This is a genomic window from Microbacterium sp. ET2, from assembly GCF_030347395.1.
Taxonomy (GTDB): Bacteria; Actinomycetota; Actinomycetes; order Actinomycetales; family Microbacteriaceae; genus Microbacterium; species Microbacterium albipurpureum.
The window spans coordinates 2,659,626-2,715,556 of the sequence record NZ_CP128170.1; the positions used below are offsets into that span (position 1 = coordinate 2,659,626).

The 55,931-nt window shown below is 69.7% G+C and carries 56 protein-coding genes and 1 pseudogene (2 of these 57 cut by a window edge); 32 read left to right on the plus strand and 25 right to left on the minus strand.

Translation table 11 applies throughout. The features are described from left to right. The 11 genes and pseudogenes from QSU92_RS12940 to QSU92_RS12990 form a co-directional block, all read right to left on the minus strand. Positions 1–549, minus strand: the 5' end (the start) of a protein-coding gene (locus QSU92_RS12940; RefSeq protein ID WP_289262511.1) for a glycosyltransferase. The gene continues 645 nt to the left of window position 1, outside the view; only the first 549 of its 1,194 coding nucleotides appear in the window; the start codon lies at positions 547–549; its stop codon lies beyond the left edge, outside the window. Between the two features lie 42 nt (positions 550–591). Next, entirely contained in the window at positions 592–1,695 is a 1,104-nt protein-coding gene (locus QSU92_RS12945; RefSeq protein ID WP_289262512.1) for a glycosyltransferase family 4 protein, read from the minus strand. Next, positions 1,692–2,312, minus strand: coding sequence for an ABC transporter permease (locus QSU92_RS12950; RefSeq protein WP_289262514.1), 621 nt, complete (start codon positions 2,310–2,312; stop codon positions 1,692–1,694). The genes QSU92_RS12945 and QSU92_RS12950 overlap by 4 nt, the downstream gene beginning before the upstream one ends. Positions 2,313–2,592: 280 nt before the next feature. Next, positions 2,593–3,270 (minus strand): annotated as a pseudogene (locus QSU92_RS17595) (ABC transporter permease); the annotation flags it as partial. Further along, positions 3,267–4,007, minus strand: coding sequence for an ABC transporter ATP-binding protein (locus QSU92_RS12960; protein WP_289262534.1), 741 nt, complete (start codon positions 4,005–4,007; stop codon positions 3,267–3,269). The gene QSU92_RS12960 and the pseudogene QSU92_RS17595, both read right to left, overlap by 4 nt. Next, positions 3,997–5,019, minus strand: coding sequence for an ABC transporter substrate-binding protein (locus tag QSU92_RS12965; RefSeq protein WP_289262536.1), 1,023 nt, complete (start codon positions 5,017–5,019; stop codon positions 3,997–3,999). Before QSU92_RS12965 ends, QSU92_RS12960 begins: the two co-directional genes overlap by 11 nt. Next, complete coding sequence (locus QSU92_RS12970; protein WP_289262538.1) at positions 5,016–6,710, minus strand: lysylphosphatidylglycerol synthase domain-containing protein; 1,695 nt, start codon at positions 6,708–6,710, stop codon at positions 5,016–5,018. Before QSU92_RS12970 ends, QSU92_RS12965 begins: the two co-directional genes overlap by 4 nt. Positions 6,711–6,719: 9 nt before the next feature. Further along, positions 6,720–7,250, minus strand: a complete 531-nt coding sequence (locus tag QSU92_RS12975) for a DUF421 domain-containing protein (protein ID WP_289262541.1) — start codon at positions 7,248–7,250, stop codon at positions 6,720–6,722. A 92-nt stretch (positions 7,251–7,342) separates the two neighbouring features. Further along, the gene (locus tag QSU92_RS12980; protein WP_289262543.1) at positions 7,343–9,604 is read right to left on the minus strand and encodes an LLM class flavin-dependent oxidoreductase; all 2,262 of its coding nucleotides are present in this window, start codon (positions 9,602–9,604) and stop codon (positions 7,343–7,345) included. Positions 9,605–9,612: 8 nt separating this feature from the next. After that, positions 9,613–10,170, minus strand: coding sequence for a TetR/AcrR family transcriptional regulator (locus QSU92_RS12985; RefSeq protein WP_289262545.1), 558 nt, complete (start codon positions 10,168–10,170; stop codon positions 9,613–9,615). A gap of 29 nt (positions 10,171–10,199) precedes the next feature. After that, on the minus strand, positions 10,200–11,297 hold the full coding sequence (locus QSU92_RS12990) for a glycerate kinase (RefSeq protein WP_289262547.1): 1,098 nt from the start codon (positions 11,295–11,297) through the stop codon (positions 10,200–10,202). Between the two features lie 72 nt (positions 11,298–11,369). Between QSU92_RS12990 and QSU92_RS12995 the strand changes: the two genes are divergently transcribed. From QSU92_RS12995 to QSU92_RS13015, 5 genes are all read left to right on the plus strand, one after another. Beyond that, positions 11,370–12,170: an HAD family hydrolase gene (locus QSU92_RS12995; RefSeq protein WP_289262549.1), complete on the plus strand. Its 801-nt coding sequence runs from the start codon at positions 11,370–11,372 to the stop codon at positions 12,168–12,170. A gap of 58 nt (positions 12,171–12,228) precedes the next feature. Then, complete coding sequence (locus QSU92_RS13000) at positions 12,229–12,738, plus strand: hypothetical protein (RefSeq protein ID WP_289262551.1); 510 nt, start codon at positions 12,229–12,231, stop codon at positions 12,736–12,738. Continuing rightward, positions 12,735–13,967 (plus strand): type III PLP-dependent enzyme, encoded by a 1,233-nt coding sequence (locus QSU92_RS13005; RefSeq protein ID WP_289262553.1) that lies wholly within the window; start codon positions 12,735–12,737, stop codon positions 13,965–13,967. Before QSU92_RS13000 ends, QSU92_RS13005 begins: the two co-directional genes overlap by 4 nt. A 57-nt stretch (positions 13,968–14,024) precedes the next feature. Then, entirely contained in the window at positions 14,025–14,966 is a 942-nt protein-coding gene (locus QSU92_RS13010; protein ID WP_289262555.1) for a putative glycolipid-binding domain-containing protein, read from the plus strand. Positions 14,967–15,196: 230 nt separating this feature from the next. Further along, on the plus strand, positions 15,197–15,841 hold the full coding sequence (locus tag QSU92_RS13015; RefSeq protein ID WP_289262557.1) for a GNAT family N-acetyltransferase: 645 nt from the start codon (positions 15,197–15,199) through the stop codon (positions 15,839–15,841). Here the strand turns inward: QSU92_RS13015 and QSU92_RS13020 are convergent. Next, positions 15,787–17,070, minus strand: coding sequence for a CoA transferase (locus tag QSU92_RS13020; RefSeq protein ID WP_289262558.1), 1,284 nt, complete (start codon positions 17,068–17,070; stop codon positions 15,787–15,789). The genes QSU92_RS13015 and QSU92_RS13020 overlap by 55 nt on opposite strands. 104 nt (positions 17,071–17,174) lie before the next feature. Here QSU92_RS13020 and QSU92_RS13025 point away from each other — a divergent pair, with 104 nt between their 5' ends. Together QSU92_RS13025 and QSU92_RS13030 are read left to right on the plus strand one after the other, a co-directional pair. Further along, positions 17,175–17,489, plus strand: coding sequence for an ArsR/SmtB family transcription factor (locus QSU92_RS13025; protein ID WP_289262559.1), 315 nt, complete (start codon positions 17,175–17,177; stop codon positions 17,487–17,489). Next, entirely contained in the window at positions 17,482–17,946 is a 465-nt protein-coding gene (locus tag QSU92_RS13030) for an SRPBCC family protein (protein ID WP_289262561.1), read from the plus strand. Before QSU92_RS13025 ends, QSU92_RS13030 begins: the two co-directional genes overlap by 8 nt. Before the next feature lie 13 nt (positions 17,947–17,959). Here the strand turns inward: QSU92_RS13030 and QSU92_RS13035 are convergent, their stop codons facing one another. The 3 genes from QSU92_RS13035 to QSU92_RS13045 all read right to left on the minus strand — a co-directional run bounded on the left by QSU92_RS13035 (position 17,960) and on the right by QSU92_RS13045 (position 21,466). Then, positions 17,960–18,661, minus strand: coding sequence for a hypothetical protein (locus QSU92_RS13035; RefSeq protein WP_289262563.1), 702 nt, complete (start codon positions 18,659–18,661; stop codon positions 17,960–17,962). A 110-nt stretch (positions 18,662–18,771) separates the two neighbouring features. Continuing rightward, the gene (locus tag QSU92_RS13040) at positions 18,772–19,431 is read right to left on the minus strand and encodes a response regulator transcription factor (RefSeq protein ID WP_289262565.1); all 660 of its coding nucleotides are present in this window, start codon (positions 19,429–19,431) and stop codon (positions 18,772–18,774) included. Further along, positions 19,421–21,466, minus strand: coding sequence for a sensor histidine kinase (locus QSU92_RS13045; RefSeq protein ID WP_289262568.1), 2,046 nt, complete (start codon positions 21,464–21,466; stop codon positions 19,421–19,423). The genes QSU92_RS13040 and QSU92_RS13045 overlap by 11 nt, the downstream gene beginning before the upstream one ends. Before the next feature lie 85 nt (positions 21,467–21,551). Here QSU92_RS13045 and QSU92_RS13050 point away from each other — a divergent pair, with 85 nt between their 5' ends. The 5 genes from QSU92_RS13050 (at position 21,552) to QSU92_RS13070 (ending at position 26,474) form a co-directional block, all read left to right on the plus strand. Beyond that, positions 21,552–22,370, plus strand: a complete 819-nt coding sequence (locus QSU92_RS13050; protein WP_289262570.1) for an alpha/beta fold hydrolase — start codon at positions 21,552–21,554, stop codon at positions 22,368–22,370. A gap of 81 nt (positions 22,371–22,451) precedes the next feature. Next, positions 22,452–23,513: an acyl-CoA dehydrogenase family protein gene (locus QSU92_RS13055; protein WP_289262572.1), complete on the plus strand. Its 1,062-nt coding sequence runs from the start codon at positions 22,452–22,454 to the stop codon at positions 23,511–23,513. Continuing rightward, the gene (locus QSU92_RS13060; protein ID WP_289262574.1) at positions 23,510–24,892 is read left to right on the plus strand and encodes a bifunctional PIG-L family deacetylase/class I SAM-dependent methyltransferase; all 1,383 of its coding nucleotides are present in this window, start codon (positions 23,510–23,512) and stop codon (positions 24,890–24,892) included. The genes QSU92_RS13055 and QSU92_RS13060 overlap by 4 nt, the downstream gene beginning before the upstream one ends. 5 nt (positions 24,893–24,897) lie before the next feature. After that, on the plus strand, positions 24,898–25,578 hold the full coding sequence (locus QSU92_RS13065) for a glycosyltransferase (RefSeq protein WP_289265906.1): 681 nt from the start codon (positions 24,898–24,900) through the stop codon (positions 25,576–25,578). A 17-nt stretch (positions 25,579–25,595) separates the two neighbouring features. Next, positions 25,596–26,474 (plus strand): LLM class flavin-dependent oxidoreductase, encoded by an 879-nt coding sequence (locus QSU92_RS13070; RefSeq protein ID WP_289262576.1) that lies wholly within the window; start codon positions 25,596–25,598, stop codon positions 26,472–26,474. Positions 26,475–26,476: 2 nt separating this feature from the next. Here the strand turns inward: QSU92_RS13070 and QSU92_RS13075 are convergent, their stop codons facing one another. Further along, entirely contained in the window at positions 26,477–27,349 is an 873-nt protein-coding gene (locus tag QSU92_RS13075; RefSeq protein WP_289262578.1) for a CHAD domain-containing protein, read from the minus strand. 66 nt (positions 27,350–27,415) lie between these two features. On the opposite strand from QSU92_RS13075, the gene QSU92_RS13080 reads away from it, so the two are divergent. Next, on the plus strand, positions 27,416–28,027 hold the full coding sequence (locus QSU92_RS13080; protein WP_289262581.1) for a hypothetical protein: 612 nt from the start codon (positions 27,416–27,418) through the stop codon (positions 28,025–28,027). Here QSU92_RS13080 and QSU92_RS13085 read toward each other — a convergent pair. Beyond that, a complete protein-coding gene (locus QSU92_RS13085) occupies positions 28,005–28,523 on the minus strand; it encodes a TetR family transcriptional regulator (protein WP_422880381.1) in 519 nt (172 codons plus the stop codon). The genes QSU92_RS13080 and QSU92_RS13085 overlap by 23 nt on opposite strands. Between QSU92_RS13085 and QSU92_RS13090 the strand changes: the two genes are divergently transcribed. After that, a complete protein-coding gene (locus QSU92_RS13090) occupies positions 28,462–29,121 on the plus strand; it encodes a nitroreductase/quinone reductase family protein (RefSeq protein WP_289262585.1) in 660 nt (219 codons plus the stop codon). The two genes, QSU92_RS13085 and QSU92_RS13090, sit on opposite strands and share 62 nt — an antisense overlap. 16 nt (positions 29,122–29,137) lie before the next feature. Here the strand turns inward: QSU92_RS13090 and QSU92_RS13095 are convergent, their stop codons facing one another. Further along, the gene (locus QSU92_RS13095) at positions 29,138–30,301 is read right to left on the minus strand and encodes a GTPase family protein (RefSeq protein WP_289262587.1); all 1,164 of its coding nucleotides are present in this window, start codon (positions 30,299–30,301) and stop codon (positions 29,138–29,140) included. A 27-nt stretch (positions 30,302–30,328) separates the two neighbouring features. Next, positions 30,329–30,853, minus strand: a complete 525-nt coding sequence (locus QSU92_RS13100; protein ID WP_289262588.1) for a P-loop nucleotide/nucleoside kinase family protein — start codon at positions 30,851–30,853, stop codon at positions 30,329–30,331. Between the two features lie 38 nt (positions 30,854–30,891). Here QSU92_RS13100 and QSU92_RS13105 point away from each other — a divergent pair, with 38 nt between their 5' ends. Then, positions 30,892–31,290, plus strand: a complete 399-nt coding sequence (locus QSU92_RS13105; RefSeq protein WP_289262590.1) for a VOC family protein — start codon at positions 30,892–30,894, stop codon at positions 31,288–31,290. On the opposite strand, the gene QSU92_RS13110 is transcribed toward QSU92_RS13105, so the two are convergent. Continuing rightward, complete coding sequence (locus tag QSU92_RS13110; protein WP_289262592.1) at positions 31,273–32,391, minus strand: serine hydrolase domain-containing protein; 1,119 nt, start codon at positions 32,389–32,391, stop codon at positions 31,273–31,275. The genes QSU92_RS13105 and QSU92_RS13110 overlap by 18 nt on opposite strands. Before the next feature lie 7 nt (positions 32,392–32,398). Further along, on the minus strand, positions 32,399–33,445 hold the full coding sequence (locus QSU92_RS13115; RefSeq protein ID WP_289262595.1) for a helix-turn-helix domain-containing protein: 1,047 nt from the start codon (positions 33,443–33,445) through the stop codon (positions 32,399–32,401). Between the two features lie 186 nt (positions 33,446–33,631). Between QSU92_RS13115 and QSU92_RS13120 the strand changes: the two genes are divergently transcribed. The 6 genes from QSU92_RS13120 (at position 33,632) to QSU92_RS13145 (ending at position 39,635) form a co-directional block, all read left to right on the plus strand. Further along, positions 33,632–34,483: a sugar phosphate isomerase/epimerase family protein gene (locus QSU92_RS13120; RefSeq protein WP_289262597.1), complete on the plus strand. Its 852-nt coding sequence runs from the start codon at positions 33,632–33,634 to the stop codon at positions 34,481–34,483. Then, a complete protein-coding gene (locus tag QSU92_RS13125; protein ID WP_289262600.1) occupies positions 34,480–35,607 on the plus strand; it encodes a Gfo/Idh/MocA family protein in 1,128 nt (375 codons plus the stop codon). Before QSU92_RS13120 ends, QSU92_RS13125 begins: the two co-directional genes overlap by 4 nt. Beyond that, positions 35,604–36,527, plus strand: a complete 924-nt coding sequence (locus QSU92_RS13130) for a DUF6807 family protein (RefSeq protein WP_289262602.1) — start codon at positions 35,604–35,606, stop codon at positions 36,525–36,527. Before QSU92_RS13125 ends, QSU92_RS13130 begins: the two co-directional genes overlap by 4 nt. Before the next feature lie 33 nt (positions 36,528–36,560). After that, a complete protein-coding gene (locus tag QSU92_RS13135) occupies positions 36,561–37,802 on the plus strand; it encodes a sugar ABC transporter substrate-binding protein (protein WP_289262604.1) in 1,242 nt (413 codons plus the stop codon). 136 nt (positions 37,803–37,938) lie between these two features. Next, a complete protein-coding gene (locus QSU92_RS13140) occupies positions 37,939–38,811 on the plus strand; it encodes a carbohydrate ABC transporter permease (RefSeq protein WP_289262606.1) in 873 nt (290 codons plus the stop codon). Positions 38,812–38,816: 5 nt separating this feature from the next. Beyond that, on the plus strand, positions 38,817–39,635 hold the full coding sequence (locus QSU92_RS13145; RefSeq protein ID WP_289262608.1) for a carbohydrate ABC transporter permease: 819 nt from the start codon (positions 38,817–38,819) through the stop codon (positions 39,633–39,635). Positions 39,636–39,665: 30 nt separating this feature from the next. Here the strand turns inward: QSU92_RS13145 and QSU92_RS13150 are convergent, their stop codons facing one another. Next, a complete protein-coding gene (locus tag QSU92_RS13150) occupies positions 39,666–41,042 on the minus strand; it encodes an HNH endonuclease signature motif containing protein (protein WP_289262610.1) in 1,377 nt (458 codons plus the stop codon). Positions 41,043–41,180: 138 nt separating this feature from the next. Between QSU92_RS13150 and QSU92_RS13155 the strand changes: the two genes are divergently transcribed. From QSU92_RS13155 to QSU92_RS13170, 4 genes are all read left to right on the plus strand, one after another. Beyond that, a complete protein-coding gene (locus QSU92_RS13155) occupies positions 41,181–42,251 on the plus strand; it encodes a spore photoproduct lyase family protein (protein WP_289262612.1) in 1,071 nt (356 codons plus the stop codon). A gap of 320 nt (positions 42,252–42,571) precedes the next feature. Beyond that, complete coding sequence (locus QSU92_RS13160) at positions 42,572–43,444, plus strand: ABC transporter ATP-binding protein (RefSeq protein ID WP_289262613.1); 873 nt, start codon at positions 42,572–42,574, stop codon at positions 43,442–43,444. Positions 43,445–43,522: 78 nt separating this feature from the next. Further along, positions 43,523–44,560 (plus strand): iron-siderophore ABC transporter substrate-binding protein, encoded by a 1,038-nt coding sequence (locus QSU92_RS13165; protein ID WP_289262614.1) that lies wholly within the window; start codon positions 43,523–43,525, stop codon positions 44,558–44,560. Beyond that, complete coding sequence (locus QSU92_RS13170; protein WP_289262615.1) at positions 44,557–46,572, plus strand: iron ABC transporter permease; 2,016 nt, start codon at positions 44,557–44,559, stop codon at positions 46,570–46,572. Before QSU92_RS13165 ends, QSU92_RS13170 begins: the two co-directional genes overlap by 4 nt. A 3-nt stretch (positions 46,573–46,575) precedes the next feature. On the opposite strand, the gene QSU92_RS13175 is transcribed toward QSU92_RS13170, so the two are convergent. Continuing rightward, a complete protein-coding gene (locus tag QSU92_RS13175) occupies positions 46,576–47,136 on the minus strand; it encodes a dihydrofolate reductase family protein (RefSeq protein WP_289262616.1) in 561 nt (186 codons plus the stop codon). A gap of 37 nt (positions 47,137–47,173) precedes the next feature. On the opposite strand from QSU92_RS13175, the gene QSU92_RS13180 reads away from it, so the two are divergent. From QSU92_RS13180 to QSU92_RS13195, 4 genes are all read left to right on the plus strand, one after another. Then, the gene (locus QSU92_RS13180) at positions 47,174–48,145 is read left to right on the plus strand and encodes a LysR family transcriptional regulator (RefSeq protein ID WP_289262617.1); all 972 of its coding nucleotides are present in this window, start codon (positions 47,174–47,176) and stop codon (positions 48,143–48,145) included. Between the two features lie 86 nt (positions 48,146–48,231). After that, the gene (locus tag QSU92_RS13185; protein WP_289262618.1) at positions 48,232–49,002 is read left to right on the plus strand and encodes an ABC transporter ATP-binding protein; all 771 of its coding nucleotides are present in this window, start codon (positions 48,232–48,234) and stop codon (positions 49,000–49,002) included. After that, a complete protein-coding gene (locus tag QSU92_RS13190; protein ID WP_289262619.1) occupies positions 48,999–49,871 on the plus strand; it encodes an ABC transporter permease in 873 nt (290 codons plus the stop codon). Before QSU92_RS13185 ends, QSU92_RS13190 begins: the two co-directional genes overlap by 4 nt. Positions 49,872–49,888: 17 nt before the next feature. Continuing rightward, positions 49,889–50,899, plus strand: a complete 1,011-nt coding sequence (locus QSU92_RS13195) for an ABC transporter substrate-binding protein (protein WP_289262620.1) — start codon at positions 49,889–49,891, stop codon at positions 50,897–50,899. On the opposite strand, the gene QSU92_RS13200 is transcribed toward QSU92_RS13195, so the two are convergent. Continuing rightward, on the minus strand, positions 50,900–51,805 hold the full coding sequence (locus tag QSU92_RS13200) for a LysR family transcriptional regulator (protein WP_289262621.1): 906 nt from the start codon (positions 51,803–51,805) through the stop codon (positions 50,900–50,902). 101 nt (positions 51,806–51,906) lie between these two features. Between QSU92_RS13200 and hisD the strand changes: the two genes are divergently transcribed. Genes hisD through QSU92_RS13215 form a run of 3 tightly spaced genes read left to right on the plus strand, consistent with a single transcriptional unit; the run spans position 51,907 to position 55,614 of the window. After that, positions 51,907–53,241, plus strand: a complete 1,335-nt coding sequence (hisD, locus tag QSU92_RS13205; protein ID WP_289262622.1) for a histidinol dehydrogenase — start codon at positions 51,907–51,909, stop codon at positions 53,239–53,241. Between the two features lie 34 nt (positions 53,242–53,275). After that, a complete protein-coding gene (locus QSU92_RS13210; RefSeq protein ID WP_289262623.1) occupies positions 53,276–54,136 on the plus strand; it encodes a nitrilase-related carbon-nitrogen hydrolase in 861 nt (286 codons plus the stop codon). Then, a complete protein-coding gene (locus QSU92_RS13215; protein WP_289262624.1) occupies positions 54,133–55,614 on the plus strand; it encodes a purine-cytosine permease family protein in 1,482 nt (493 codons plus the stop codon). Before QSU92_RS13210 ends, QSU92_RS13215 begins: the two co-directional genes overlap by 4 nt. Before the next feature lie 6 nt (positions 55,615–55,620). Here the strand turns inward: QSU92_RS13215 and QSU92_RS13220 are convergent, their stop codons facing one another. Continuing rightward, positions 55,621–55,931 carry the 3' portion of a TetR/AcrR family transcriptional regulator gene (locus tag QSU92_RS13220; protein ID WP_289262625.1) on the minus strand. It continues 310 nt past the right edge of the window, so 311 of the gene's 621 nt are visible here — the last part of the coding sequence; the start codon falls outside the window, past its right edge; its stop codon occupies positions 55,621–55,623.

Sequence of the window (55,931 nt, forward strand, 5' to 3'; positions counted from 1 at the left end):
TGACGCGACGGCTTCGCCGACGACCTCGCGGTAGGCGTCGCGGGTCGACTCCGCGCAGGAGATCGCCGCAGAGACGAGTCCCGTCCGTGCCGCTTCGCCGAGCCAGTCGCGCGCGGCTCCTGCGTGCGACGGGTCGGAGCGGTGGAGGCAGACGGCGACCGGCACGTCGGGCATCATCCCGCGCTCGCGGAGCGCGAGCAGCAGGCCCAGCGGCTGCTCCTTCAGCGACACGACGATGTCGGCCCGGGCGATCATCGCCGCCGCGCGGCGGAGGTGACGCGGGCCGAAGGTCTCGGGCCCGAGCGGCGCGTCGACCGCGGTGCGGCCGAGGCTTCGCACCTGCACGCCCGCCTCGACGAGGCGACGGCAGCGCGGGTCATCCCACATCACCTGCACGGTCGATTCGCGCCGCGCACGCACCGCGACCGAGAGCACGTGATGACTCTGCCCGCCGGCGTGCAGCCCCGCGACGACGTCGGTATGGAGCACCCGCGCCCCTCCGGCGAAGAACCCTTCGTACAGCGACAGAACCCGGAGGGGTGCGGTCATCGTGGCGCCTCTCATCGATCCGAGCCGTCAGACAACGGTTGGTCAATGCTCGGGTTTGGGCACCTCGAAGTCGATGAACGCAGAGCGTGGGGTGGGTGAACGACGGGTGACGGCTTCCAGCACCTGCTCTGCGGTGCGGGCGGTGTCGAGCCACGACGGGAGGGCCGCGCCCGCGGCGCGCGCGGCGCGCGTCATCCGCTCCCGATCCTCACGGTCGGCGAGCACGGAGCGGAGCGCGGCGGCGAAGGCCTCGGGGTCGGCGGGCGGCACGAGCACGCCGGCCCCGGTCGGCACCGTCTCGGGCACCGCGCCGGTGCGGCACGACACGATCGGCACCCCCCACGCGAGGGCCTCGTCGAACACCAGGCCGTACCCCTCGTAGCGCGTGGCGAGGGCGAACAGCGACGCCTGCGACCAGAGGGCGTCGAGCTCGTCATTCCCGATACCGCCGGCGATCCGCACGCGGTCCGCGAGTTCGAGATCGTCGCGCAACGCCGGCAGCGAGGCGGAGAACTGCTGATCCCACGGTGTCCCGACGATCTCGGCACGCCAGTCGAGGTCGGTCACCCGCGCGAGCGCGCGCAGCAGCACGTCGTGGCCCTTCCGGGGATGCTGGATGCCGACCGACAGGATCAGGGGCGGCTCGCTCACCCGCCTGACCCCGCGCGCGGGATCGGTGCCGGGTCTGGCCACCGTGATCGCGCCGGGGTCGGCGCCGTACTCGTCGATGAGGATGCGCGCGGTGTGCGGGCTCGGAACGAGCACTGCGGCGGCGAGGCGCAGATTGTCGCGCTCGTTCGTGAAGAGGTACTCCCGCCGCTCCGGTGTCAGACCCTCCTCGTGGGCGAGCGGGTGATGGACCACCCCGACGATCGGCGCGCGCACCCGCGCGAGGGCTGCGGTCGGCATCGCGCCGAATACGAATCCGTCGAGGATGAGCGGGTGCCGCGGGTCGACCTGCAGCAGGGCCGCGACCGCGGCATCCGCCTCGGCTTCGGAAGGATCGGGGAAGGACCCCGTCAGCGGCACGTACGCGGTGTCGACACCGATCTCGCGCAGCCCGAGAAGCAGACGCTTCTCGTAGAGGTAGCCGCCGGTGACGGTGTCGAGGTCGCCGGGGATCGCGAACGCCGCCTGCACGCTCACGCCTGCTGCTCCGGGGCGTACACGCGCAGCACCCGTGACTCGATGGCACCGACCAGGGCGTATCCGAGGGCGGAGAGCGCGGTGACGGCGACCACCGCGACGGCGAGCAGGTCGTAGCCCGACTGCGAGGCGGCGAGGGCCATCGCCGCGCCCACGCCGGTGCCGATCGCGAGCCATTCCACGACGGTGACGGCGAGCACCGCGGCCGGCACGCTCATGCGGGCGGCGGCGAAGAATGCGGGGAGCATGGCCGGGATCCGCACCCGCACCAGCTGCACGCGCGCCGGCGCGCCGTAGCTGCGCAGCACGTCGAGCGCCTGGCCGGGCGCCTGGCGGAGGCCCTCGAGGCACGCGATGAGGGTGGGGAAGAAGACCATGAGCGCGACGAGCGAGATCGCCCCCACCGGTCCGCGACCCAGGAGCAGGATGACGAGGGGCGCCGTGGTGACGATGGGAACGGCGCGCAGCGCGATGGCGATCGGCATCGACACGGTCGCCGCCCGCGGCGCGAGCGTCAAGGCGATGGCACCGACGGCCCCGACCGCGAGCCCGGCGAGATACCCGGCGATCGCGAGCACGGCGGTCTCGCCGAGGGCGGCGAAGAGGATGGCGCGCACCCCGCCGCCGTCGTCGACGCCGGCGAAGATCCGGATGACGTCGACCGGCGTCCGGGCGAAGAACGGGCTGATGCCGGTGAGACTCGATCCCGCCCCACCAGAGCGCGACGATGACGACGATGAACGCGACGGCGGTGATCGCGGCGCTGCGCACCCGTTCCCGCCGCGGCAGGCGCGGCCGGGCCGGCGCGAGGATGAGCGGCGGCCGCTCGATGACGAAGCGCCGCCCGATCGCGCCGATCACGACGTACGCGACGACCGAGACGACCGTGGCAACGGTGGCCAGCGCCCAGGTGAGCTGGATGTCGAGGTCGCGCGATGCGCGGATCGTCAGCACTCCGAGCCCGCTCTGCGCGCCGGTGAACTCCCCCACCATCGCGCCGAGGAACGCGGCCGGGGCGGCGATCTGCAGCCCCGCGATCAGGTACGGCAGGCTGGCCCGGGCGCGCACGTACACCAGGGCCGCGCCGGCCCCGCGGCCGTAGCTGCGGACGAGGTCGAACCAGGTGGCGGGCGCCGCGCGCAGCCCCACGAGGAGCGGGATCATCGTGGTGTAGTACACCGCGAGGGCCGCGAGGACGACCTGCGGGCCGTCGCCCGGACCCAGGATGACGCGCAGCACCGGCCCGGTCGCGACGAGGGGCAGGCAGAAGACCACGAGCGCGACGGCGGTGACGACCCGCTCGGTCGCCGGGAGCAGGACGGCCAGGGCGGCCAGGGCGATCGCGGCGAGATTCCCGAGGACGAACCCCGCGAGGGCTGCCTGCCCGGTGACGAGGAGCGCCCGCCACAGCAGCCCCGCCTGGGTGACGAGGGCGAGAGCGACCTCGCTCGGCGCGGCGAGCACGAAGGCCGACGTGAGAAGGCGAGCCGCGATCTCCCACGCGACCAGCAGCAGGATGACCGCGATGGTGGTGTCGCGCCAGGCCCGGGCGCGTGTCGTGATGGCCGTCGTCATGCCGCCCGCGACCGCGAAAGCGCTTCGGTCACCGCGGCGACGACCCGGTCGAACCCCGCGGCGTCTTCCCGCGGCACGGCGATGTCGGCCACCACTCGCGCCGGGCGCGGACTCAGCACGACGATGCGATCGGCGATGCGCGCGGCCTCCGAGATGGAGTGGGTGACCAGCAGCGTCGTGGTGCCGCGCTCGCGCCAGAGCGGGGGGAGCTCGGCGATGAGGTCCTGCCGGGTGAGTTCGTCGACGGCGCCGAAAGGTTCGTCCAGGAGCAGGAGGCGCGGCTCGGTGATGAGTGCGCGGGCGATGGCCGCCCGCTGGCGCATCCCGCCCGACAGCGCCGCGGGCCGTGCGTCACCGAAGCCGTCGAGACCGACGCGCGCGATCATGCGGTCGATCGCTGCTGCGTCGACCTCTCGGCGGGTGAGGGTGAGCGCGAGGGCGGCGTTCTGGCGCACGCTCCGCCAGGGGAGGAGCGAGGGGTCCTGGAACGCGACGGCCAGGTCGCCGCGCTCGGCGACGGCGTGCGGCGAGTCGCCGTCGATCGTGATCGAACCGGAGGTCGGGTCTTCGAGTCCGGCGATCATCCGCAGGAGCGTGGACTTGCCGCATCCCGATGGCCCCACGAGGGCGGTGGTCGAGCCGCCGGCGAAGGCCAGATCGAGCGGGGCGACCGCCTCGAGCCCTTCGGCGTAGACCTTCCCTGCGCCCTCGACGAGGACCCGGGGCTCAGCTGCCATGGACTTCTTCCAGCACCGACCGATCCCAGAGGTCTGCCGGAACGTCCTGTCCGAGCAGGGCGAGTGTCTCGCGGTTCTGCGCGACGGACTCATCCGTCCACCACCCGAACCCGTTCCCGTCGGTGACCTCGGAGAACATCAGCGGCACCTGCCGCTCGGCCTGCAGCTCCTGCGTCTCGAGGTCGAGACCTGCGTCGGGGAACATCTCCAGCGTGAGGGCGGCCGCGGCAGCGGTGTCGGCGCGGTACTCATCCCATCCGCGCACCTCGCCGCGCATGAGGGCGACCAGGTCGGCGCGCCGGCTCGCGAGGCTCTCCTCGGTGGCGATGTAGGTCTGCGAGTGCAGGGCGTAGCCGTAGTCGGCCATCAGCATGGTGACGCTCTCCACCCCCTGCACGGTCATCGCGACGGGCAGGTCGGTCTCCCAGCAGAGCAGGCAGTCCACTTCGTCGGCGAGGAGGGGCTGGGCCGAGTACTGCGTCGGCACCACCTCGATGCCGTCGACATCGACGTCGTTCAGGGTGCACAGCGTCTCGAGCACGGGGGTGTTCGCCAGGGCCATGCCGATCCGCTTGCCGACGAGGTCGGCGGGTTCGTCGACCGGGTTCGCGGGGAGGGAGGCGATGACGAACGGGTTCTTCTGCATGGCGACGCCGATGATCTTGAACGGCGCCCCCTCGGCGACCGCGGCGGCGGTGTAGTCGGCAGCTGAGATGCCGATGAGCGCCGACCCCGACACCACGGGGGGCTCGACGGGGGCGTTGGGGCCTCCCTGCAGGAGGGCGACGTCGAGGCCTTCGTACCAGCCGCGATCCTGCGCGATGTAGCTGCCGCCGAACTGCACCGAGTGCAGCCACGACAGTTGGAGGGATGCCGCGCGGGCCGCGTCTGCGCTGCCGAACAGCCCTCCGGGGCGTGTGCTCAAGCCGATACCGGCCGCTGCGATGCCGGCGACACCGACGATGCCGGCGCCGAGCAGGGTCCGCCGGGTGATGGTCTTGCGGTCTGTCATGTCGTGGTCTCCAGGGTGCGACGGCGGGTCCAGACGAGGGCGAGGCCGGGAAGCGAGGCGACCAGGGCCATCAGCCCGAAGGCGGCGCTGGTGGCGAAGGCTTGGGCTGTGGTGAGGCCGGCGATCGGAAGCAGCGCGACGGCGGCGCCCTCGCGCATGCCCCAGCCGCCGACCGAGATCGGCAGCAGCATCGCGAAGAGTACGAGCGGGATCACCGCGAAGACCGCTCCGAGGGGGAGCGGGGCGCCGACGGCGGCGGCGCAGCATGCGAACGCCGCGAGGATGCACACTGTCGCCCCGGCACTGAGGAGCACCTGGGCCGGGAGCACACCCGGGGCAGCGAGGCTCCGGCGGGTGCCGTCGACGAGCCGACCCAGCCAGGAGCCGGAGGCGGGCGGAGCGAACCGCACGCGCAGGATGAGGATGAGCCCGGCGGCCGCGAGGGCCAGGAGCGCCGCCGAGATGCCCGCGGCGAGTGCGGGAGGCCACGTGATGCCGCCGGAGGCGAAGAGGGTGGCGAGGAAGGCGGCGGCGAAGACCGCGAGAAGGGCGACCTGGCCGACGCCCCGCTCGACGACGACGGCCCCCACCGATCGACCGAGCGTGGCCTGGTGGCGGGTGCGGGCGGCGCGGGCGGCGTCTCCGACGACCCCGCCGGGCAGGGTGGTGTTGACCAGCTGGGCGAGGAAGTACTCGCGGATCGCATGGCCGCCCGAGAGGTCGATGCCGAGCGGGGCGGCGGTCACCCGCCAGCGGAGCGCGGAGAGAACGGTGTGGGTGGCGAGGAGGACGCAGGCGGCGAGCAGCCACCAGGGGTTCGCGGTGAACAGGATGTCGAGCACGTCGACCCCGCCGGCGACCTGCCACACGACCACGAGGATCGCCACGGTGATGATGGCCTGGCCGAGGCGGATGAGCGCGGGCCGGCCCGAGTCATCCGCATTCCGACGCAGTTCATGGATGTCGACGCCGAACGACCACGCCAACAGGGCCGCGGTGACGATCACGATCGCGATCGCGACGGGAGCCGGGAGGAACGGGATCTGCAGTGCGATGAGGGCGATGAGCTGGAGGACGCAGATGACCTTGCGGCTGTACCGGGGGCGGACGGGGCCGTTCAGCCACGGGTAGGCGAGGGCGGCGGCGCCGAAGAGGTAGCGGGGGAGGCCGAGGAGGATCGCGAGGGGGCCGGCGGGTCCGAGCCCGGCGAGCAGGGCGAGGACCAGGGCGAAGGCCGAGTCGACCTCCATGTCGAAGCTCGCCCCGAATCGTGACGACAGCCCCTGGCGGCGGGCGAGGTATCCGTCGACGCCGTCGAGGCTGAGCGCGACGATGCTGACCGCGATGACCGCGACGGGGTGACCGCCGCCGGCGAAGAGGACGGCGAGGAGGAAGGCCACGACGGTGAGCCGGATGAGGGTGACCACGTTCGCGCCGCCGAGACGTGCGAACGGGTGGTGACGGGAGAGGGCGACGGTGGACCCGACGAGCGCGAGGGTGAGCGCCGCCGCGGCGGCCAGGATCGCCTCGATCGGAAGACCGATGGCAAGGGTCCCCGCCATCGCCGCGCCGAGGCAGATGAGGGTCAGGGGCGTGAACCGGGACACAGCGGGCCGGTTTTCGGCCGTGTCGGAGTGACCGGCCGCGGCGTGCGGTGCTCCCGTGGCCGTGCTCTCACGGGCGACGGTCATGACTCGACGCTACCGCCCGCGCGAGCGGGTGGCGCTGATTGCGAGGTCTCCGAGGGCTGAACCGTCGCCAAGGGAGCTCTTCGGGATGACGCTGATCCGACCGTTGCTCTCGAGGATGACGGCGGCGATCGCGGCGAGATCGCCCTGCCCGGTCTGCCGCACCGCCTGCGTCACATCAGCCGGCGACACCCGGTTGCGCTTGAGGCTGGAATGGTCCATCCGGCCGTCGCGGAGGAGCACGCTCGGCTCGGCGGTCACGGCCTTGCGGGCGCCGCCGGACCGGGAGGTGACGAAGGCGACGACGATCTGCAGGATCACGAGGAGGAGGAGCGCGGCCGCCCCCTCCCAGAACGACACGTCGGAGCTCAGCAGGATCGTCGCGAGCGTCGAGCCGAGTGCGACCGTCACGATGAAATCGAAGGCGTTGAGCTGCGCGAGCGTGCGCTTCCCCGATACGCGAAGGGAGACGATGAGGGCCGCGTAGGCGGCGACCCCGACGGCGATGACGCGGAGGATGTCGGACCAGCTGTCGAACCACATCCGGCCACGGTAGGCGCGCGTGGGGTCTGCGGCGAACCGGGTTGCGCGACGGAATGTCTCTCGCTATCCGCGACGCGGGAAGGCCCAGGACATCACGCCGCGGTGACCTCGGCCTCATCGGCCTCCTCGCGGGGGTCTATCCCGAAATTGTCGCGGAACACGAAATCGGGGTCGTAGCGTCGCTTGATCTCGCGCAGGCGGGCCAGGGTCGCGGGTGGGAAGGCCTCGCGGATGCGCTCGGGGCGCAGGGACGAATCGAAGCTGAGATAGGCACCTGTGCTGTGGGCCGCGATGTCGCGCCACGCGGCATCCACTCGCGCCTCACTGCCGCCGAGGGCCAGGGCGGAGAAGGCGGCGGAACGGTGTGCGTAGGCAGTGGCGTCGGGCGAGACGTCGGAGACGGCACCGCCCACCGCCCGGAGCTGGAAGAAGGCGATCGCGCCGGTGCCCAGCATCCGCTCGGTGGCCTCCGCGACCTCGGGGGTGATCCGTTCCAGCATGCCCGAGCGGGAGTACGGTTCGCCGGCGCCGTGCTGCGGCCCGAGGTCGGCGTTGGCCATCACCTGGGCGTAGGTCGTCAGCTGGACCGATTGCTGCACGAGCGGCGCGAGATCCGCGAACGGCTGGAGCCGGTCGACGATCGTGGTCGGGTCGTCCGCATCCACCATGCCGTACAGCTGGACGATGTGCGGCTCTCCCTGCTGCGTCCGTGCGGTGAGGAGGAAGAGCGTGGTGTCGCGCGGGGCCCCGGTCATCATCCGGCCGAAGTCGACGAGGAAGCCGGCGAGGTCGTCGACCGCGAAGGCGAGCTGCACCCAGGCCACACGATCGACCTCGACGGCTTCGAACTCGAAGCCGGTGACGATGCCGAGGTTCGCACCCGCGCCGCGGACGGCCCAGAACAGATCGGGGTGATGATCTTCGTCGGCACGCACGAGGCTGCCGTCGGCGAGCATGATCTCGGCGGCGCGCAGCCGATCGATGGTGAGCCCGTGCGATCGGGAGAGGAAGCCGATGCCGCCGGCGGTGGCGAGCCCCCCGACGCCGACCCCGCCGTAGTCGCCCGAGCTGAGCGCCCACCCGTACTCCGACAGGGCGGCGGCGACCTCCATCCATCGCGCTCCGGGCCCGACGCGGACGAGTCGTCGATCGGCGTCGATCACCTCGATGGCGTTCAGGCGCCGCAGGTCGATGACGATCCCGCCGTCGTTGGTGCTGCGACCGCTGATGCCGTGCCCGCCGCTGCGGACGGCCAGCGGAAGAGCCGGATGCCGGCGGGCGAACGCGAGAGCCGCGGCCACCTCGGGGGTGTCGCCCGGTTGCAGCACGATCCCGGGGGACCCTCCCCGCATGTACGTCGAGCGGACGTCGGGGTAGTCGAAATCGCCGGGCTCGACGACGCGCATCCCCTCGGGGACGTCGTCGTAGGCGATGCCCTCTCGCCGCGCGGCGAGCGCGACCGAGGAGCGTGCGGACGCGGCGGCGGTGGCACGGGATCGACGCTCTTGCGCGACGAGGTCTCGCACGGCAGGCGCGATGTCTTCGCCGAAGGTGCGGAGGAGCCCCGGGTCGTCGGTGGCGAGGATGAAGGTCGAGATGCCGTCTTCGAGGGCGAAAGTCGCCACCTGTTCGATCCACTCGCGCGGATCGGCGGACAGTCGTCCGATGTTCAGCAGGCGTCGGATGTCGGTGGGCGCTCGGCCCGCTCCCGCCGCTGCCTCATCGATCGCGGCGTTGCCGCGTGCGAGGTCGCCCGGCTGCAAGTAGGCGAGGGACGGCAGCCAGCCGTCGGCCTTGCGTCCGGTGAGCGCGAGCATCCGGGGCTTGAGTGCGCCGATGATGATCGGCATGTCATGGGCGGGCCGTGGGCCGCGCTTGGCGCCGTGCATCCGGTAGTAGGTGCCCTCGGTGAAGACGCCGCGCCTCTCGTCGGTGTTCCACAGTTCGCGGATGACCTCGATCCCCTCCGCCAGGGCTGTGACGGCCTGACCGGGGGTGAGCCGTCGTCCGCCCATCGCCTCGATGGCGTCCCAGAATGCACCCGCACCCAGGGCAAGGTCGAAACGCCCACCCGAGAGCCTGTCGAGACTCGCTGCGGAGCGGGCGACGACCGCCGGGGGGCGAAGCGGGATGTTCAGGACGTTCGGGGCGATGCGCACGCGATCGGTCCGTGCCGCGACCCAGGTCATGAGAGTCCAGGTGTCCAGGAACGCGGGCTGGTACGGGTGGTCCTGGAAGGTGACGATGTCGAGCCCGGCCACCTCGGAGAGCTGCGCCAGGGCGACCGGGATCTCGGGGTCTGCGGCGGTGGGAGTGATGAAGGCGCCGAATTCGAGCGCGTGTCCGTAGTCCATGGGAATCCTCAGGGCGTGGGTGGTGTGGAGATGCCGGCGAGCAGGATGTCGAGCAGCAGCGCCTCATCGGCCGGGGCTCCGAGACGGACGGCATGTTCGATGCCGCACACGAGGCGATGCAGCCGGCCTGCGGTGAGATCGCGGCGGACGATGCCGGCGCGCTGTGCCCGGACGAGCACGGCTTCGTATCCGCGGAAGATCTGCCCGCGCGCCGCGGCGCAGGCGTCGTGCACGGCCGGCTCCGCGCGGGCCATGTCGGTGAGGAGGGGCTCCAGTCCAGCGTCTTCGAGTTGCAGTCGGAGCGCCGTGGCAAGGAAACCGCGCAGGGCCGCGCCGGGATCCGGCTCCTCGGCGGCGACACGGCCCGCTTCGGCGAGACGTTCGAGCGCGTCGAGACTGAGCGCTTCGACAAGCGCGCGCGGAGTGGGGAAGTGGCGATAGACGGTCCCGATCCCGACCCCGGCGTCACGTGCGACGTCGTTGAGACGGAGTGCGCGGAGGTCGTGAGTACGTGCCGCCTCGAGGATGCGGCTGCGACTGCGGACGGCGTCCGCACGTGGTGTCATGCGTCCAGGCTACACCTGAAACGGATGAACTATCCGTTTAATCTCCGAGCGAGCAGTGAACCAGCGTTCCGCAGCCAGCGCGCCGGCTCGGCGAGCGCCCGGGCCGACGAGCCGGCGAGGTCGGTCAGCGACACCCAGTCGAGGAGACCCGACCGGGGTACGTCGGCGGCGACGTGGCCCGCGACGAGCGCGACCGGTACGCCGTGCGTCGTCGCGAGATCCTGCACGTACGCCACGGTCTTGCCCGCTGCAGAAGAAGCATCGAACGACCCCTCGCCGGTGATGACGAGGGATGCCGCGGCGAGTCGTGCCGGCAGGTCGATCAGCTGCGCCACCGCCGGGGCGCCCGGGACGAGGTGCGCGCCCCACGCGAGCAGTCCGAAGCCGGTGCCGCCGGCGGCTCCCGCGCCCGGGGAGTCGGGGTCGACCTCGAGAAGGTCCGCGTAGCGGGCGAGCGCGGTGTCGAGGAGAGGGATGTCGCCGGGCGTCGCGCCCTTCTGCGGGCCGAACACCGCGGCCGCCCCGCGCTCGCCGAGGAGGGGGCTGGTCACGTCGGTGAGGACGGTCACGCCACCCGGCGGCAGGGGAGCGAGGTTCTGCAGATGGACGTGCGCGACGGTTGCGAGCCCGCGCGCGCCCGGCGCAATCGGCCGCCCCGCGGCATCCGTGAAGTGCGCCCCCAGCGCGGTCAGCATGCCCGCGCCGCCGTCGGTCGAGGCGCTGCTGCCGATGCCGAGGATCAGTCGCGACACCCCGTGCGTGAGCGCTGCGGCGATCGCCTCGCCGAAACCTCGCGTATCGGCATCCCACGGTCTGAGCTTCGGCGGTGTGCCGAGCAGCTCGATGCCGGAGGTCGAGGCGAGTTCCACCACGCCGGTCCCGTTCGGCGCGTCGTGGGTCGCGGGGAGCAGGAGCCAGGAGGACATCTGCTGCGCCCCGGGGATCGCCGCGGCGAAGGCCTCCAGGGTCCCCTCTCCGCCGTCGGCCATCGGGCACAGGATGATCTCGCGCCCGGGTTCGACGCTCCGCCACCCCTCGGCGATCGCGTGTGCAGCGTCAGCTGCGCGGATCGACCCTTTGAAGGAATCGATCGCGATGACGACCGGCGGGGCGGCAGAGTGAGTCATGGTTCCGCCAGGCTAGGGCTGAACACGGCCGAACAGGCCCGACCCCCCTCCACGCCGCCTACCCTGGAAACCGTGAATGATGGCCGTCGAACGCTGGTGGCCACCGACATCGACGGCACCCTCGTCCCCGACGGCACGCTCGAACTCCCCGCCTACACCGCGGACGTGCTCCGACGTCTCGACACCGCCGGCGTCCCCGTCGTCTTCGTCACCGGCCGACCGCTGCGGTGGATGACCGGCTTCTGGCCCCACGTCGGCCACCACGGCATGGCGATCGTCTCCAACGGCGCCATCACGTACGACGCCCACGCCCGCGAGATCGTGTCGTTCACGGGCATCGCGGCAGAGGAGGGTCTCGCGCTGTCCGCGGCCATCTCCGCCGCGCTCCCCGGCGCCCGATTCGCGATCGAGTGCGCTGACGGCATCCGTCTCGATCCGCGATTCGCCGCGCGCACCGCCGTCGCGGAGGCCCCGCGCGGTCCCCTCCCGGAGATCTGGACCGACCCGGCAATGAAGCTGCTGGTGCGCGATCCTGACGTCGACGCCGACCTCCTGCAGGGCGAGATCGCCACGATCGTCGGTGATGCCGCGACGGTCACCTGGACCATGCCGGGCCTGGTCGAGATCAGCGCGGCCGGCGTCACGAAGGCCAGTGCGCTGCACGTCCTCTGCGAGCGTCTGGGTGTCGACCCCGACAAGGTCATCGCGTTCGGCGACATGCCCAACGACATCCCGATGCTGTCGTGGGCGGGCACGAGCTACGCGATGGCCGGCGCGCATCCGACGGTCCGTGAGATCGCCGATCGCACCGCGCCGCCGACGGCCGACGAGGGCGTCGCCCAGGTGCTCGAACACCTCTTCGCGCCCGCCTGATCGCGCCCGGCGTATCACCACCGCCCGGAGGTCCTCTTCCACGGGGAGGAGGGCACCGATGTCCGTTCTTTCCGTTCCCGCCGTCGCACCGCCGGCTGTCAGCGCTGCGCCCCGCCGCGGCATCCGGTTCTGGGTTCGCCGCTATCTGCTCGCCGAGATCGTCGGCACCGCCACGCTCCTGCTCCTCGGCCTTCTGATCCTCGAGTGGATCACGCACCCTGTCGCCGTCGCCGTCGCCGCCATCATCGGCGAGAGCCTGGGGTTCTATGCCGTGCTCGCGGTGATCGTGCTCCTCGAGCAGCGCCGGCTCGGGCGCCGCGGCTTCCGAGCCCTCAGCCTCACCGTCGTCCTTCTCGTCGCCGAGTTCGGCGCCGCCGAGCTGGTCGATTCGTTCGTCGTCCGCCCCGCGGCGATCTCGCTCTGCGTGTGGCTCATCCCGGAGCCGTTCTGGGGGCTGCTGGCGGGGAAGATCCTCGCCGATCTCGTCTTCTACGCGATGGCCGCGACCAGTTTCGTCCTCACGACCAAGACCCGGCTCCGCCCCGCACACCCGGAGAAGGCCTCATGAATGAGACCCCCACCGACCTGATCGAGCGCCGTCGACGTGAGTGCGCGACGGTGATGAAGACGGATGCCGCGCGTGCGGCCGTCGCACTCCATGGCACGCCGGTGCTGCTGCTCGACCCCTCGATCGTCGTGCGCCAGTACACCAGGCTGCGGGACGCGCTGCCCTTCGTCCGCTTCCACTACGCGGTGAAAGCCTGCGCGCACCCGGCGGTGATCGCCGCGCTCGCCGAGGAGGGATGCGACTTCGATGTCGCCTCGGGCGAGGAGATCGGGCTCCTCGACGACCACGGTGTTCTCGACGGCGGAGATGGGGCAGAGCGCGTCATCCACACGCACCCCATCAAGAAGGCCGTCGAGATCCGAGAGGCGCTCGCCGCGGGCATCCGCACCTTCGTCGTCGACAACGAGACCGAGCTCGAGAAGTTCCGCGAACACCGCCGGGCCGGCGTGCGACTGCTCGTCCGCCTGGCGTATCGGAGTCCCCACGCCGGCAGCGACCTGTCGAGCAAATTCGGAGTGGATGCCGACCGTGCGGCGGCCATCGTCACCCGCGCCGACGCCGTCGGTCTCACCGTGGCGGGGTTCAGCTTCCACGTCGGGAGCCAGCTCGACGACCCCGCGCGATTCGCCGCGGCCATCCACGACACCGCCGCTCTGATGACCCGGCTCGAGGTGGAGCGGGGTCGCCGGTTCACGGTGCTCGACATCGGCGGCGGGTTCCCCGTCGCCTACGACCGACCGGTCGCGGAGCTCGAGGAGGTCGCTCGGGCGATCCGTCCGGCGCTCACCTCGCTCGCCGAGCACTACGAGATCCTGGCTGAACCCGGCCGCATCCTCGTCGCCGAATCGGCGCTCCTCGTCACGAGCATCGACGGCCTCGCCGACCGGCCCGACGGCCGCTGGTTCTACCTCGACGACGGGCTGTACGGCTCGTACTCGAACGTGCTCACCGAGGGCGTGAATCCGCTGGTCTTCGCCGAACGCGACCTCGCCGGCGCGACCGGTCCTCGCATCAGCGCGACGCTCGCCGGCCCGACGTGCGACTCCGCCGACGTCATCACCCGGGGCGCGGACATGCCCGAGCTGCGCATCGGCGACCTCGTCGTCAGCCCGGCGATGGGCGCCTACACCTCGGTGACCGCGACCCGCTTCAACGGGCGCCCGTTCACCCCGGTCGCCGTTCTCACCCCGGTCCGCCGGCCCGCCGGGGCGATGTCCAGACTGACGTGACACGATAGACGACGCTCCGCCTTGAAGAAGGCGCATCACAGTCAAGGAGGGGCGCTCATGCCGACATGGTGGGAACACCTGATCCACGTCGCGACGGGGAGGTCTCGTCGTCACGTCGATCTTCCCGATCTTCGTCATTTGCCCTCGCGGCGGGTGGCGCTCGAACGCACGCACTACGTCGTGAACGATCCCGAGCGGCATCACCGCCGCCAGCGCCTGTACGTCCTTCGTCACGAGACCGATCGCCGCTCGCGCCGTCCCGCACGGGTCGCGGTGTTCTCGAACGGGCGGGACGTGGGGTATCTGCCGTCGCGCGTGGCGGCGAGGGTCGCGCCGCACCTCGATACGCTCGGGGGCGCAGCGCTCGTGAACGGCGCGGGCCCGGCGACCGACAGCATCCGACTCCGCGTGGATCTGCCGACGGATGTCGCCCTCGCGGACTTCACCGAAACCCGCGCACAGCACGAGGAGACGTCGATGACGCGCATCACCTGGCAGGGTCTCGAGGCCGCGAGCACCGAGACGTGCACCGTCGAGTTCGACGCCGCCGGCATGACCGCCGTCGGCGTCGTGGACATCGACGGCGACCGCCTCGACTACCGGGTGGTCACCGACGCGACGGGCCAGTTCCGCACCGCCGATCTCGCCGTGGGCGAACGCACCCTCAGCCTGTCGTTCTCCGACGGGCGGTGGCTGGTGAACGGTGAGCACCGCGGCGACCTGGACGGGGCGACTGAGATCGACATCCAAACGACGCCGCTGACCAACACCCTGCCGATCCGTCGACTGGGTCTCACGGTCGGCGAGAGTGCCGACATCGACACCGCGTGGATCGCGGTGCCCGCCCTCACCGTCGTGCGCGACCCGCAGCGCTACACCCGGCTCGACGAGCGGCAGTGGCTGTACGAGTCGCGCGACTCCGACTTCCGCGCCCTCCTCACGGTCGATGGCGACGGTCTGGTGCTCGACTACCCCGGCCTCTTCCGCGCGATCGGCTGAGCTGACGGGTCAGAGCGCGGGACCTTGGTCCCGTCTCGGGCGCGAGAGCCGCGACATCCTCTTCTCAACGGATCGGTGACGGGGGCATGGGGGTGCCGCGTCGACGATCTCGGCGCGAGGAGGAGGGATGACCGGTCCCAGCCACGCTGCGACGGCGCCAGTGGCGCCACACCCACGTCGTGCGGGCTGGTGGTCGCTCCTCCTCCCCGTGGCGTGACAGCATGGGCGCCATGAACGCGACCGGTCACGTCATCAAGCCGCTGACGCCCGAGACGTTTCCGGCATGGCTCGCCCTCGCCGAGAAGCACAACGGGGTGTGGGGCGGCTGTTACTGCTCCTATTTCCACGGGAACACGGGAGCCACCGTCAAGGCCGACCACGACGGACCGACGTTCAAGAAGCGGCTGGTCGACGAGGGGGTCGCCCGCGCCGCGCTCGTCTTCGACGGGGACGCGGCGATCGCATGGTGTCAGTTCGGAAGCCCCGACGATCTGCCGAACATCTATCACCGCAAGCAGTACGACGCCGGCGAGACACGTCCCGCGCCCTGGCGCATCACGTGCTTCTTCGTCGACCGTGACCATCGACGCTCGGGGGTGGCCCGCGAAGCGCTCGACGGCGCGCTCGCGCTCATCGCCGAGGCGGGCGGGGGCGAGGTCGTGTCCTTCCCGAACGAGCTCGTGCCCGGCAAGCGGACCTCTTCGTCCTTCCTGCACAACGGCACGCGCGCGATGTTCGAGAAGGCGGGCTTCGCCTTCGAGCGGCACATCGGCAAGAGCAAGACCGTGATGCGCATCACGGTTCCACCCGGGTCCGACGATCAGCCCAGCCAGTCCGCCTCATCCGCGCCCCACTCGCCACCGACGACGGCGTAGTGCTCGGGCGCGCCCGGAAACGCCAGCGGCGGGGGCGCGGTGACGAGCGCTGCCGCCTCGGTCGCCGGGTCGGCCGATGTCAGCAGCGCGTGGGCGGTGCGGGCGAGAGACATGCGGATGTCGATCGACCCGCCCTCCCGCCGTTGAGCGTCGAGTGCCCGCACGATGCCCGCCGCGAGGAAGTGCCCGGTGGCGTGATCGAGGGCCTGGACGGGGAGCGCGCCAGGCGTCTCGCCGTCGGAGCTCTCCACCATCGCGATACCGCTCACCGCCTGCACGATGCTGTCGAATCCGCGTCTCGCGGCCCACGGTCCGTCGGCTCCCCACGCCGAGACCGAGGCGGTCACGAGTCCCGGATGCCGCGCGGCGAGGTCTTCGGGTTCGAGACCGAACCGCGCCAGCGCCCCCGGGCGGTATCCGGTGACCACGACGTGCGCGCGGGACAGCAGCCGCTCGAACGTCGCGTGGTCGTCGGCCCGTCGAAGGTCGAGCAGTGTCGAGCGCTTCCCCTGCCCGGTGTCGAGGTGAATCCACCCCGTCTCGGGGAGGGCCGGGGAGTCGATCCGGAGCACATCCGCGCCGGCGAGCGCAAGGTCGCGCGTCGCGATCGGTCCCGCGATCACCCGCGTCAGGTCGAGCACCCGGAAACCCTCGGGTCGTGGTGCGGCATCACCGATCCGCCGCCGCTCCACGATCGGCGCCGCCGCGACGACCCGCCCCTGCTCGTGCTGTCGCCATGCCTCCGGGCTGCGCACGCGTCCGACGATCGCTCCGATCTCGGCGGCGTCGTCCTCGAGTTCGGTCGCGGTGCGTGCCGCGATGGCCGCCGTCGCGGCATCCGTCCCCCCATCGTCCGCGAGCCCGAGCAGTCGGCGGAGCGCCCGCTCGTGGTGCGGGTAGTTCGCGTGGGTTCGGACCCACCCGTCGCTCGTTCGCCAGAAGCCCGACAGCGGCGCCCACGCCGACGGCGCCGCACCGTGGATGCGCAGCGCCTTCTCGCTGCCGAAGGATGCCGCCACCCGCGTGCGGTCGACGCGCACCGGGGACGCGTCGCCGTGGAGGAGTGCGATCGCGAGTGATGCCAATGCGACGCTGTCGGTCGCAAGGGATCCGACCGGCAGATGCGCACCCCACGGGAACGAGCCGGACGGTTCGCCGACGAGTTCCCTCGCCTCCGCGCTGAAGCCGAGCGCGTCGGCCACCTGCCCGCCCACGGCTAAGAGTGTCATGCCGGTAGTGAAGCATCGCATCGCCTGACCGGGCAGGACCGCTTTGCATCGACTGGCCTGTAAATCACTTGACGCTGATATCAGCGTGGCGTGATACTTGCAGTGTGGATCCGTTCGTCGTTCTCAGTGACCCGCTCCGTCGGCGGGTCGTGGAAGACCTCGCGCGTGGTCCCCGGACCGCAGGAGAACTGACCGCGCGGGCGCGTGAGGTCTTCGCGGTGTCACAGCCTGCGGTCTCGAATCAGCTGCGGGTGCTGCGCGATGCCGGGTTCGTTCGCGTCACTCGTCAGGGCTCGCGGCGCATCTACGAACTCGACCGTGCGCCCCTGGCGGAGATCGACCGTTGGATGGCGCGGCAGCGCCGATTCTGGAACGACCGGCTCGATGCCCTCGACGACTCTTTGGACTCCCATGACTGACACTCGCGAGCTCCGGCTCAATCGCCTCATCCACGCGCCTCTCGACCAGGTCTGGACCGCGTGGACGACCCCCGCAGGCCTTCGCACGTGGTGGTGGAATCACTGGCCGGAGACGCAGATCTCGGCCGACGCCGTCGTCGGCGGCAGGTACCGCTTCGCCGCGCCCCAGGTCGGGATCGTCGTGTCGGGGGAGTACCTCACGGTCGACGAGCCGCATCGTCTGTCGTTCACCTGGCGATGGGAGGACGCGGACGGGGTGCAGGACGGTGAGATCGTCGATGTCACCTTCGTGACGGTCGCTCAGGGGACGAGAGTGACGATCGTTCACCGCGGCCCGTGGCAGGGGGCGTCCGCGGCGGAGGACTATCGCCAGGGGTGGACGTTCGTGCTCGATGCCCTCGCGGCGCACACCGCCGACGCCTCACGGCCCGGCAACCAGTCGGTCGCCGGGCCGTGAGGCGCGGACGTGATCAGCGGGCGGCGACCAGGCGCGCGCCGGCGATCATGAGCGGGGCGTAGCAGGCGAATCCGAGGAGCGCACCAACCGGTCCGAGGCCGAAGGCCGGGACGACCCAGGGGAGGAAGCCGAGCGGGGCGATCCACCACGAGACGGCCTTGGCGCGGGCGAGGGCGAGCGAGAGCAGCGCGATGCCGACCAGGCCCCCGATCATGCCGGAGAACTGCCAGATCGCGACCGACCACTCCTTGGCGACGGTGTCCATCAGCACGGCATCCTCGATCGACAGCACGTTGCCGGCGCTGACGAGGAACCAGTCCGACAGCAGCAGGCCCGACATCTGCACGGCGCCGAACGCGGTCATCACCGCGGCGATCGGCAGGAAGATCCGGCCCCGGCGGCTGCGCAGCAGGCCGAGGGTGGCGAGGGTGCCGAAGACGAGGGCGACCCAGCCGTAGTGCAGGGCGTTCGCCGACACGAGGCTGAGCGCCGGGTCGGCGGCGAGCGATTCGATGTACCCGGCGGTGCCGGGCGAGGTCTGCTGCGGCGAGGTGAGCATGCCGACGGTGAAGAGCAGCGGCGCGGCGATGAGGCCGGCGCCGCCGATCCGCTGCAGGCGGTTCGGCCGGACGGGGCCGAGGTCGATCCGCTTCTGCTTCTTCGCCGCGGGTGCGGCGGGGACTGCGGGAGCGGGCGTGGAGGTGAAGAGGTCCATGGTGGTGTGTGCCTTTCGGGCGGTTCTGGTTGGTGATCCCAGATTCCCGGCCCGGCGACCCAGGCCCCCAGGGAGCGGTGTCCCGCGGTTGTCCCGTTCGCAGCCCGGGATCAGGGACGCCCGAGTCCCGCGTCGCGGGCGCGCACGATCGCTTCGGCGCGGTCGGCGACCTGCAGCTTGGCGAAGATGTTCGAGACGTTGTTGCGGACCGTCTTCGGTGACAGGAACAGCGCCTGGGCGATCTGCGGGTTCGAGCGCCCCGCGGCGAGCAGATCGAGGATCTCGCGCTCCCGCGCCGTCAGCTGCGGGAACACCTCCGCAGCGGGGGAGGACGCCGGCCCCATGGCGAAGAAGTCCGCGACGCGCCTCGCGATGGCGGCGCCGAACACCAGCTCGCCGCCGGCGACGGCGGTGATCGCCGCCCGGATCTGGTGCTGGCTCGCGCCCTTGACGAGATACCCGCGGGCACCCGCGCGCATCGCGGCGAAGACGGTCTCGTCGTCCTCCGACATCGTGAGGATGACGACGGCGAGATGGGGGTGTCGCGCCACGATCTCCTTTGTGGCGGCCAAGCCGTCGAGCCGCGGCATCTGCACGTCCATCACGACGACATCGGCGTCGGCGGCGTCCGTCGTCTCGATCGCTTCCGCGCCGTCGGTGGCGGTCGCGGCGATCTCGATGCCGTCCATCGACTCCAGCAGCATCGACAGGCCCTCGCGGTAGACGGGGTGGTCGTCGACGAGGATGACGCGGATCGGTTCAGCGGACATTCACGACCTCCTGTGGCAGGGGGAGAAGGACCCGGATGACGGTGCCCTCACCCTCGCGGGACGAGACTTCGAGCGTGCCGCCGAGCTCAGCGGCCCGCTCGCGCTGCGAGTGCAGCCCGACTCCGTCCGAGCCCGCCCCCGCACGACCTCGCCCGTCGTCGCGGACCTCGACGCGCAGCATCCCATCTTCCGGCGAGAGTTCCACCTCGACCCGGCTGGCCCCCGAATGCTTGTGCGCATTCATGAGCGCTTCCGAGGCGATGCGGAACGCGGCGACCTCAACGGCGGGCGGCAGGTCTCGTGGCACCTCTCCCGAGACGGTGACGGCCATGCCGCCGCCGCTCAGCCGCGCGGATTGCTGCTCGAGCGCCCCGAAGAGGCCGAGGTCGTCGAGGGCGGGTGGGCGGAGGTCGTGGACGATGCGGCGGATCTCGCCGATGACCTCCGACTGGTCGTCGATCGCGGCGTCGACGAGCGCGAGCGAGCGTGCGGGGTCTCGATCGGCGAGGTTGCGCGCCGTCTCCAGGCGCAGCTTGACCCCTGCGAGCAGGGGACCGAGTCCGTCGTGCAGCTCGCGACGCAGGCGTGAGCGCTCCTCCTCACGTGCGAGCACGAGCTTCTCGCGGCCGGCCTGCAGCTCGCGCCCCAGCTCGGCACTGCGGACGGATGCGGCGGCGAGCCGCACCAGGTCGCCGAGGAGGCGCTGATCGCGAGTGGAGACCACCGGGCGGCGCCCCGCTTCGATGAGGATGCGGCCGATGATCTCGCCGCGGTGGTCGATGGGCACCTCGGCGGCATCGGCGAGGGGTGTGCCGAAGGTCGCGACCATCGCCTCGCCGCCGGGGCGATCGAGCTCGACCCGCACCGATCGCGAGCCGAACGCCTCGGCGATCGCGGCGGCGAGCTCCCGCAGCTGCGCGGGCGCGTCGGGGGCGCGGTCGAGGCGTTCGCCGAACGACGACACGACGGCGTAGGGGTCTCCGCGGCGTCCGCTGACGAGGCGGCTGGCGACGGCGTACAGCCTGCCGCGGAGGGGCGCGTAGGCCACGGTGACGGCGACGACGGCGAGGAGCATGGCGACCCGGTCGTCGATGGCGGTGCCGACGGCGAGCACGATGAGCACGTCGACCAGCACGATCCCGCCGATGAGCAATCCGTACACGAGCGTCCACGACAGCAGCCGGTCGATGGCGTAGAGGCGGTAGCGGGTGACAGCGACCACCACCGAAGCGCTGACCAGCCCGATCGTGATCCCGAGCAGCAGGTCGACGAGCCCGGTAGGCACGTTCGGAAAGACGAAGACGAGCGTCACGATGAAGATGAGCGCCGACCACACCAGCCAGCGCAGCTGCGCACGCTCGACCGGGGTCGCACCGAAGCGTCGACTCACACAGACGACGAGCCCCGACAGCAGTCCGAGCCCGAGGCACGGGACCGCAGCCGCGAGCAGGCCGAGCCACACTCCCGTCGGGAGTGGAAGCGTCGGCAGCACCGGCTCGAATGCCGCGAGCAGGGCGGTGCGATCGTCGTTGTCGAGGCTCAGCGCCTCGGCGGGGGCGAACAGGAACGCGAAGGGCAGGACGAGCCCGAGCACGATGGCGGCGATCGAGACGACGCGCCAGACGCCGGGGCGCAGGCGCCCGTCGGGAAACAGGAGCAGCAGCAGGATGATCGGGAAGATGAGCACCGCGCCGAACCGACTGAAGAACCAGAACGACGGCGGCGCCCACCACGCGCCCTGATCGAAGTACCAGGCGTAGTTGACCGCCGCGGCGGCGAGTCCATCGACGATCCAGAACGTCCCGAACAGTGTCAGAACCACCGCGATCGGATGCCACGGCAACCGCCACAGCAGCAGGGCTCCGGGGATGAGCATCGCGACGCCGGGGAGCACGCCCGACCAGCCGGACGACAGCGGCGGTTGCGGATGGGTCGGCAGCACGGCCAGGTCGAGCGCCAGCGCCCCGATACCCGAGACGATCGAGATCGCCACCGCGACGAGGGTGGCGGCGCGGCTGGCGGCGGCGCGGGTCATCCGCTCATCGTTCCAGGTGGGGTGTCCCGCTGTCACGGGACACGTGTCCCTGTCTTCCGCCGATCACGATGGGTACGGTTTCCCCATGCCGACTCTCCGCCACAACGGTGCCCGCCTCTCGTGGGAGGTCGCCGGCCCCGACGCTGCTCCGGCGCTCCTCTTCCTTCACGCCGGGATCGCGACGTCGGCGATGTGGGATCCGCTGTGGGGGGACCTGCAGCGCGACTTCCGTGTCATCCGCTATGACCTTCGCTGGTTCGGCGACAGCCCCTCCGACGACGTGGAGTACTCCAACCGCGACGACGCGGTCGCCGTCCTCGATGCCGCCGGTGTGGAGCAGGCGATCTTCATCGGGGCCTCCTACGGCGGGGCGGTGGCGATCGACACGGCGCTGGAGTTTCCCGGCCGCGTCGCCGGTCTCGTGACGATCGGGTCGGGTCCGGGAGGCTATCCCGAGGTGGAGCCGACGCGCCGCGAGAAGGAGCTGCTGGCTCCGATCGAGGAGGCGGAGGAGGCGCGCGACTGGGATCGCCTCGTCGAGTTCGAAGCGCTCTACTGGGGTGTCGGGCCCACGCGCGAGACCGCCGACGTCGACCCGATCTTCCTGCAGCGGCTGCGTGAGCTCGGCGCCGCGAACAAGCCACTCCTGGACGGCGATCCCCGGCCGGTGCCGATGGAGCCGCGCGCCTACGGGCGCCTGGGCGAGATCACGGTGCCCGCACTGTTCATCGTCGGTGAGCACGACACGTCCGCCGCGCGGGCGCAGGCCGAGGCCCTCGCGGAGGCCGTCGACGGGTCATCCCTCCATGTCTTCCCGGGCACGGCGCACATGCCGAGCGTGGAGTATCCGCAGCCATTCCTCGGCCTGCTGCGGGAATGGCTCACGGGGCAGGTCGCCGGCTGATAGCAGGGCGGTGACCGCGCGACAACCCCGGACCCCGGAAACCGGCGCCCGCGACAGACTGGTGGCGGAGGATCTCACCAGATGACGTCATCACAGCCGCCGCGCCTGTCGCTCTTCGTCGAGCCGGCCGAATGGGTCGAGCAGGCGCTCGCCGCGGCGGCGGTGATCGACGGGCTCGGCGTCGACGTGCCCGTGACGCTGGCGTGGGCTGCCGAGGTCGGGCGGATGCTGCCCCGCGATGCCTCGCTCACCGACCGCTGGCAGCTGCTCGTCGGCACCGCGTTCCTCGATGTCGGCGCCGCGCGAACCCTCGAACCGCACCTCGACGCGCTGGCCATCCTCGGCGAGGCGGGCATCGGGCCCGACGGCTCCGATCCGGACGGCCCCGATCCGGACGGCGCCGCGACGTGGGGGGTCTTCGCCGCCGAAGGCGCCGGCACGCGGCTGACGGCCGAGCCGGATGCCACGGGCTGGACGATTCACGGGACGAAGCCGTGGTGCTCGCTGGCCGGTTCGCTCTCGCACGCGCTCGTCACGGCGTGGGTCGACGATGAGCATCGACGGCTCTTCGCGGTTCCGCTTCGCCATGAGACCGTGACTGCGCGCTCCGGTCCCTGGCACGCCCGTGGCCTCTCGCAGGTGGTCAGCGCCCCCGTGGACTTCGCCGGCACACCCGCCGAGCCGGTCGGCGACGCCGGCTGGTATCTGCGCCGCCTCGGCTTCGCGCACGGCGGGGTGGGGGTCGCGGCAGCGTGGTGGGGTGGGGCAATGGGTCTCCTTCCCGCGCTGCGCGCCGCGGCCAGCGCCGAACGCGCCGACCAGATCGCCCACCAGCATCTGGGCGATGCCGATGCGGCGCTGTGGGCGGCACGCGCGGTGCTGGCCGAGACCGCCGACGTGTTCTCCGCCGGTCCGCGGGCCGATGCGGGGCTGCTCGCGAACCGCGCCCGCACCGTGACTGTTCGTGCGGCGACGCTCGCGCTCGAGACGGCCGACCTCGCGCTCGGGCCCCTGCCGCTCGTCGCCGACGAGGCCCACGCGCGACGCGTGGCCGACCTGCACCTCTATCTCCGCCAGCACCACGGTGCGCGCGACGCGGCGCGGATCGGGCGCGACCTCGCAGCGTCGGAGCAGCCGTGGTGACCTTCAGCCACCTCGATACCGGCACCGACGAGGAGCGCTGGCAGGCCGCGTTCGATGCGCGTCGGCTGCCGAACGCCGACGTCGACGTCGATACGCTCGTCGTGGTCTCGGCCCACCCCGACGACGAGACGCTCGGCGTCGCCGGACTCATGCACACGGTCGCAGCGCGCGGCGGCCGGGTCATGGTCGTCGTCGCGACCGACGGCGAGAACTCCCACCCCGCCTCGCCCACCCATACGCCCGACGACCTGCGTTCGGTGCGTCGCGGCGAGGTGCGCGAAGCGCTGGACAAGGTCTGCCCCGCGGCATCCGTCGCCTTCCTCGGTCACACCGATGGCGGCCTCGATGCCGTGCAGGTGCCGCTGACCGGCGAGATCGAAGCGCTCGTGCGGACGGTCGGCACGCCACGCTCGCGCACGCTCGTCGTCTCGCCGTGGACCGGCGACGCGCACCGCGACCACCGGATCGCCGGCGAAGCCGCACACGCCGTCGCCCGGCACCTGGGCGTTCGCTATCGGGCGTACCCGATCTGGCTCTGGCACTGGGGGAGCGCGGATGACCCGCCGTGGGGTCACATCGAACTGGTGCCGCTCGGCGCCGAGACCCGCCGGGCGAAGGGCGAAGCGCTCGCCGCCCACCGCAGCCAGACGGCGGCGCTGTCTGCCGCGCCCGGCGACGAGGCGATCGTGAGCGGACGGATGCTGCAGCACTTCACCCGCGGCTTCGAGACCTTGATCCGTATCGACGACGATCCCGCGACCGACGAGGCGTGGCACAGGTCGACGCCGAAGGAGCACTTCGCCGACCTCTACGCCCGCCGCCCTGACCCGTGGGGCTTCGAGACCCGCTGGTACGAAGAGCGGAAGCGCGCGGTGCTGCTCGCGTCGCTGCCCCGACCGCGCTACGAGCGGGCGGTCGAACTCGGCAGCTCGACCGGGGTGCTGACCGCGCAGCTCGCCGAACGGTGCGACGAGCTCGTCGGCGTCGACTTCGCCGACGCGGCGCTCGAGACCGCGCGCGATCGACTGGGTGAGCGTGAGAACGTCACGCTCGTGCGCGCGACGCTTCCGGCGGAGTGGCCCGAGGGCACGTTCGACCTCATCGTGATGTCGGAGGTCGGCTACTTCTGGGACGCCCCCGACCTCGAACGCGCCATCGGGTCAGCCATCGCGTCGCTGCGCCCCGAGGGGCATCTCGTCGCGTGCCACTGGCGGCATCCGGTCGACACCAATCCCGTGAGCGGTGACGGGGTGCACATCGCGCTGCGCACTCAGCACGAACTCGCGGTGGTCGTGCGGCACGAAGAGGATGACTTCCTGCTCGAGGTCTTCGCTCGTCCTCCGGCGCCGTCCGTCGCGCGCGAAACAGGCATGCTGTGATCGCGATGGCCGTCGTCGTGCCCGTGCACGACGAGCAAGAGCTGCTGGCGCGCTGTCTGACCTCGCTCACCGCCGCAGTGGGCGCCGCCGAGCGGGCGGGGGTGCGCGTGGAGGTCGTCACGGTGCTGGATGCCTGCACCGACCGGTCGGCCGCCATCGCCGACGGGTTCGACGTGACGGTGGTCGAGGTCTCGGCGGCGCGGGTGGGCGCCGCACGCCGTGCGGGAGTGGCCGAGGCGCTGCGCCTGCTCGACCCGGTCGACCTGGGCGACGTGTGGATCGCGAACACCGACGCCGATTCGGCGGTGCCCGCGAACTGGCTCACCCATCAGCTCACGCTGATGCGGGCGGGCTCCGATGTCGTGCTCGGCACAGTGCGTCCCGACTTCGCCGACCTCGCGCCCGCGCACGCGGCGTACTGGCGCGCCACCCACCATCGGGGCCGCCCGCCCGGCAACACGCACGGCGCCAATCTGGGGGTCCGGGGGAGTGTGTACCGCGCCGCCGGGGGGTTCACCGAGGTGCCTGAGCACGAAGACGTCCGGCTCGTCGAGGCGGCCCGTGCGCTCGGCGCGGTCGTCACCGCGAGCGATGTCGCCGAGGTGCTCACGTCGGGACGTGTCGAGGGGCGGACCCCGGGAGGGTATGCCGCCTTCGTCCGCGCCACGGCGGCGCAGTTCGCCTGAGCCGTACACTCAGCCTCATGCGCCACGGCATCGTCATCCTTCCGCAGGAGCCCTGGGCCGAGGCCCGCCGGAAGTGGGAGGCGGCCGAGCAGCTCGGCTTCGACCACGCCTGGACGTACGACCACCTCTCCTGGCGGTCCCTCGCCGACCAGCCGTGGCACGCGACGATCCCGACGCTGACCGCCGCGGCCCTCGCGACCGCCACCATCGGACTCGGCACCTTCGTCGCGTCGCCGAACTTCCGGCATCCGGTGCCCTTCGCCAAAGAGGTGGCGACCGTCGATGAGATCTCGGGCGGGCGGATGCTGCTGGGCGTCGGATCGGGCGGCACCGGCTTCGACGCCTTCGTCCTCGGCCAGCCGGAGTACACGCCCCGCCAGCGCCACGAGCGGTACGTCGAATTCGTCGCCGCGCTCGACGAGCTCCTGCGGTTCGAGCACCCCGGATCGGGCGGGATCAGCTTCGCCGGCGACTGGTACACCGCCCACAACGCGCGGATGGTGGGGGAGCCGGCGCAGCAGCCGCGCGTGCCGCTGATCCTGGCGGCCAATGGTCCGAAGGGGTTGGCGCTGGTGGCCGAGCGCGGTGATGCGTGGGTGACGACGGGGCCCGAGGGCAAGCCCGTGGAGGAGTGGTGGCAGGCCGTCGCCGCCCTCTCGTCACGCCTCGATGACGCCCTCGACGCACGCGGTCGCAACCCGCGGACGCTCGACCGGTACCTCTCGCTCGATTCCGAGAGCACGTACTTCCTCGAGAGCGTGCAGAAGTTCGAGGATGCCGCGGGGCGCGCCGCCGAACTCGGGTTCACCGACGTCATCACCCACTGGCCGCGCCCCGACGGCATCTACGCCGGCAGCGAGGACGTGCTCGTCGAGGTCGCATCGCGGTTCTCCTGACCTCATCGCGTCCAGGCCCTCACCGACTTCTTCGTCGCCACCTTCCACGCCCCATCGAAGCGTCCGAGGGCGAGCTCACCTCTCCGCTCCTCGCGGGCATGCAGGCACCCGTACAGGAACGCGGCGCGCGGCGACGTCTCGGCGGCCGCCAACTTGCGGATCCGCGCACGCATCACCACACTGTCCTGGAACTCACCGAGCTCCTCCTGCACGTCCTCCATCCGCGACGCGAAGAGCGCGGCGGGTTCTCCGAAAGCATCCGTCAGCGCTTCGCCGGCGTACCGCGCGCGCTTCGCCGCCTTCCGGGCTTCGTGGAGCGCGAGGTCGCGTTCGCCCGGCGTCTCGGCCTCGCGGGCGTGGGTGACTGCGGTCCGTACCCGGGAGAGGGCCTTGCCCGCTCGTCGAGGCAGCACGCGTCGAGCGCGCTCGCCCGCCCTCGCGCTCAGCGGTGGATCGTCGACGAAGCGATGCAGATCGTGGACGAGCCGGTGGTACCGGGCGGAGTCCAGGGTGGCACGCAGCCCCTCGTGCGCCGTTCGATGGGCGTCATCCATTCGCTCTTCGATAGACGCAGCTGCGTCCGCTGCTGCCTCCTCCTCACGGATCGCCGCGGCGATCTCCTCACGCATCACCTCGGCGTCGCGTGCCACACCGAGTTCGCCGGCGAGCCACTTCAACTCGGTGCGCAGATGCGCGACCTCTTCCGCGCGGAACATCGGCGCAAAGGTCTGCAGCAGGCTTCGCAGCCGGCGCGTCGCGACGCGCATCTGATGCACTCCTCCAGGTTCGTCGAGCCGCGCACGCGGCTCGTTGTGGAGGATGGCCGCGACGTGCGCGCGCGCACTGAGGGTGAGCACTTCTCCGGCTGACGGCATGCGCATCTCCTTCGATCGACACCGCGCCGGCCCCGCATGACCATGAGTGCATGCCAGGGTGGGGCCGTGAAACTCTATTCTGACTTCGCGCCGCAGCGAACGCGCCAGATCATCGCAGATACTCTCGCGCTCGCCGCGATCGTTCTTTGGATCTGGTTCGGCATCGCCGTGTACTCCGCCGTCGCGGCCCTGGCCTCTTTCGGCGTCGACATGCAGCGAGCAGGCAGCGGGTTCCAGGAGTCCATGACCGACATCGGCGACCGGCTGGCCGACATCCCGCTCATCGGCGGGACCGTGCGTGCGCCCTTCGACGGCGCGAGCTCGGCCGGGACGGCGCTCGAGCAGGCGGGTGAGAGTCAACAGGCGCTGGTGCAGCAGCTGGCGCTGACGCTGGGCCTGGGGATCGCGCTGATCCCGACGATGCTCGTGCTGGCGATCTGGCTGATCCCTCGCATCCGCTTCATCCGGCGGGCGCGGCGCGCCCGGGTGGTGCTTCGCAGCGGCGCGGGCATGGACCTGCTGGCCCTGCGCGCGCTCGCGAATCAGAAGCTCACGGCTCTCGCCGCAGTGCATGCCGACGCCTCGGGAGCGTGGCGCCGCGGCGACCCCGCCGTCCTCGCACAGCTCGCAGCCCTCGAGCTGAAGTCGTCGGGTATCAGGATTCGGCCGACGACGTAGTCGCCGGTGACGGTGCCAGGAGTTTCTGCACGGCCGCACGAGCCGCGCGCTGCCGCCGGGCCAACTCGGAAGCGTCGCCCGGCGAGCGTGCGATCGTGGTGAGTCCTGCCGGTGAGAGTTGCCACGACTGCGCGATCGCGTAGATGAGGACGAGCAGGTCCGGGCCGGTGAACGGCGCAATGGCGGCAGGAGTGACCGCGGAGGCCTTCTCGACGAATTCGCCGAGCGCTTCTTCAGCGGGTTCGGGGCGCTCGAGTTGCGCCCACATGCTGATGCGCAGCGGTTGCGGATTGGTGTGGTGGTAGGAGACGAGATCCGAAGCCCAGTCGGCAAGGTCATCGGGGCGAGGCGGAATCTCGGCGTTCATCGTGGTGATGGCATGCCGGAAGCAGCTGTCGAACAGTCCGCTCTTATGACCGAAGTAGGCGTAGATCATGCGCACGCTGCAGCCGGCTGCTCGCGCGATCCGGTCGACCCGCCCGCCGGCGAAGCCCACCGCGGAGAACTCGTCGCAGGCAGCCTCCAGGATTCGCGCACGGGTGGCGTCGGCGTCTCGCGCATGTGCTTGTTCGTTCCGCTCCGACATTTCATCACCAGCCCTCTGTCCCGACTTTCACCTGCATGATCTTGCGCTCACCCTATTTGTAAATGTTTACTTACTTGCGGAGGTCATTATGCAGGAAGCAGTGAAGCGAGCGATCGAGATCGACCCGACGTCTTCCGCGCGACAACGCACGATCGACATCACCACCATCGGTGCGAAGTCGGGGAGGCCGCGTCGCATTGAGATCTGGTTCTACCGCGCCGACGGTGAGATCTACCTGTCGTCGACACCGGCACGGCGGGCCTGGTACGCGAACATCGTCGCTCATCCGGAGTTCCTGTTCCACGTCAAGAACGGGGTTCGCGCCGATCTCCGCGCCATCGGAACACCGGTCCGCGATGCGGAGACCCGGCGGCGGGTCTTCACCTCGATCGTCGACGACCTCAATCAACCGAGAAACCCGGCGGGTCTGCCCCAGCCTGTCGCGCCGGTAGCGGAGTGGATGAATGGCAGCCCCCTCATCCACGTCACTTTCCCCGAGGAGGCGTGAGCGGCATCCCCGTTCGCTAGAGCTTCTTCCTCCCGACCCGCTGCTCCGCCATCTTCCGCACGACGTCGAGCGCTCCGGGAACGTATTCGCCCCAGGCATCACCGACTTTGGCGAGGTCCAGCTTGCCGGTGTGCACCTGTTCGCACAGGCGCATCCATCCCTCGCCCATCGCGACCGTCAGTGCGGCCGCGACGCTCGCGTTCACCGCGTTGCCTGCCCCCGGGATGAGCTTGAGGAAGCTGCGGGCGAGGGCCTGCCCCGAGATCTGCACGCCGAGCTGCGCGAGTGCACCGGCTGACATCATCGTCTTCAGTTCGAGGTCGTAGATTGCGGCGATGCGCCCCATCATCCCGAGCTGGATCGGCGCCAGGGCCAGCGCGTCGCCGACGGGAATCGGCGTCGCCGCGACGCCGGCGGCGAGCCCTGCGGCGCCGGTGATGATGGGTCGGGCCATCTCGCGCTTCCAGGGGAGGTTGAGTCGCTGGGCGATGCGAAACGCATCCTTCGCGTCTGCGGGCGACAGCGCGAGGGTCTCCGCGACGAGATCACCGAGCCCGTGGCCCGTGCCCTTTCCGTCTTTCTCGCGCGTGGAGGTGGGCATGACCCGGGCGAACGGGATCGTGATCGGCCGTCCGCTCTCGTCGACCGGGTTCTCGAGCCATTCGATGAACTCGCGGGTGCCCTTCGTCGGTCGCCGGCTTCCCTTGAGCGCGTTGCGTTCCCAGTCGACCTTCGTCAGTACCAGGATGACCGGCAGCCCCCGGGCATCCAGCTCCTGGATCATGTCGATGTCCGCACGCGTGAGCCTGTCGTCATCAGCCTTCACGCAGTACCAGACCACGGCGATCTGCTCGTTGCGCGGGTGCTGCTCGATGGTCTTCAGGTGGTCGCGGAGCTGTTCGCGCGGCGGCACCGCCGAGCCGATCTCGAAGCCCTCGATGTCCCAGATGCCGAGGGAATCGTCGTGGTAGTACCGCACGCCCTTCGTGACAGGCAGACCTTTGCCGACCGCGGCCCAGTCGCGCTGGAACACCGCGTTCACGAGAGAAGACTTTCCTACGCCGGTGTTGCCGATGACCGCGAGATTGAACCGGCCGTACCGTGACTTCGCCTCGGAGGTCGCCTCGAGGAACGGCCGCTGGTCGATCTGCGGCTTCTTCGTGGGCGGGTCGGCGGCCATGATCGAAACCCTACGCGCGAACGGTCATCAGCGAGTGTGCGGCTCGGCTGATTCCAAGCGATGAAGAACGAGTGCCGCGACCGCAGCGACCGACTCTGACGCATCGATCCGCACATGCGGCCCCCGCCATGGCTCGAATGCCTCGGCTCGAGAGCGGATGTCGCGCCACGACGGCTCGCCGACGTGTGCGAGTCCGCGCTCGCGGCCTTCGAGTCGGCGCTGGTGCTCGGCGGTATCGGCGAGGTTGAGCACGAAGAAGTGCAGCGGCGTGCCGGTCGCCGCGCTCGCCCGTCGCCAGGTGTCGCGGGCCGCTTCGCTGTCGTTGACGGCGTCGACGACGACGGCGCGGCCGAGCCTGAGGTTCTGTTCCGCGGCGGCGCGAACCGCTTCGTAGGCGGCGACTCCGGTGGTCCATCCCTTTTCGAGCCCCGATGCGAGGAGGGCGTCTTCGACGCTGTCGATCGAGAGGTGGACGGCACCGAGTGTGAGGGCGACCTTTTCGGCGACGGCAGACTTGCCGGTGCCGGGGAGTCCGGAGATGACGACGAGCACCCTTCATTCTCGTCATGGGGCGGACTACGGTCGGTCGCATGATCACCGGCATCCACACCATCGTCTACAGCGATGACCCGCCTGCGACGCGTGCGTTCTTTCGCGATGCGATCGGGTGGGACTTCATCGAGACCTCGCCCGGCTGGCTCATCTTCGCCTCGGGTCCCAGCGAGGGGGGTGTTCATCCGCTCACCTGGCCGGGGCAGGAGAAGCCCTACGGCCAGCGTCATGAGATCTCGCTCATCTGCGATGACCTCGACGCCACACTCACGGAACTGCAGGCGCGGGGAGTCTCGTTCGATGCTTCGACGGTCTGGGAGCGCGAGTACGGTCGCGGCCTCGACATCCCGGTGCCCGGCATCGGGGCGCTGATGCTCTATCAGCCGAGCTACGCGCCGGCGTGGGAGGGCGGTCGCCGCTCAGACGGCTCGGACTGAAGCGATCGCGCGAACCCGCCTGGCCAGCGCCAGAGCCCGGTCGTCGACGCGAGATGGGGTCGGCACCTGATCGGTGACGAAGCCGAACGCGACCCCGGTTCGGGGATCGGCGAAGCCAAGACATCCCCCCGCGCCATCGTGTCCGAACGCGTCTGCGGTTCCGAAGTCGAGGTCAGGGTCGGGCTTCTGGAAGAGAACCCCGTACCGGGTGTGCTTTCCGAGCACGAGGTCATCGCCGGCCACGTGAATACGGGCAACGTCGTCCAGTGCCCGTGTCGAGAGGAGCGGCTCGCCACCGTCGGCGCCGATGGCGGCGGCGTACGCGGCGGCGATGCCGCGCGCGTTGCCGACGCCTGACACCGACGGAACCCCCGCCCGCACGAGCGTCGGCGAGTTCAGCCAGTAGGGCGCATCGTCGAAGGGCCGGAAGGGCGAAAACGCATCGTCGGCGAGCGTGTCCGATGACTCGACCGGCTCGACGAACTCGTCGGGTGGTCGCACGGTGCGGACCCGCTCCCGCAGCCCTTCCGGCGCCAGGAGCCAGAACTCGATCGAGCGACCCTCTGCGTAAACCGTCGCGAGGTATTCCGCGGCCGTCATGCCGACGACGCGGCGCACGAGCTCGTCCGTGAGTGTCCCGATCGTGAAGGCATGGTAGCCGTGCGCGGCACCAGGTTCCCAGGACGGCCTCGCCGCCGCCAGCGCCGCGGCGCCCGCCTCACCCGCCATCTGGTCAAGGCTCAGACCGGCCGGGAATCGCAGCAGCCCAGCCTGATGCGACAGCGCTTGCGCCACCGTGACGCGTTCCTTGCCGCGCGCAGCGAACTCCGGCCAGTACCGCCCGACGGGCTCGCGAACGTCGACGAGTCCGCGCTCGGCGAGGTGGCCGATGACGAGACCTGAGATTCCCTTCGACACCGACGCCACCGGCTGGATTCCGGAGGCGACATGCTCCGTGCTGGCCACATCGACGACCTTGGTACCGCCCGCGAAGACGACGAGGTGGAAGCCCCATCCAGGTGTTTCATCCGCGAACCGCGCCCCCAACGCGCCCACCTCGGCGAAGGCGCCGTCGAGCTCTGCGACGAGAAGGTCGGCCATGGGTCGGTCAGACTCCGACGTGCTGTTTGCGCAGTTGTGCTGGCTGGGTCCCGGTTGCGCGGCGGAAGCTCGTGCTGAAGTACTGGCTCGACTGGAAGCCACAGAGTTGCGCGATATCGGAGATCAGCAGGTCTGTCGTCGTGAGCAGGTGCTTCGCCTGCTCGACCCGGAGCAGGTTCAGATACTCGAGAGGTGTGAGATTCACCATCTGCTTGCAGTAGTGGACAAAGCGCGTCCGTCCGAGGCCGCACTCCTCTGCCATCCGGTCGACCGACCAGGGCTCCTGTGTACGCTCCTGGAGACGCTCGAGGAAGAGGCGCACCGTGCGTTCCGTGGAGGAGAGGTACGGGTCGAGCACCGGCTCGTGCTGCTCCAGCAGGTCGCTCAGCTCGATGAAGATCTCCGCCACGCTCGTCGCGAGGCGCGCCATCGGCTGGCTGCGCTCGCCGTGGAGCGTCCGCTCGAGGTTGTCGACCGCGGCGAGGAGGTTTTTACTCGCCCGCCACACCGGGCGTTCGTTGAGGCTCAACAGCTCGGTCAGTCGCGCGAGATCGGGCGCGGGGATGGGAAGCCACGAGGGCCACGTCCACTCCTGGTTCGGTCGGCGGACGTCCACGTCGAGGATGAACCAGGTCAGCCGCGACGATGACACGTTCGGCCGCCCGACACGGTGCAGCTGCCACGGCCGGGTGATGGTGATGTACCCGGCCTTGAGGTCGAAGTCCTCCCGCTCGCACGAGAACGGCACCGACCCGGCCGAGACGCAGGTGAACTCGATGCCCTCGTTGCGATGCCAATCGAGACCCCACGGCTGGTCGCTCGTGACCTCCCACGTGCCGACGTTCTTCAGCTGGGGAAGGATGTCCGCAGGCATGGGCTCGCCAGGGTAGGTGCCGCGGCCGTATGCCCACAGGCCCACCTCGCCGCTGGCGCCGGCATCGCGCAGCGGCGCGCAGGTGTCGGCGACGAAGGTGCCATAGGGAGAGACGAACTCCGCCGGACCGGAGGCGCGGACGCCCTCAAGGGTGAGCGTCGCGGGCTTCGCTGCCGACATCCGTCCTCCATCGTTGTTCACTGACCGACTTCGAAACTATGCGGGCGGTCGCTGCGGCCGCAACGAAACCGAGGTTCAAGATTCGTCACTGGCGAAATGGGAACGACAGAGGCCTCCTCCGTCCCATAGCGTCGAGCCCATGCCCGCGGCCACGACGGCCGAACTCAACGAAGAGGAGACTCCCGCGTGTCTATCAAAATCGGTTGCTTCGCACTGGTTGACCCGTTCTCAACCCTGGATCACCAGCTCGACCGCATCCGCGACTGGGGGTTCACATACGCCGACGTGACCGATACCGGTGACGGCGCCGTCCTCGGGAACCACTTCGGTTTCACCGCCGTGGCGAGCCTCGATGCCAACCCGTTCGAAATGAAGCGGCTGTTCGAATCGCGCGGCCTGCAGATCACCTCGTACTGCGCGCACGCCGACCTGCTCGACGCTTCCGCCCCCTGGCGCTACGGGACGGCAGAGATCATCAAGGCGGTCCGCGCGGCCGGTGCGATCGGCGTGCCGCACGTCATCACCACCGAGGGGGAGCCCGTCACACGCTTCGGCCAGGGACTCAGCCAGGAGGAGGCGATCTTCACGATCGCCGAAAAGCTCTACGAGCCGCTCCAGGTGGCCGCGGATTACGGCGTGACGATCCTCCTCGAGCCCCATGGCCCTATTACCGGCACGATCGACGGCACCTCGGCGCTCCTCGAGCGCATCGACTCGCCCGCGCTCGGTCTCAACTTCGACACCGGCAATAGCTGGCTCGCCGGTACCGACCCGGTGGAGTACGTGCGCACCTTCGGCGAGAAGATCCAGCACGTGCACTGGAAGGACCTCGGCGCAGAGTGGGAGGCCCGCCGAGGCGAGATCTACGGATGTGGCATGTCGACCATCGCCCTCGGCGCCGGCGTCATCGACATCGAGGGTTCCTTCCGCGCGCTCGAGCAGGCCGGCTACGACGGCCATTCGACGCTCGAAGTCGGCGGCGACGATGCCGTCCTGGGCTCGGCCGACTACCTCGTCGGGCTCGGTGCAACGAGATGACCCCCGACAACGAGTTCGGCATCGGCCAGGTCGGCCTCGGCTCGATCACCGGCGCACACCGCGAGGGCTACCGGATCTACGATCAGCCGGTCGTCGCCGGGTTCGACCCGAACCCCGAGGCACGTGCGCGGTTCGCCGCAGAGGAGCCCGGGGCCGCGGTCTACGACACCCTCGAGGCGCTCCTCGCCGACCCACGGGTCGGAGTGGTGGATGTCGCGACCCCGCATCACCGCGACACCCGCCTTCCCGTCGTCGAGCAGATCGCCGCGGCCGGCACGCCGATGCTCATCCAGAAGCCCCTCGCGTACAGCTACGCCGACGCGGTCGAGATGGCGAACGCGGTCGACCGTGCCGGCGTCACGGCGATGGTGAATCAGAACATGTGCTTCGTCCCCGGATCGCTCCGGCTCATCGACGCGCTCATGAAGGACCGCGTCGTCGGCGTCCCCTCGTTCGCCGAGGTGACTGTCCGCTACGTCTTCGACCTTCCCAACCACCCGTGGTTCGGCAAAGACGACAGGTGGTGGACCGGCGCGCTCACCGTTCACCACTTCGGGTTGCTGCAGCTCCTCTTCGGACCCCCCGAGACGGTGTACGCCGTCACCGGTCGTGACGTCTCGCAGCCCGGCGTCACGGTCGACGGCTACGGCCACCTGCTGCTTCGCTACCCGAACGGCATGAACATCGCGATCGTCTCAACCGGGACGTACTACGGAACCGACCCGATGCCGCACGGCAACGAGAAGATCTGGGTGCAGGGTCCGGAGGGGCTCGTCGACTGGCGACCCGAGGAGGGCTTGGCGATCTCACGTCGCACGGATGCCGGCATCGACGTGTCCCGCATCGAGTGGGATCGCGAGCGCAGATGGTTCCCCGACGCGTTCGGGCTTACGATGGCGCACTTCCGGCAGGCGCTCGCCGCCGGCGAGACGCCGCTGTGCTCGATCGACGACAACCTCCACGTGTCGGCGCTCATCGAAGCCGCCTACCGCTCGAGCGCCGAGAATCGGGTGGTCCCCCTTGCCGAGATCATGGGCGACCGCTGGAACCCCGACTACGGGACCGGGTGGTCGCACGGCTTCGGCCGGTGGGCCCCGCCCGTGGTCGCCGGAGTGCCGGCGTGACCGCGCTCGTCTGGAGGGAACGGGATGACGCCACCGCCGTCCTCACGACCGCAGACGGCAGACTCCTCGCCGACTACTCGTGGTCGTCGGAGAAGAACCACCCGTTCTTCTCGCACGTTCGGCCGCTGCAGCACGACGGCGTCCTCACGAACACCGCGCCATGGGATCACCGCTGGCATCACGGCCTGTGGTGGTCGTGGAAGTTCTTGAACGGGATCCTCTTCTGGGAGGACCACCCCGACTACGGCAATGGCAACGGCGCCCTCGGGCGCTCGTGGGTCACCGGTCACGACGTGACCGTCGACGACAGCGGTGTCCGGATCGACGAGACGCTCGACTGGCGCCCCGACCGCTCCGACGAGGCCCTCCTCACCGAGGTGCGGAGCATCAGGATCCACACTGCGCTCGACGGCATCGACGCGTGGGCGCTCGACTGGGACTCGACATGGACCGCGCAGGCGCCCGTCGAACTGACGGTCACCCCCTACCCCGAGCACTGGTGGGGCGGGTATGCGGGTCTCAATTACCGTGCGGCGCGGTCTATGAGTGAGGAGGAGCAGATCCTCGCGTCCGGCGGCCGGTCCGGCCGGTCGGCCGTTCACGCGGAAACGGGCGTCTGGGCGGCTCTCCTCGGCAATATCGACGGTGCGGGGACGGATGAGCCGAAGCTGCCGGCGTACGGCGGCGCCGCCCTCCTCGTTCATCCCGACAATGGACCCACGCCGCTCTACGTCTTCTCCGCCGCCGACGAATTCGGCTTCCTCGCCACCGCCCCGCTGATGCACGAGGGTCGTCAGCTTGCCGAAGGGGAGACCCTTCGCCTTCGGCACCGCGTGGTCGTGCTCGGACACGATGCCGACCACGACATCCTCGACAGACTTTCCCGCGCCTATGTCGGGGAAGAACCCGAAAACACCTGAACGACCCGACCCGAGAATCAGAAAGGTACGTCAATGTCGACACAGCCGAGAAGGGCCGCGGCACTCGCCCTGGCCGCCGTCCCCCTGCTCGTCCTCACCGCCTGCGCAGGCGGCGGAGCCGGCTCCGGCGCGACCGCCGGTGAGGACGAGGAACTCACGCTCACCGCACTCGACTACTACACCGACGAGCCGAGCCACTCGAACATGGAGAACCGGCTCCAGGCTTGCGCCGCCGAGGTCAACGCGACGGTCGAGCACCAGAGCGTGCCGTCGAACCAGTACAACGCGAAGGTGCTGCAACAGATCTCCAGCCGCAGCCTGCCCGACATCCTCATGGTCAACAACCCCGACCTGCCGCAGTTCGCCGAGACGGGCGCGCTGCGTCCGCTCACCGAGCTCGACATCGACACCAGCGCTTACTACGAGTCGGTGCTGAATGTCGGAAAGTTCGACGACGAGCTTTACGGTCTCGCGCCGAACGTCAACAGCCTCGTGTTGTTCTACAACACGGCGATCCTCGAAGAGGCGGGAATCGAGCCGCCGACGACGTGGGACGAGCTCCGTGCCGCGGCCGAGGCGCTCACCACCCCCGATCGATACGGTTTCGTGTACTCCGGTCAGGCCGGCACCGAGGGGACATGGACTTTCATCCCGTTCCTGTGGTCGAACGGCGGTTCGCAGCTCGAGCTCGACGCCCCCGAGGCAGTCGAGGCGCTCGACTTCTATACCAAGCTCGCACTCGACGGTTTCGTGTCGACTTCGGTCGTCAACTGGACGCAGGCTGACGCGAAGGACCAGTTCGCCGCGGGTAACGCCGCCATGATGATCAACGGCCCGTGGCAGATCCCGAGCCTGAATGACACCGAGGGGCTGGAATGGTCGAGCGTGCCTATTCCGGTTCCCGAAGCGGGGATGGACGTTGTCGCCCCACTCGGCGGCGAGCTGTGGACCGTGCCCGTCACCGACCCCGAGCGCGAGCGCCGCGCGGCGCATGTCGTCGAGTGCCTCAACAGCCCCGCGACCCAGCTCGAGACGGCGCTGACGAATAACACCGTGCCCAGCAACAAGGAGGTCGCGCAGGAGCTGATCGCCGAGATGCCCGACATGGAGTCCATTGTCGAGACCGTCTCGACCGCGTACCCGCTCACCGGCGACTCGGGGACCAAATGGCCGATCGTGAATGAGGCGATCTCCGTCGCCATTCAGTCCGTCATCACCGGACAAGCCGACCCCCAGACGGCCATGGAGACCGCTCAGACGGCGGTCAGCGAGTGACGCATCCGCTATGAGTCACGACATGCTGACGACTGACAGCACGAGCGCTCCCCGTCGCGTCACTGACGGGGCGGGGGGCGCTCGCCCGCCCGGTGGAGGCGCAGCCTCCCGCCGCACCCTCTCTCACCGCTCGCGCATGCGCCTGGTCACGTGGGCGTTCGTGCTCCCCGCCGCCATATACGTTCTGGTGTTCTTCGGGTATCCCATCGTGAGCAACATCACGATGAGCTTCCAGGACTTCACCACCGCGACCTTCTACACCGGCGAGGCGCCGTGGGTCGGATTCGCGAACTACGTGGATGTCACGACGTCAGGGCTGTTCGGCCGACTGACGTGGAACACCGCCGTCTTCACCATCACATCGCTGACCGCGACCTTCCTCATCGGTCTCGGGCTCGCCCTGTTCTTCAACCGCTATTTTCCTCTGAGCGGTGTGCTTCGCGCACTCATCCTCCTTCCGTGGCTTCTGCCGCTCATCATCTCGTCGGCGATCTGGCGGCGGATGATGGATGAGGAAAGCGGGATCCTCAACCAGGTACTCCGAGGACTCGGGCTGGACGGTGTTCCCTGGCTCACGAGCCCTGACATCGCTCTCTTCTCGATCATCATCGTGAACATCTGGGTTGGCATCCCGTTCGTGATGGTGATCCTGTACGGCGGTCTGCAGGAGATTCCGAAGGACTTTTACGAAGCCGCGTCGCTCGACGGCGCAACGGGATGGCGTTCGTTCCGGTACATCACCTGGCCGCTTCTTCGCCCCGTGGTCGTTGTCGTGCTGATGCTCGGCTTCATCTACACGATCCGGGTACTCGACATCATCCTGGCCCTCACCGGCGGAGGTCCCGCGAACGCCACCGAGACGTACGCCTCCGAGGCGTATCAGCTCTCGTTCGTGAACTTCCAGTTCGGCCAGGGCGCCGCGCTCTCGAACATCCTCATCGTCGTCTCGCTCATCGTTGCGGTGCTTCAGCTCCGCGCGAACAAGCGGGCGAGCGACCTGGCGGGATAGGACTCATGCCACGCACACTCACGTCGTACTCCCGCACCGTTTTCGGGGTCTTCATCGTCGGCCTGCTGCTGTTCCCCGTCTATTGGATGATCAACACGTCTCTCCAGGGCAACGAGAATCTGTTGCAGACCGAGTGGTTCCCGTTCCACCTCAGCCTCGAGGGCTACCAACGTGCGATCGACTCGCAACTCGGAAACCTCGGCACGAGCCTGATCGTCTCGATCGGAGCCGTCATCGTCTGCCTCGCAGTGTCGGCGCCGGCGGCGTACGGCCTCTCGCGGAACAACGTCACCACGAAGGTCGTCGCGATCGGTGTCGTGATCCTGCTCATCACGCAGATGATCCCGGGGATCGTTATCGCGAACGGACTGTTCCCGCTCTACAACAACCTCGGTCTGGTCAATACGATCCCGGGCTTGATTCTCGCTGACGCGTCGCACGGTATCCCGTTCTGCATTCTGCTCATCCGTGCGTTCATGCAGAACATCCCGCAGTCGCTCCTGGAGGCGGCCCGGATCGATGGTGCAAACGAATTTCGGTTGTTCGCGTCGATCGTGTTGCCGCTCAGCCGGAACGCTCTCGTAACGGCCGCCGTGTTTGCCTTCTTGTTCGCGTGGAGCGACTTCCTGTTCGCGCTCACCTTGACCAACGGCACGAACGTCACGCCGATCACCCTGAGTATGTACATCTTCGTCGGTGCGCACACGCAGAGCTGGGCCGCACTGATGGCAACGGCGGTCTTGGCCAGTATCCCGGCTGCTGCTCTCCTGGTTGTGGCGCAGAAGTACATTGCTGCGGGCGTCACTGGAGGGGCCGTGAAGTGATACGCGATCGGGGCGCTACACGTTTTCGGCTCAGAAGGGTGCGGGTTCGTAGGGGTTGTCGGCGGGTTCGTCGGTGATCCGGAACTCCAGACCCGGGTTCGTCCACTTCGCCCACAGATCATCCGGGAGATCCTCTTCCGGGGTGAAGTGCACCCCGTGGCCGGGTGGGTTGTCGATGTGGATTCGCCCGGTGGGTGAGGTCCACTCCATCACCCCGCCGGGGAGTTGTCGGACTTTCCAGGCGGTGAACTGTTTCATGCTGTGGTGTCTTTGGCAGAGGCAGCAGAGGTTGCAGATCTCTGTTTTCCCGCCGAGGGCGGCGTCGTGGTTGTGGTCGATCTCGCATTTGCGGGCGGGCATGCGGCATCCGGGCCACCGGCAGTGTTTGTCCCTGCCTTTGAGGAATCGGTCCATCGGTTTGGTGCGCTGGTAGGTGTCCACCGCCATCGTCAACCCGGTGATGGGGTGGGTGAGGAGCCGCTCCCACGTTCCGTCGCTGTTCCCTGCGAGCAGCCGGGCGGTCTTCGCGTCGATGGGTCCGACCCCGGCGAGGTCGCAGGGGACGTCGCTTCGTCCCATGAGGGCCATGACCGGGATCACGACCTGCACCTTCGCCGTGATCGCCCCGAGCCCGCCCGGCTGATCGCCAGACCCGGTGGGGTCCACGTGCGGTGTGGAGGTGAGGAGCATGTCGGCGAACAGGTCCGCACGGACCTCGTCCAGGGACCGAGTGTCATCCGATCCCGGTTCCCGGGCGGCAATGATCGCATTCGCCTGGTCGGTGACCCGCTGGAAGATCCCCTCGATCAGCACCGTGGAATGCACAGACCGCAACTCCGACATCCCCTCCCCGATCGAGTACCGGACGATCTTCCGCTCACGAAACGCCCCCTCATGCCGCTCCGTCAGGGTCCGCGGGTTCATCCGCTCCGCGATGATCTCCAAATCCGCACGGGCACGACCCGGGGTCTCGTCCAGACAGATCTCGGCAGCGAGCTGATCGAACTCACCCTTCGCCTCCGGCGGCAGCCGCCGGCCGATGTCCTCGATCACCGCGACATGCGCGCGGGTGATCAGCCCCTTCTCGAGGCAGTGCAACGTCGCCGGGTAGTCGTTCACCAACGCGAACGCACTATCGATCTGACGCTGCACCGACCGGTCCGACAGCCGCACCGCTGCGGCGATCTCGGCCGCGACACCCCGCAACGCCATGTCCCGGTCCCGCACCACCGCCGACGACCCCTCCGCCAGCCGTGCCGCGAACGCCCCCGCCTTCGCAAGCGCCCGGGCCTGCGCCGCCTCCGCTGCCGCGAGCACACCTTGAGCCGCCTCGACTTCGGCGAGGACGCCGCTCAGCTCACTCCGGTCCTCCTCGCTGAGGAGGGTAAGCCGCGGGTTCGAACGCATGTATGAAGCATGGCACCGACCTCCGACATTCGGACTCGAAACCCTCAACCTAAGGGTGAACCCATATCCTGACTCATTCCGACCCGCCCGCCGCCACCTCGAAAGCCTGATGTCCGACCCCCGGAGTAGACAGGAAGGATGCCGAAGACCGCCGCGCCCCTGTTGCTGATCAGCCGCATCTACGCCGAGGATGCCGCGCTCAAACTGCCGCGCGGTCGGGAAGTCGTTGCACGCTGGCCCGACGCCGAGGTCGTCCCGATCGCCTCGCACTGGCAGATCCCCGAGGTGCATGGCGATGAGACCAACGTGGCCCGCTGGGTGCGCATCAAGACCGAGGCGCTCGTCCTCGGCGTGAAGAAGAGCGTCGCGACGCGCCCGAACGGCCGGTCGGCCGACTTCATCGCGCCGTCTACGGCGAACGGATGCGCGATGGCCTGCGCCTACTGCTACGTGCCGCGGCGCAAGGGATACAGCAACCCCGTCACCGTCTTCGCGAACATCGACCAGATCACCCGCCACCTCGCACGCCATGTCGCCAAGCAGGGCGAGAAGACCACGCCCAACCAGTGCGACCCCGACTCGTGGGTGTACGACATCGGCGAGAACAGCGATTGCTCGGTCGACGCGATGCTCAGCGAGAACGTGCGTGATCTCTGTGAGCTCTTCCGGATGACACCGACGGCGAAGGCCTCCTTCGCCACGAAGTTCGTCAATCGCGACCTGCTCGACTGGGATCCCGCAGGGCGCGTCCGCGTGCGCTTCTCACTGATGCCGAATGCGGTGGCGAAGGTCACCGATATCCGCACCTCACCGGTGAGCGAGCGGATCGCCGCCATCAATGACTTCGTCGACGCCGGCTACGAGGTGCACGTGAACTTCTCGCCGGTCATCCTCACGCCCGGATGGGTGGAGGAGTGGACCGCACTCTTCGAGGAACTCGACGCCACCCTGCACGCTCGCGCCAAGGCGCAGCTCGCGTGCGAAGTGATCTTCCTCACCCACAACGAGCAGCTTCATGAGGTGAACCTCGGATGGCACCCGAAGGCCGAAGAGCTGCTCTGGACCCCTCAGAACCAGGAGCCCAAGCTCTCGCAGAATGGCGCCGTCAATGTGCGGTACCGCTACGGCCTGAAGAGCGCGGCCGTTGCGCAGCTGGAGGCCCTGATCGCCGAAAAGCTACCGTACTGCCGCGTGCGCTACGCGTTCTAGCTCGACACCGTCGACCCGCACCCTTCTCACGCGCTGCACCGCTGAGCCTGCGCGCGGGTCGTGACCCGGCCGAGCGAGCCCCGCCCCACGCGCCCCGCGCTCCCTGCCGAGCACTCGGCCGGGAAGGTCATCGTTCGTTCGTCGCAAATGCACGCCGCGGTGCCCCGGTCGCGTACATGTCCTAGGAACGAATGCCGGGGGCGGGTGAGGTCAGCGACTGCCCGCGCGGCACGGCGCCGCCTTCGCCATCTCTCACGATCGAGAGACTCGGCCAGTTCCCCGTTTGAACCGTTCGCGACCCTAGGTTAGGCTCACCTAACGTGAGGACCGAAACGGAGACCACGAACCCGGCGAGCGAGCTGCGCGGCGACGCGCTGGCACTCAGCTACGGTCGCACCCGCGTGGTGCACGACGTGTCCCTCCACCTCCGCCCCGGCGTCGTCACCGCGCTCATCGGCCCGAACGGCAGCGGCAAGTCCACCGCCCTTCGCGCGCTCGCGCGTCTCCACCGCGTCGACGGCGGCGCTGTCCACCTCGATGGACCCGGCGTCTCGCGCGACGCCGCGTCGCTCTCGGCCAAGGAGTTCGCCAAGGCCGTCGCCATGCTCTCGCAGTCGCGCCCGCACCCCTCGGGCCTCGAGGTGCGCGACATCGTCGCCCACGGGCGCCACCCGCACCGCAGCCGGTTTGCCGGACTCAGCGACGCCGACCGCGCCGCCATCGACCATGCCCTCCGCCTCACCGGACTCCTCACGATGGAGCACCGCGCCGTCGACGAGCTCTCCGGCGGCGAGCTGCAGCGCGTATGGCTGGCCACCGCACTCGCGCAGGGCACCGGCATCCTCCTCCTGGATGAGCCCACCAACCACCTCGACCTTCGCTACCAGGTCGAGACCCTCGACCTCATCTGCGACCTCGCCGATCACGGCACCGCCGTGGGCGTCGTGCTCCACGACCTCGACCATGCCGCGCTCATCGCCGACGAAGTCGTGCTCATGAGCCGCGGGCGCGTGCACGCGACGGGCGCGCCCGCCGAGGTGCTGACGGCTGCGAACCTCACCGAGGTCTACGAGTTCCCCATCGATACAGAACTGGATGCCGCAACGGGGCGCGTCCGAGTGATGCCGCGTGGTCGCCACCACGCACGGGCCAAGGCCCGCAGTCGCGCCCATCTGCACGCCGTCTCCGCCTGACGTCCGCGGCGGCGAAAGCGTCGCGCCCCGGCATCCGTTCCTCTCTCTCACCGCACCCCCACATCGATGGAGTTCGTCATGACCAAGAAGCCCCTTACGCTGTTCGCCGGCGCTGCCGCCCTCGCCCTCGCGCTCACCGGCTGCGGCACCACGCAGACCACTCCGACGACAGAGGGCAGCGCCGCTCCCGCGACCTCCGCGAGCGAGGGGTGCGCCGACGACACCACGACGACCTCCACCGACCCGGTCGAGCTGACCGACGCCTTCGGTCGCACCGTCACCCTCGACCAGCCGGCCGAGCGGGTCGCGGTGCTGGAATGGCAGCAGATCGAAGACGTGCTGAGCCTCTGCCTCACCCCGGTCGCGGTGGCCGACGCCGACGGGTACCGCACCTGGAACTCCGCCGAAGAGCTGCCCGAGAGCGTCGAGAGTGTCGGCACCCGCCAGGAGCCGAACCTCGACGCCCTCTTCGCCACCGAGCCCGACCTCGTGATCGTCGAGGCGTACACCCGCGATGACGCGATCATCGCGCAGCTCGAGGAGTACGGCGTTCCGGTGCTCGCCACCGTCGGCGCGAACGCCGAAGACCCGATCGCGCAGATGCTCGACACCTTCGGTCTCATCGCCGAGGCGATCGGCCGGGAGGAGCGCGCCGAGGTCGTCACCGACGAGTTCGAGCAGTACCTCGCCGACGCCAAGGCCGAGGTCGAGGGCGCGAGCCCCGAGGTCACCGACTTCGTCTACTTCGACGGCTGGGTCGACGGCGGCAACGTCTCGATCCGCCCGTTCGGCCAGGGCTCGCTCGTCGGCGAGCTCGGCGAAGAGCTGGGTCTCACCAACGCCTGGACCGGCGAGGTCGACCCCGCCTACGGCCTCGGCCAGACCGACATCGAGGGAATGACCACCGTCGGGGACGCGCACCTCTTCTACACCGGCACCGAGGACCCCGACTCGGAGAGCTTCATCGATGCGGCCGAGTCGAACCCGGCGTGGGCGTCGATCCCGGCCGTCGCCGAGGGCCGCATCGCCGCGTTCCCCGCCGGCATCTGGACCTTCGGCGGCCCCCGCTCGGCCGAGCAGATCATCGACGCGTACGTCGCCGCCATCACCCAGTGAGCACGCGCATCGCCGAGCGCTCCTCGACAGGGGTAGCGCTCGGTGTGCTCGCGGCCCTCTTCGTCGTCCTCGTCCTCTCGGCGGGCTGGCACCTCACGCAGGGAACGAGCGGCGCGATCTTCGCCGACCCCGACGTGCTGTGGGGATCGCGCATCCCGCGCCTGGCCGCCGGGGTCGCCGTCGGCGTCGCGCTGGGCGTCGCGGGTCTGCTCATGCAGTCGCTCTCGCGCAACGCCCTCGCCTCGCCCGACACCCTCGGCGTCACCGCCGGGTCGTACCTCGCCGTCACCGCCGTCGCGGCGTTCGGCATCGTGGTGCCGATCTGGGCGTCAGGGGTCGTCGCGTTCCTCGGCGGGCTCGCCGCCGCCGTGATCGTCCTCGGACTCGCCGGGGGAGCGGGCACTTCGACCACCCGTCTCGTGCTCGCCGGATCCGCGCTCGCGCTGGCGTTCCAGGCAGGCACGTCGGCGCTCCTCGTCCTGTTCTCCGAAGAGACGAAGGGACTGCTCGCGTGGGGGAGCGGCAGCCTCTCGCAGCTCGGGATCGAGGCGTTCCTGCGCGCCGCGCCCGTCGTCGTCGTCGCGGTCATCCTCGCCCTCGTGCTCTCGCGCCGCCTCGACGTGCTCGCGCTCGGCGATGACACCGCTTCGTCGCTCGGCGTGCCGATCCGTTCGACGCGGGTCGCCGGCATCCTCATCTCGGTCCTCCTCACCGCGACCGCCGTCACGCTCGCCGGCCCGATCGGATTCGTCGGCCTCTGCGCCCCCGTGCTCGCGCGCCTGCTCGTGCGGGTCGTGCCCGCCCTCGGGCGGCACCTCTTCTTGATCCCGCTGTCGGGGGTGATCGGCGCGATCGTCGTGATCCTCGCCGACGCGCTGCTTCGCGCCCTCATCGGCGCCGAGGGTGCCATCGCCGTGCCGACCGGGGTTGCGACCACGGTGTTCGGGGCGATCGTGCTCGTGCTGATGGCGCGGCGCCTGCGCGACGCGGGCCCCACGCGTCGCCCTCCGACAATGCGGATCGGCGTGCGCACGCAGCGTCGCTTCGTTGTGGTCGTCGCCGTCTCCGCACTGGTTCTGGGCGCCACGGTGCTCGCCGGCTTGCTGCTCGGCAGCACACGCCTCCTCACCGGCGACATCGTGCTGTGGCTCACCGACTCTGCTCCGCCGCTCGTGGCGTTCGCGTTGGATGAGCGCGCTCCGCGCGTGGTCGCCGCCGTCGTCGCGGGCGCCGCGCTCGGATTGTCGGGCAGCATCACACAGGCGGTCAGCCGCAACCCGCTCGCAGAGCCCGGCCTCCTCGGCATCACGGGCGGTGCGGGCCTGGGTGCCGTGCTGGTCGTCACGAGCGCGACGGCGAGCAATCTCGGGATGCTGGTGGCCGCCGTCGTCGGAGGACTCCTGGCGTTCGCGCTGGTCTACGCGCTGGCCTGGCGCGGAGGATTGAGCGCCGACCGGTTCATCCTCATCGGCATCGGCGTCTCGTACGGCGCCGTCGCCCTCACCACGTTCGTGCTGCTGCGCGCGAACCCGTGGGACACCCCGCGCATCTACACGTGGCTGTCGGGCACCACCTACGGGCGCATCTGGGAGCAGGTCATCCCGCTCGCTATCGTGCTCGCTATCGCGCTGCCCTTCGCGATCGTGCGCCGCCGCGACCTCGACATCCTCGCGATGGATGAGGACACCCCGAAGCTCGTCGGCATCCGCCTGGAGCGCACGCGCCTCGCGCTGCTGGTGACGGCGGCGGTGCTCGCCGCGCTCGGCGTCGTCGCGGTCGGGGTCATCGGGTTCGTCGGGCTGGTCGCCCCGCACGCCGCGCGGGCGCTCGTCGGTGCGAAGCACGGGCGGTCGATTCCTGTCGCGGTGCTGCTCGGTGCCGTTCTCGTAGCCGTCGCCGACACCCTGGGTCGCACCGTCATCGCCCCGGCGCAGCTGCCCGCGGGCCTTGTGGTCGCGCTCATCGGGGCGCCGTACTTCGTGTGGCTCCTCTGGCGGTCGCGCGACGCGTGAGATCTATGACGGCGCACCCTTGCCCCGGCGCACCCTGAATCGCAGGTGGGTCTCGCTCGCGAACGCCGACGTCTCGAGCCGTTCGAGATCCACCCGCATCCCGAGTCCACCGAACAGCGAGATGCCCTCGCCGAGCAGCACCGGCGTGATGTCAAGATGGATCTCGTCGACCAGTCCGAGCCGCAGGCACTGCCGAGCGATGCTGCCGCCGAGGAGGCTCACCCACCTCTCGCCGGCGGCGAGCTTCGCGCTCTCGACCGCCGTCGCGATGTCGTCGACGACGAAGGTGTAGATGATGCCGTCCCGTTCGACGGGTTCGGCGGGCGTGTGCGTCATGAGGAAGACCGGCGCCTTCACCATTCCGCCGTACGGGATCTCATCGTCTTCGATCGTGCGGGTCTTGTTCGCGCCACCCACGACGGCGCCGATGTTCGCGCAGACGCGGTCGACGACTTCCTGATCCTCGGGCGCGGACGGGACGTCGAACATCCAGTCCACCTCACCGCCCGGTCCCGCCAGGAACCCGTCGAGAGTCAGCGTCGCGTGGATGAAGACGAGGCTCATGCTCACTCCTTTGCGGTTAGTGAAAGAGGATAGGCCCATGTCGGAACGTGAGAAGGCGCTCGACGGCCCCCCGTCGTCCGTCGATCTGACGTTGCAGAACCTGAACCTGAACCTCCTGGTCAGCCTCGATGCGCTCCTGCGCGAACGGAACGTCTCGGCGGCCGCGCGTGCTCTCGGTGTCAGCCAACCCACGGCCAGCGCGGCCCTGGCGAGGCTGCGTGCGCACTTCGATGACCGGCTCCTTGTACGGCAGGGGCGTGAGATGGTGCTCACTCCGCTCGCCTCCGGCCTCGTCGAGGCGGCACAGCACGCGATCGTGGCGGTGACCCAGGTATTCGGTCACAAGCCCGGAACGGTGCGCGACGAAGACATCACGCGGAACTTCCGTTTCGCGAGCTCCGATTACGGCACAGCCATCGCTCTCCCGCCGCTCGCGGCTCGCATCCACGCGGATGCCCCCGGTGCCACCCTCACAATCGAGACGTCGAAGCCCCTCGATCTCTCCACGCTGGACGAACGGCTGCGCACCATCGACGGCGTGATCGTGCCCCGCGGAATCGTCGACGGCCTCCCGCACATCGAGCTCTTCTCCGACGAATGGGTCGGCGTCGTGTCGGCCCACCGCGCCGATGCACCCGAGGCCCTCACGATGGACGATCTTGCCGCGCGACCCTGGGTCACGACTTTCAGCGAACGCAGCATGTATGTCCCCGTCATGCGACAGCTCAGTCTCCTCGGCGTCACACCCCGTCCGGTCGTCACGGTGCAGAACTTCGCCGAGGCGGCGCCGTTCATCGACGCCGGGCCCTTCTTGGCCGTGATGCAACGCCGCCTCGCCGAGCGGATGGCCGAAGCGTGGCGCCTCCGCATCCTCGATCTCCCCTTCGAACCGGTCCCCATCGTTCAGGCGCTCTGGTGGCATCCGATCCACGAGAGGGATCCCGAGCATCGGTGGCTGCGCGCCACGCTCGCGGACCTCGTGAGGCGCGGCATATATAGCCAGGCGTAATACTTGAGATAGAGATTCGGTTCTATCTATGTTCCGTACGGCGTACCTAGCATGAGCACAACGCAAAGACGCGGTAAGGGGACGACGTGCTTGAGCAACAACCTGCGGTCATCAGTTTCTCGGATGTCACGCAACGGTTCGGCGACAACGTCGCCCTGTCCTCCATCACGGTGGACTTCCTTCAGGGCGAATTCGCTACGATCGTCGGCCCCAGCGGGTGCGGGAAGTCGACCCTCCTGCGCCTCATCGCCGGACTGATCATCGCGTCCGACGGGCAGGTCCGTGTCGACGGGCGGGAGGTCATCGAGCCACGGTCCGACGTCGGATTCATGTTCCAGCGGCCCACCCTTCTGCCGTGGCTGAGCGCCGTCGAGAACGTCCTTCTCCCCATCACGCTCCACCGGCGCCCGACAGCGTCCGACCGCCGCGAGGCCGAATCACTCCTGGCAACGGTGGGATTGGCGGGAAGCGAGGCTCGCTACCCCGATCACCTGTCGGGTGGGATGCAACAGCGCGTCGCGCTTGCGCGGCTGCTGATGACGGGCGCGCGCATCCTCCTTCTCGACGAGCCGTTCGGAGCGGTCGACGAGTTCACGCGGGAGAAGCTCAACTTCGAGCTCCTCCGCATCCAGAGAGACACCGGCGCGACGATCCTCCTTGTCACGCACAGCATCACTGAAGCCGTACTCATGGGTGATCGCGTTATCACGATGACTCCCCATCCCGGGAGGATCGGCCGCGTGGTCGACGTCGACCTCGGACCCAACCGAGACCGCAGCGTGCTGCGGAGTGCGGCATATCTCGATGCGGTCAACGACGTGCGTGACACCTTCGACACCGATCGGAGCGCAGCGTGAGCGGTTCTGCGCGAAAGGGCGCGGTAGTGTCGGCCCGCGCGATCTGGCCCGCCGCCGGCCTCTTCGTCGTCCTCGTCGTCGCCCTGGAGTTTGTGGCGAGTATCGGACTGGTCAGTGCCTTCGTCCTACCGCGCCCCTCCGAAGTCTTCTTCTCCCTCTCCGATCTCCTGCTTTCGGGCCGGGTGTGGGAGCACGTAGCCGCCACGACCTTCGAGACGGTGGCGGGATTCCTCATCGGGTCGGTCGCGGCATTCGTTCTCGCCGTTCTCGCCTCGATGTCCGACCTCGCGCGTCGCGCGGTATACCCGTACGTGATCGCCCTTCAGGTCACGCCCCTCATCGCCGTGGCCCCGCTGATCATCGCGTGGCTGGGGTTCGGCTACTCGTCGAAGATCGCCATCGCCGCGCTCATCTGCTTCTTCCCGGTCTTCGTGAACACCGCCGCCGGCATGATGTCGACGGATCGGACCGAGGAGGAGCTCTTCCAGTCGCTGCGCGCCGGGAAGGTGCAGACACTCGTACGGCTGCGCCTCCCTCGGGCACTGCCGACCATCTTCGCGGGGCTGAAGACCGCGATGACTCTGGCCCTGATCGGCGCGGTCGTCGGCGAGTTCGTTTCTGCGGAACGCGGGCTCGGAGTCCTCGTCACCCGCTACAGCTATCAGCTCGCCGTGGCGGCGGCGTTCGCCGTCGTCATCCTTCTCACAGCGCTCGGCCTGCTCCTCTACGGCGCCATGGTGCTTGTAGAGCGCTACGTCGTCTACTGGCGATCCGACAGTCGGCTCCTGGCGCGAGAGCGTCGGCAGAGCACCCGTTCCGAACCCACCCCGTCACCGTCGACCCGCACCGCCGCGGGCGTCGAGACGTGAACGCAAAGGAAGAGAACATGTCCACAGCACTGAAGAGGTCCTTCGCCACACTCGCGGCCGGTTCCCTGGCCCTGGCCGTGGTCGGATGCAGCTCCGGCGGGGGAGGCGAGAGCGGGACGGCTACGGTGCGCTGGGCGCAGCCGACCCCGGAATCCATGGCGTACTTCCCGTACATCGTTGCGGACGAGCTCGGCTACTTCGCCGACGAGGGCGTCGAGGTGGAACTCGCGCCCACGAGCGAGGACCTGTCGACCGCCGCGCTCGTCTCGAGCGGATCCGTCGATATCGGCGCCGCGTCGGCGGGTGAGATCTTCTTCGCCCTGCAGACCGACCCGGAGTTGACGGTCGTGTACGACGCCGCCAGCTTGTCGCCAGAGGGGATCGTCGTTCCTGCCGACAGCTCGGCGACCAGCGTCGCCGACCTCGAGGGCGCCACCATCGGCATCGCCTCCGACGAGGAACGATCCCTTGTGGCGGCCGCGCTCGAGGCCGAAGGAATGTCTCTCGACGATGTGAGCGTCGTCGCGGTGGGTGGCGGCGGCCAGGTGATTGCGAACGAGCTCGACGGTGGACAGTTCGATGCCTTCGCCGGATCGGTCCTCGACTTCGCCGCGGTCCAGGCTGTCGGCTACGAGCTGCGGCAGATCACGCCGGAGGCCATCGCCACCACGCCGTCCGGCGCGTATGTCATCTCGGCCGATGCCGAGGAAGACGTCATCGAGCGGTTCCTTCGGGCGATGACCCGCGCCACCGCGTACGGTCTGGAGAACCCGGACGAGCTGGAGTCCATCCTCCGCGAGCGCGTGCCGGAGGAGTGGGAGAACGAGGATGTCGCTCGTGCGCTCTTCGACTTCGGGCTCGAGGTCTGGACGCCCCGTGAGGGCGGGCAGTACGGCACCCTCGACCCCGAGGTGTGGCAGACGGCACAAGATCGGCTGATCGCCGCCGGGGAGCTCGAGGAGGAGATCGACCTCGACCGACTGCTCGACGATCAGTTCATCGAGTCGGCGAACGACGCGATCGACTGATCACGCGGCAGCGACCTTCGCCAGCATGGTCGTCTCGGCCAGTTCGGCCAGGCGCCGTGTGGCGGGGGAGAGGTAGGTTCCCTCCCGCCACACCAGCGCGATCGTGTCGTACATCGGCTCGGCGAACGGCGTGACGTGCACGCCCTCGGGAAAGGTGGCGCCCTCGGCGATCGTCCGGCAGACCATGGTGTCGGCGGCTCCCGTCGCCACGAGGTTCAGCGCCGTTTCGACATGCTCCACCTCGATGGCGGGCTCGATCGTGAGCCCGCGGAGGCGCGCGCGCTCGAGGAGCTGGCGCCGGGTGGGGTCGTTCCACCCCGCGTAGGCGTCGTAGAGCACGAGCTTCGCGCGAGCCACTTCCTCGATCGAGACCGGGCCCTGATCGGGATGCCGCTGCGCGGAGACATAGACCACCTCATCGCGGAAGAGCGGCTTCACCTCGAGTCCCTCGTCGGTGACGGGGAGCACGACCAGGCCCGCCTCGATCTCACCGCCCGCCACCGACTCGGCGACGAGGGAGGAGTTGAGGCCGACCAGTCGAACCTTGACGTGAGGATGCCGCATGTGGAACCGCTGCACGAGATCGGACAGGTCGTAATAAGCGGCGTTGCGCAGAACGCCGAACGTGCAGGTTCCGCCTTCGAGCGACACCAGAGCCTGGATCGCATCGACTCCGTTCGTGATGGCGGTCACCGCCTGCACCGCGTGCTCCCGGAGCTCCAACGCAGCGGAGGTCGGTACGAGGCGGCGGGGTCCCCGGGTGAAGAGCTTCAGGCCGAGTTCCCGCTCCAGCCGCGCGACCAGCTCCGAGACCGACGCCTGCGTCGACTCCAGTTCGATCGCGGCTGCCGTGAAGCTGCCGCGCTCGAGGGCGGCGAGGAACGCCTTCAACTGCGTCAGTGTCATCCGATGGCTCCGTCCCAGCCCTCAACCATAGGGAAACCCTGTGAAGTCCACAATATGCACTGGGCTTGTGGGGGTACAGCCCGCTCCCTAGGGTGGCTCGCATGCGCTTTTCCCCTCGACTGCTCGACCGGCTGAACGGTTCGTTCGTCCATCTCAAGACCCCCGAGATCGACGCACCGGCCGCACAACGCGACCCCGCCGTCATCCGCACGGTGACCGAGATGCTGCAGAACATCGAGCGAGGTGGACTCGACGCCGTACGCGACTACGCCCGTCAGCTCGACGGCTACGAGGGTGGCGACATCGAACTGACGAGCGCTGAGATCGCACGGAGCGGTGACCGGCTCGACCCCGAACTACGCGAGGCCATCGAACTCGGGGCATCCCGCACCCGCGCTTTCGCGGAGACGCAGCGTGCGAAGCTCGTCGACTTCTCCACCGAGCTCGAGCCCGGGCTCGTCACCGGCGTCCGCTATGTGCCCGTGTCGCGTGTCGGCGCCTACCTGCCGGCGGGGCGCTTCCCCCTCACCGCCTCGGCCTTCATGACGGTCGGCGTCGCCAAGGCGGCCGGCGTCCCCTCGGTCATCGCGTGCACGCCGCCGCAGCCCGACGGTCGAGCGAACGATGCGGTGGTCTACGCCGCCCACGTCTCGGGAGTCGACCGTGTCTTCCTCCTCGGAGGCGTGCAGGCGCTCGCGGCCATGGCGTTCGGCCTGCTCGCGGACTTCCCGGTCGACATGCTCGTCGGGGCCGGCAATGCCTACGTCGCCGAAGCCAAGCGTCAGCTGTTCGGCACGGCGGCGATCGACCTGCTCGCCGGTCCCTCCGAGGTCGCGGTCATCTCCGACGAGACGGCTGATCCCGAGATCGTCGCCGCCGACCTGCTCGGGCAGGCCGAGCACGGGCCGAACTCGCCGGCTGCCCTCGTCACGACGTCCGATTCCCACGGTCTCGCCGTTCGCGATGCCGTCGAGCGACAGCTCGAAACCCTGGCGACCGCGTCGATCGCGGGCCCGGCGTGGCGCGACTACGGTTCGATCACCGTCGCAGCCGACCGCGAGATCGCCGTCGCGCTGATGGACGACCTCGCGCCCGAGCACCTCGAAGTGATCACCGCCGACGACGAGTGGTACCACGACAATCTGCGCAACTACGGCTCGATCTTCCTCGGCGAATGGAGCACGGTCGCATACTCCGACAAGGGGATGGCGGGCACCAATCACGTCCTGCCCACCGCGGGCGGCGCAAAGCACAGCGCCGGTCTGTCGGTGTCGCGGTTCCTCAAGCCCCTGACGTTCCAGCGCATCTCCCGCGAGGCGACGCCCAGCCTGGCGCACGCCGTTCAGGTCATCTCCGACTCCGAGGGAATGGCGGCGCACAGCGCCACCGCCACCATGCGCCTCGCGACCTACCGAGAGCCCGCCCACACGGCGTGAGCCGCTGAGGATCGCGAAGGGAGGAGCGACGACGATGGAGCACACCGATCAGGGCGACCCCGTGTCGAGGCGGGTGCGCGCCGTCGCGCTCAGCCCCCGCATCCAGTTCGGTGATGTGGACGGAAACCTCGCGCGCCTCGCCGACGCTCTCGCCGAGGCATCCGGCGACACCGATCAGCTCATCGTCGCCCCGGAACTCGCGACCAGCGGCTATGTCTTCCTAGACCAGGCCGAGGCGCGAGATCTGGGGATGTCGCGGACCGACGCGCGACTAGCGGGCCTGTCCCGCGTGATCGGCCCCCGCGCCGTTGCGGTCGTGGGCTTCTGCGAGCGGGACGGTGGCGACCTCTACAACAGCGCCGCGGTCATCACCCGCGAGGGGATTCAGGCGGTCTATGCGAAGTCGCACCTCTGGAGCGCCGAGTCGGCGATCTTCCGCCCGGGTCCGTCGGCCGGGATCGTCGTCGACACCGAGATCGGGCGCGTAGGCGTGGCCGTCTGCTACGACAACGAGTTCCCCGAAGTTCCCCGCGGGCTCGCGCTCGCCGGCGCCGACATCCTCGCCCTGCCGGTCTGCTGGCCCCTCGTGCCCCGACCGGATGGCGAGCGCGCGCCGGAGATCGTGCAGGCGATGGCGGCGGCGCGATCATCACGGCTGCCCACGGTCATCGCCGACCGGCACGGCTCGGAGCGCGATGTCGTGTGGACCGGCGGAACCGCCGTGATCGACGGTGACGGCTGGGTCGTCGCCGAAGCCGCCGGCGCCAGCACCGAGGCTGTGCTCGACATCACTCCCGGTCACAAGGCTCTCGGCCGGTGGAACGACCTCTTCGGCGATCGCCGTCCCGACATCTACGCGTCACCCGACCCCCACACCCGAGAGGGATCATCATGAACAACCCGCAGCCCGAGATCAGAGAGACGCAGGTCGCTCTGCCCGCGACCGGTGGCATCGAGGTCAAGTCGATCGACTGGGTGCCGCTGTCGGAGCGGACCGGCAAGCCCACGAGCCTGTTCTCCCTCTGGTTCATGTCGAACGCGAACCTCACGACCCTGGCGACCGGCATGGTGGGTGTGGCGATGGGCGCCAACCTCGTGGTCTCTCTGGTCGCGATCGTGCTGGGTGTGTGCGTCGGAACGGTGTTCACCGCGTTCCACTCGGCGCAGGGACCGCAGCTCGGTCTGCCGCAGATGATCCAGTCGCGGGCGCAGTTCGGCTACCGAGGCGTCGCGCTCGTATGTCTGGTGGTCATCGCGAGCATCGTCGGCTTCAACATCTTCAACCAGCTGCTCGCCGGCGACGTGCTCACGACGACGACCGGGGTCGACGCCGGCGCGGGCTGGTACATCCTCATCACCGCTCTCGCGCTGACGCTGGCGATCGTCGGCTACCACTGGATCCACCGCGTGCAGAAATGGCTGACCTGGCTCTTCCTTGCGACCTTCGGCATCTTCACCGTCGTCGCAGTCGTCGCGCTGCCGCTGCCCGCCGAGGCGCTGTCACTGGGCGACATCAACTGGCCCGCGTTCCTCGTGCAGTTCGCCGCCGCGGCGGCCTATGCGCTGGGTTGGGCGCCCTACGTGTCGGACTACTCCCGCTACCTCCCGCCGCAGACGAGCCCCCGTCGCGCGCTGTTCTACACGTCGGCCGGCGTCATCGTCGGCGCCGGATGGCTCATGGCCCTGGGTGCATTCGTCGCGTCCCTCTTCAGTGACGCCGACCCGGTGGGGGCGATTGCTGCGACCGCCGACGCCCTCTTGCCGGGCCTGGGTGTCTTCCTCCTCTGGAGCGCACTCCCTGCCCTCGTCACGGTCATCACGATCAACATCTACGCCGCGAGCATCGAGCTGATCACGGTGGCCGACTCGTTCGTGAAGGTGCGCCCGACCCGGATGACGCGAATCGTCGCCTGCACGATCGTCGGCCTCGCGGGGCTTCTGGGCGCCGTGTTCTCGACGGGCGAGTTCCTCGACTCGTTCGGGAGCTTCCTCGTCGTCCTGCTCTACGTGCTCGTGCCGTGGACCTCGGTCAACCTCGTGGATTACTACTTCGTCCGTCGCGGACGCTACGCGATCGCGGAGATGTTCCGCCCGCACGGCATCTACGGCGCATGGGGATGGCGGGGCATGACCGCCTATCTCATCGGCATCGCCGCGATGGTTCCGTTCGTCGTCACGACGTGGTTCGTCGGTCCGATCGCCCAGGCCATCGGAGGCATCGACATCGCGCTGTTCGTGGGGCTCGGGGCGTCGGCTCTCGCCTACATCCTGCTGGCGCGCGGCCTCGACCTCTCGGCCGAGCGTGCGCTCGCCGCGGAGGAGGGCGACGCTTTCGGCGTGCGATCCGTCTCGTTCGATCAGGCTCGCGGGTGACCGCGGTCAGGTCGCCGTCCCGTCCTGCGCCACCATTCCGCGCCACGCGATGTCGAACGCCTCGGCGCAGCGTTGCATGACCGCCGGATCGGTCAGGCGATCGCCTCGCACCACGAGCTGGTAGTAGAACACTCCAGCGAGCAGGTCGAAACAGATCGCAGGATCCAGGTCCGCCCGCAACTCGCCGCGATGGATCGCTCGCTGCAGTGCCCGCTCGACACCGGCACGGCGGCGCGACACGTGCGAGTCCCAGTAGGCCTTCTGCAAGGTGCGGTCGGTCATCGCCAGACGGATGCGCTGGCGAAACCGCTCCTCGG

Coding starts and splice junctions, on each gene's coding strand:
- QSU92_RS13135 (WP_289262604.1), top strand. CDS start 36,561: ATGTCGACACAGCCGAGAAGGGCCGCGGCACTCGCCCTGGCCGCCGTC.
- QSU92_RS12965 (WP_289262536.1), bottom strand. CDS start 5,019: ATGACAGACCGCAAGACCATCACCCGGCGGACCCTGCTCGGCGCCGGC.
- QSU92_RS13040 (WP_289262565.1), bottom strand. CDS start 19,431: ATGTCCGCTGAACCGATCCGCGTCATCCTCGTCGACGACCACCCCGTC.
- QSU92_RS13010 (WP_289262555.1), top strand. CDS start 14,025: ATGCCGACATGGTGGGAACACCTGATCCACGTCGCGACGGGGAGGTCT.
- QSU92_RS13075 (WP_289262578.1), bottom strand. CDS start 27,349: ATGCCGTCAGCCGGAGAAGTGCTCACCCTCAGTGCGCGCGCGCACGTC.
- QSU92_RS13065 (WP_289265906.1), top strand. CDS start 24,898: ATGGCCGTCGTCGTGCCCGTGCACGACGAGCAAGAGCTGCTGGCGCGC.
- QSU92_RS13215 (WP_289262624.1), top strand. CDS start 54,133: ATGAACAACCCGCAGCCCGAGATCAGAGAGACGCAGGTCGCTCTGCCC.
- QSU92_RS13015 (WP_289262557.1), top strand. CDS start 15,197: ATGAACGCGACCGGTCACGTCATCAAGCCGCTGACGCCCGAGACGTTT.
- QSU92_RS13145 (WP_289262608.1), top strand. CDS start 38,817: ATGCCACGCACACTCACGTCGTACTCCCGCACCGTTTTCGGGGTCTTC.
- QSU92_RS12985 (WP_289262545.1), bottom strand. CDS start 10,170: ATGACACCACGTGCGGACGCCGTCCGCAGTCGCAGCCGCATCCTCGAG.
- QSU92_RS13035 (WP_289262563.1), bottom strand. CDS start 18,661: ATGGACCTCTTCACCTCCACGCCCGCTCCCGCAGTCCCCGCCGCACCC.
- QSU92_RS13155 (WP_289262612.1), top strand. CDS start 41,181: ATGCCGAAGACCGCCGCGCCCCTGTTGCTGATCAGCCGCATCTACGCC.
- QSU92_RS13090 (WP_289262585.1), top strand. CDS start 28,462: ATGCGCACGCTGCAGCCGGCTGCTCGCGCGATCCGGTCGACCCGCCCG.
- QSU92_RS13055 (WP_289262572.1), top strand. CDS start 22,452: ATGACGTCATCACAGCCGCCGCGCCTGTCGCTCTTCGTCGAGCCGGCC.
- QSU92_RS12980 (WP_289262543.1), bottom strand. CDS start 9,604: ATGGACTACGGACACGCGCTCGAATTCGGCGCCTTCATCACTCCCACC.
- QSU92_RS12990 (WP_289262547.1), bottom strand. CDS start 11,297: ATGACTCACTCTGCCGCCCCGCCGGTCGTCATCGCGATCGATTCCTTC.
- QSU92_RS13200 (WP_289262621.1), bottom strand. CDS start 51,805: ATGACACTGACGCAGTTGAAGGCGTTCCTCGCCGCCCTCGAGCGCGGC.
- QSU92_RS13165 (WP_289262614.1), top strand. CDS start 43,523: ATGACCAAGAAGCCCCTTACGCTGTTCGCCGGCGCTGCCGCCCTCGCC.
- hisD (WP_289262622.1), top strand. CDS start 51,907: ATGCGCTTTTCCCCTCGACTGCTCGACCGGCTGAACGGTTCGTTCGTC.
- QSU92_RS13005 (WP_289262553.1), top strand. CDS start 12,735: ATGAATGAGACCCCCACCGACCTGATCGAGCGCCGTCGACGTGAGTGC.
- QSU92_RS12975 (WP_289262541.1), bottom strand. CDS start 7,250: ATGTGGTTCGACAGCTGGTCCGACATCCTCCGCGTCATCGCCGTCGGG.
- QSU92_RS13115 (WP_289262595.1), bottom strand. CDS start 33,445: ATGTCGGCAGCGAAGCCCGCGACGCTCACCCTTGAGGGCGTCCGCGCC.
- QSU92_RS12960 (WP_289262534.1), bottom strand. CDS start 4,007: ATGGCAGCTGAGCCCCGGGTCCTCGTCGAGGGCGCAGGGAAGGTCTAC.
- QSU92_RS12970 (WP_289262538.1), bottom strand. CDS start 6,710: ATGACCGTCGCCCGTGAGAGCACGGCCACGGGAGCACCGCACGCCGCG.
- QSU92_RS13180 (WP_289262617.1), top strand. CDS start 47,174: ATGTCGGAACGTGAGAAGGCGCTCGACGGCCCCCCGTCGTCCGTCGAT.
- QSU92_RS13050 (WP_289262570.1), top strand. CDS start 21,552: ATGCCGACTCTCCGCCACAACGGTGCCCGCCTCTCGTGGGAGGTCGCC.
- QSU92_RS13020 (WP_289262558.1), bottom strand. CDS start 17,070: ATGACACTCTTAGCCGTGGGCGGGCAGGTGGCCGACGCGCTCGGCTTC.
- QSU92_RS13105 (WP_289262590.1), top strand. CDS start 30,892: ATGATCACCGGCATCCACACCATCGTCTACAGCGATGACCCGCCTGCG.
- QSU92_RS13210 (WP_289262623.1), top strand. CDS start 53,276: ATGGAGCACACCGATCAGGGCGACCCCGTGTCGAGGCGGGTGCGCGCC.
- QSU92_RS13070 (WP_289262576.1), top strand. CDS start 25,596: ATGCGCCACGGCATCGTCATCCTTCCGCAGGAGCCCTGGGCCGAGGCC.
- QSU92_RS13095 (WP_289262587.1), bottom strand. CDS start 30,301: ATGGCCGCCGACCCGCCCACGAAGAAGCCGCAGATCGACCAGCGGCCG.
- QSU92_RS13000 (WP_289262551.1), top strand. CDS start 12,229: ATGTCCGTTCTTTCCGTTCCCGCCGTCGCACCGCCGGCTGTCAGCGCT.
- QSU92_RS13045 (WP_289262568.1), bottom strand. CDS start 21,466: ATGACCCGCGCCGCCGCCAGCCGCGCCGCCACCCTCGTCGCGGTGGCG.
- QSU92_RS13110 (WP_289262592.1), bottom strand. CDS start 32,391: ATGGCCGACCTTCTCGTCGCAGAGCTCGACGGCGCCTTCGCCGAGGTG.
- QSU92_RS13125 (WP_289262600.1), top strand. CDS start 34,480: ATGACCCCCGACAACGAGTTCGGCATCGGCCAGGTCGGCCTCGGCTCG.
- QSU92_RS13195 (WP_289262620.1), top strand. CDS start 49,889: ATGTCCACAGCACTGAAGAGGTCCTTCGCCACACTCGCGGCCGGTTCC.
- QSU92_RS13140 (WP_289262606.1), top strand. CDS start 37,939: ATGCGCCTGGTCACGTGGGCGTTCGTGCTCCCCGCCGCCATATACGTT.
- QSU92_RS13150 (WP_289262610.1), bottom strand. CDS start 41,042: ATGCGTTCGAACCCGCGGCTTACCCTCCTCAGCGAGGAGGACCGGAGT.
- QSU92_RS13030 (WP_289262561.1), top strand. CDS start 17,482: ATGACTGACACTCGCGAGCTCCGGCTCAATCGCCTCATCCACGCGCCT.
- QSU92_RS13175 (WP_289262616.1), bottom strand. CDS start 47,136: ATGAGCCTCGTCTTCATCCACGCGACGCTGACTCTCGACGGGTTCCTG.